This is a genomic window from Kitasatospora sp. NPDC001527 (assembly GCF_040298605.1).
Lineage (GTDB): Bacteria > Actinomycetota > Actinomycetes > Streptomycetales > Streptomycetaceae > Kitasatospora.
Genome location: NZ_JBEPAM010000043.1, coordinates 1 through 56137, shown reverse-complemented (window position 1 = coordinate 56137; position 56137 = coordinate 1). Strand labels below are relative to the sequence as shown.

Sequence of the window (56137 nt, the reverse complement as noted above, 5' to 3'; positions counted from 1 at the left end):
CGGTTGAACACCGAGCACGAGGAACTGCGGCGCACCGTGGCCGAATTCGCCCAGGACGTGGTGGCGCCGAAGATCGGCGAGTACTACGAGCAGGGCGAGTTCCCCTACGAGATCGTGCGGGAGATGGGGCGGATGGGCCTGTTCGGCCTGCCGTTCCCCGAGGAGTACGGCGGCATGGGCGGCGACTACTTCGCCCTCTGCCTGGTGCTGGAGGAGCTGGCCCGGGTCGACTCCTCGGTCGCGATCACCCTGGAGGCGGCGGTCTCGCTCGGCGCGATGCCCGTCTACCGGTTCGGCACGGAGGAGCAGAAGCGCGCGTGGCTGCCGCGGCTGACCTCGGGCGAGATGCTCGGCGCGTTCGGCCTGACCGAGCCCGAGGGCGGCTCCGACGCCGGGGCGACCCGCACCACCGCGCGGTACGACGAGGCCACCGACGAGTGGGTGATCAACGGCACCAAGTGCTTCATCACCAACTCCGGCACGGACATCACCGGTCTGGTCACCGTCACCGCGCTCACCGAACCGATCGCTCGTTCGAGTGAAGGAGGCGAATTCTCCTCGCCACGGCGGGAAATCTCCTCCATCATCGTGCCCACCGGGACCCCCGGGTTCCAGGTGTCGAAGAAGTACTCGAAGGTCGGATGGAACGCATCCGACACCCGCGAACTGTCCTTTACCGACTGCCGCGTCCCCGCGGCCAACCTGCTGGGCGAGCGAGGTCGCGGCTACGCCCAGTTCCTGCGGATCCTCGACGAGGGCCGCATCGCGATCGCCGCCCTGGCCACCGGCCTGGCCCAGGGCTGCGTCGACCAGTCCGTCTCGTACGCCGGTACGCGCCGCGCCTTCGGCCGGCCGATCGGCGCCAACCAGGCCATCCAGTTCAAGCTCGCCGACATGGAGATGCGCGCCCACACCGCCCGCCTCGCCTGGCGGGACGCCGCGTCCCGGCTGCTGCACTCGGAACCGTTCAAGAAGGAGGCCGCGATCGCCAAGCTGTACTCGTCGGAGGCCGCCGTCGACAACGCCCGCGAGGCGACCCAGATCCACGGCGGGTACGGCTTCATGAACGAATTCCCGGTCGCCCGCTTCTGGCGGGACTGCAAGATCCTGGAAATCGGCGAAGGCACCTCGGAGGTCCAGCGGATGCTCATCGCGCGAGAGCTCGGCGTCGTCTCCTGAGGCTGCCACAGGTCCCGTACCCGCGTGGTCCGTCGGCCCGCCCGGGCCGGCGGACCGCGGGCCCGGGCGATCACGAGAAGGGAGAGGAGACAGAGGGGGAGGGAGTCACCCCGGGCCGCCCCCGTCGATCTGGTCGTAGCGGGTCAGCGCGAGTTCGAAGGCCGTCGGCGCGACCCTGACGGCGCCGTCGAACGGACCGCTGAGCTGGAACACCAGGCTGACCGCGAACGCCACCGAGGCCCCCACGAACCCCATCAGCACGAGGTTGCGCGCGTTGGCGGTCAGCCCGACCACCGGCGGCGTCGCCAGCACGAACACCGACCCCACCACCAGACCTCCGAGCGCCAGCGTCGGCACCTGCGCGCGGATGTCCGCCAGCCGGGCGTTCCGCCGCGCGTAGACGTCCGTCAGGCTTCTCAACACATCGGCCTTGGCCGCGAGTTCGGCCGCGTTCTGACTCCGCACGGCGTCCACCGACGTCCGGATCCGGTCGGCCTCCGCCCAGGTCTCGGCACTGCCGTGCCCGTGGGCCATCTGCTCCCACTCGTCCTCGATCACCTGATGGGTGTAGTCGCGCACGCGCTGCTGCACCACCGGACGGTCCTGCACCGGCAGCAGCCGCGCCGACCAGTACACCTCGGTGAGCGCCCGGGACTCCTCGTAGGTGTGCTGGCGGGCGGTGTTGAGCTGCTGCCACGAACCGGCGATGGCGAAGCCGGTGAAGAGGGCGAAGAAGCCGAGCACCGCCGCGCCCGCGAAGCCGATCGCGGACGGGTTGGTCGCGCCCTCGCGGGAACCGCGGGACCGGCCGACCAGGGCACCGATGGCCAGCGCGAGTGCTGCGCCGGCCAGCGCCGCCACGATATTGACCCACATCTACCGACCACTCCCCCGACGTTCAGTCGCCACCGCCACCGCCACCGCCGCCGCCACCATCGCCATCGCCATCGCCTCCAGGGCCTTCTCTCCGACGCTGCTGCCGCACCGACAGGGCGGCCGCCAGCACGACCAGGACAGGAAGCACGATCGACATCAGCAGCATCAGCACCTCGTCGGCGCCCCAGTCGTCGTCCCAGTCGAACGGGGTGTCGTCCGGAAGCTGAGCGGCCGAGAACGCGTTCCCGTTCGAGTTCGGGTTGCCGGGCCGGCCCGGGCTCCCCGGCCCGGTGGAGCCGGCCCCCGCACCGGCACCCGCGCTGCCGGCCGCGCCACCTGCGGCGGCTCCTTCTGCTGCCGTGCCCGCTCCGGCGCCGGCGGCACCGGCTCCTCCGGCCCCTCCGGCGGCACCGGCGGCTGCCCCGGCACCGGCGGCGGCCCCCGCTGCTCCGGCGGCCCCGGCCGCAGCTCCACCGGCAGCCCCACCTGCTGCGGCAGCCCCGGCGGCAGCGGCAGCCCCGGCGGCAGCGGCAGCCCCGGCGGCTCCAGCCCCACCCGCCGCCCCGGCACCGGCGGCGGCCCCGGCAGCTCCGCCGGCTCCGGCAGCGGCAGCGGCAGCCGCCACCGCCTGGAACGGGCTCGCGGGCAGCCCGAAGATGCTGGTGCCCGGACGGAACGGCACGGCGGACCCGGCTGCTGCTGCGGCTGCCGCCGCCGCGACAGGTGGGATGGCGGCGGCCGCGGCACCAGGGGGCACGGCCGCGGCGGCGGGGGCAGCGGGGTTGGGTGGTGGCGCGTTGGCACCGGCGGCATTGGCAGCGGTGCCCGGGGGCACACCGGTGGGGTTGGCGGCCCCACCGGCCGCCGGAGCTGCGCCGGGGGCCGCCGGTGCCGGGTTGCCGCCCGGGCCGGGCGGGGCGGGGGCGGGAGCGGGAGCCTCGCCCTCGTAGTCGCCGGGGGCCTCGGCGGCGACCGGCCGGGGTGCCAGCGGGCGGCCGTCCTGGCCGACCGCGCCGTCCACCGCCAGGCCGTCGGCCCTCGCGACGGCGGTGTGCCGCCCGGGCACGGCCTCCCCGGAGGCGGTGCAGTCCAGTGGGCGGCCGATCTCCAGCAGTCCGGCGGCGGACTGTCCGGTGCAGCTGACCGGCCCCACCCCCGGGAGGTGATCCACCACGCCGACCGCGCTGATCGGCGAGTCCCCGACGGCGTCCACCCGGTACCGCAGCCGGACGTCGCCGCCGACCACCATCGGCAGCGCCCGGCGACCCGATGCCGCCCACCCGCCGACGAAAGGAGCTTCGCCCGCACGTGACCGAGTGACCATCAATTGCCGACGCGCGGAACGGTCCGCGCGGGCCAGCACGCCCGATCCGGTCGGGACGCCGACCCGGGTCAGGGTGATCCCGGCGACCAGTCCCTGATAGCCGGCCTCCGCGGTCGCGACGGCCTTCGGCATGCCCTTCGGGGCGGTGGCCTCCACCCGGACCTCGGTCCGCTGCCGCCCACCGCGGGCCGGCAGGGTGGCCGAGCACTCCGCCACGCCCAGTGGCGGGAGCGCGAAGGGCTGCCCGCTCCCGCAGACCACGGCCGCCCCGGAGACCTGGGCGTCGGTGACGGCCGAGACGGTGAGCGGATACTCGGCCTGGTTCGTCAACCGGTAGACGCGGAGCAGCTGTTCGTCGGCGCGGACCCGGACGTCGACACCGGTCGCGCCGTTGGTGCGGACCTCCAGCCGGACCGCGGCCCCGGCCTCGCCGCCCGCCGGGCGGACCGCCGACGCCCGGGGCGCTTCGGTCAGCCCGGCCGGGGCCAGGACGAGGAGGAGGGCGAGCAGCGCGACGGCACGGCGGATCGGGCGGCGCGAGGAGCGGCGCGGCATACGACGCGGGGGTAAGGCTGATCCAACGATCACCTTGTCATTCTTTGCCGCACCCGCACGGCCGAGCGGGGCGGCACCGCGCGCCGTCGGCGTGGATAACACGGACGGCCCACACCGCCCCCGCCCCGACCGCCGGACCAAACGAGCCGACCGGACCGACCGTCAGGGGATCACGATGACCGGCCGGTTGGCGCGGCGGGCGAGGCGCCCGGAGACCGAGCCGAAGATCTTGCCGAGCAGGCCGTGCGTCGTACCGACCACGATCGCGTCGGCGGCGAACTCACGGCCGACCTCCTCGATCTCGTGGCAGATGTCGCCGCCCCGCTCGACGAGGATCCAGGGCACTCCGGCGAGGAAGTCCGCGCAGGCGAGCTCCAGGCCGAGCACCTCCGTCCGGTGGTCGGGGAGGTCGACGAAGACCGGCGGCTCGCAACCCGCCCAGACGGTGGCGGGCAGGCGGTTGGCCACGTGCACGATCACCAGGCCGCACTGGGAGCGGCGGGCCATGCCCACCGCGTAGGCGAGGGCGCGCTCGCTGGAGAGCGAGCCGTCGAAGCCGACCACCACGCCGTGCTGGAAGGCCGGGTCGCAGGACTTGGCGGACCCCTTGCGGACCGCCGACTCGCCGGGCGCGCCGTCGGGCAGGCCGGAGGCGCTCGGACGCTCGGCGCCCGGTCCCGGCCGGCCCGTCACCGGGGGCTCCGGAACGTCGGACCGCCGGTCGTCCCGCCGCTGGCGGGAGCCTGCGCCGGGGCGCCCGCGGCGCGCGAGGTTGCGAAGGGGGCGGGCGAAACCACCACCCCGGGCGTCCTCGCCCGGTTCCACCGGTCGGGAGGGCTCAGAACCAGCCATGGCACAAGGCTCTTCGAAGGAGATGGGCCGACAGGAGAGGACAACGCTGCCCGGGCGGCAGGCCCGCCCACGGGAAGACGTCGGTCTGCGCCGAGCACCACCGTTTGTGACCTGTTCCTTTCAGAGTACGACGGGCCGGACACGCAGCCCAGCCGCGCGGCCTCGGGGGCGAGACTCTTCCCGCGAACGAGGGATGCGCGCGCCGACGGCGACGCGCCCCTCACCCGGGCGCGAAGGCGCCCCTCCGGCGAAGGAGGTTCCCTGGAGCTTGACTGAGCGGACCGGGCGGCGCAACAGGACTCCGGGACACCGTGACCGGACTGTCATGGATCGATGACGATCCGTTGCCGACAGTCACCGGGCAGTGAGGCGGCCCAGGAGGCGGACCACGGGCCGTCCGGCGAGCCGGGCAGTGAGCCGGGCAGTGAGCGGGTTCGCGAGCCGGTTCGCGAGCCGGTCGTGCAGCGGCTCGCGAGGCGGGCACGGAGGCGGGCGGTGCGCGGTGGTGCACCACCGTGCCCGGCACCCGTTTCGGCCAAGGGGCGCGGGTTCGGGACGGCCTCTGGCATTTGCCAAGTGCATAGCAGCGGCCGCTGGCACCATGCTCGGCATGCCCCTGCTCCTGCTCGACCTCGACAACACGCTGCTCCCCAGGGACGCCGCATTCCGGGCCTGGGCTCAGGACTTTCTGACCGAACGGTCACTGCCGCCCGGAGACGTCGACTGGCTCGTCACGATCGACGGCGGCGGCTACGTACCGCGCAGCACCGTACTGTCCGCCGCCCGGCGCCGCTACGGCCTCGACGAGTCGCTCGACCGGCTGCTCTCCCACTACCGGCACGGCATCAACTCCTACATCCACTGCCCCGCCCGCAACATCGACGCGCTGCGGGCCGCGCGGGCCGCCGGGTGGACGCTCGGCATCGTCAGCAACGGCGGCACCGGCGCCCAGCTGGAGAAGATCCGCCGGACCGGCCTCGGCCCGATGGTCGACGGCTGGGTGATCTCCGAGGAGGCCGACTGCCTCAAGCCGGACCCGCTGATCTTCGAGATCGCGGCCCAGCGGTGCGGCATCGCACCGACCGGGGACTGGGCCACGCACACCTGGATGATCGGCGACCACGCCCCCGCGGACATCGCGGGCGCCGAGCTGGCCGGGCTGCGCAGCGTCTGGCTGCACCACGGCCGCCCGTGGGCCGAGCCCGCCTACCGGCCGACGCTCAAGGCGGCCGGCCTGCCGGAGGCCGTCGGCCAGGTGCTGGCGGCCCGGGGTGCTCCGGCGTCCGGCCCGGAGCCCCTCGCGGGGGGCGTGGCTGCCGCGCACCGGACCGCCGGCGCCGGCGCCGGCGGCGGGGTCGCGGTGGCACGCCGGACGGCTCCGGCGGGTGGCACGGGCGGCACGCGTGGCAACGAGCGCGGCCTCGGCGGTACGCGGTCCGCAGCGGCCCCGGCAGCGGTCGGCGGGCCGGGCGCCCGGGGAGCGCGGGCCGCACCCGGGGTGGAGAGGACAGCGGCGGCGCGGAGCGGCGCACGCGACGGCGTGCCCCTCCGGGCATCCACCCCTGGCGGCGGGCACACACCTTCAACCGCGCACGCCACCGGCAGTGCTTCCCCGGACTCCGGAGCCGGGGAGGCTGTCCGAAACCGGTCCGACGGGTTTGCGGAGGATGCCGCCACCCGCCCGGCGCCGATGGAGCCCGTGGTCGTGCTCCCGGCGCGAACGAGTTTCGCGGTGCCGCCGCACCGCTCGGCCCGGGCCGGGTAGCGGCCTTCGGTCCGGCATCGCGCGCCGTCCTCGCGGACGCGGACGAGCCGCACGCGGTCCGCGCCCGCTCACCGGACGGCCGTGGTTGCGGCGGTGCCGGTGACGGCGACCGTGGCGGCTGTCACGGTGGCGGCGGCCACCACAGCGGATCGCGGCGGTCGGGCGGTCGCGGCGGTCCGCACCGCCTCCGCCACCGAGGCATCGCCGGCGACGCGGCCGCACCGCCGGCAGCGCCGTCCACGCCCCGCAGCTCACCTGCCGTCAGCAGCGCGCCCCCGCACGGAGCATCGGAGCGTCCCGGCCGGACGGCTCGGATCCGATCCGTCCGCCGCGCAACCCTTTCGCCGTGATCGGCGTCGTCAGTTCCAGTCCCGGCGCGGCAGGTTCGGCCCCGCGCGGGCGCCGCCGCGCCCCTCCCCTGCCCCTCCCCCGCCCCGGGTCCGCCGCCCGGCGGGCGGGCGCAGAAGCCGCCCTTGGCCTGTTCGAGCCGGCGGCGGCGCTCCGCGGGCGAACGATGGGCAGGACCCCGGAGCACCGCCCTCCGGCTCCGGCACTGGCCGGATGAAGCCTGGGAGGCGCACGGCGTGCGCCTGTGCGCCCTCCCGTGCACCGCCTATTTTCGGTCAATCTCGTACGGCTCCCCTGCCCTTGGGCAAATCCGCAGCCCAGACGCACCGGCCGGGCGCATCGGAGCCGGACGCCCCAGGACCCGTCCTGCGACAACCAGCCACCGTTGCCCCGACCCTCTTCCCAGAAGGGTCGACGGGTGCCACGCTTCGTGATCGAATGCATCACGCCAAATTGCCATGTCGACATAGCGTCGGATGGTGAACTTGTCACAACGGCAACGGTCCACCCGATAGATTCGATCTTGGCCAGCAGTGCCGCACCACCACACCACACCACCGAGGGGGCTTGAGCGCCTTGAGCAGGGTGAGCAGGAGCGACGCGGGTCCTGACAGCGGCCAGGCCGTGGCCGGCATCGCGGGTCGTTCCGCGAGAAGCGCCGCCTCCCAGGCCTCCACCGCCAACACCCGTCACTCCGGCACCGCCTCCCACCCCTCCTATTCCCCGGTGGCCCCGTCCGTCCCGGGCGCCCCGTCGGCACCGGGTGCCACCGCCGCCTCCGGCGCACCGCAGGCCACGGGATCCCCGTCCTACCCGGGCGCCCCTGAGCACGGCGGACGCCCCGTCAGCCGACCGGCCGTCAGCCACTCCGGCGGGTACGGAGCCGGCCAGGACGGCCGGAGCGGGGCGTCGGTTACCGGCCATTCCGGCGGCTACCCGGGCGGCCACGCCGGACCCGACGGCGGCTTCCCGCCCTTCGCCGCCGCCCCGTCCGCCACCGCCTTCGCCCCGGGACTTCCCGGTGCCGGGCTCGGACCGGCCCTCCCCGGCCTGTCGGGCCCCCTGGCCACCGGCGGACTCCCCGGCGGACCGCTCGGCCTCGGCACCGCCGGACACGGCCTCGGCGGACACGGCCCGGCGGGGCACGGACCCGGCGGCCACGGCGGTTCCGCCGTCGGCCCGGGCGGCGCCTCGACGCCCGCGATGGCCGCGGCGCCCCGCAAGCTCTCCGGCCGCCGCCGCCGCGAGACCGTCGCCGTCCTGATCTTCGGCGGCGCACCGATCTTCGAGAGCTCCATCCCGCTCTCCGTCTTCGGCGTCGACCGCCAGGACGCCGGGGTGCCGCGCTACCGCCTGCTGGTCTGCGCCGGCGAGGAGGGCCCGCTGGCCACCACCGGCGGCCTGACCCTCTCCGCCCCGTACGGGCTGGAGGCGCTGGCCCGGGCCGGCACGATCGTCGTCCCGGCCTGGCGCTCGATCTCGCAGCCGCCGCCGGTCGAGGCGATCACCGCACTGCGCAAGGCCCACCACGAGGGCGCCCGGATCATCGGCCTGTGCACCGGCGCGTTCGTCCTCGCCGCGGCCGGCCTGCTGGACGGCCGCCCGGCGACCACGCACTGGATGTACGCACCGACCCTGGCCAAGCGCTACCCGCGCGTGCACGTCGACCCGCGCGAGCTGTTCGTCGACGACGGCGACGTGCTCACCTCGGCCGGCACCGCCGCCGGGATCGACCTGTGCCTGCACGTGGTCCGCAGCGACCACGGCGCCGAGGCCGCCAACGCGCTCGCCCGCCGGCTGGTGGTGCCGAGCCGTCGCAGCGGCGGAGGACAGGCCCAGTACATCGATCAGTCTTTACCGGAGGAGATCGGCAACGACCCGCTCGCCGAGGTGGTCACCTGGGCGCTGGAGAACCTCAACCAGCAGTTCGACGTCGAGGTGCTGGCGGCCCGCGCCTACATGAGCCGGCGGACCTTCGACCGGCGGTTCCGCACGCTCACCGGCAGCGCCCCGCTGCAGTGGCTGATCACCCAGCGGGTGCTGCAGGCGCAGCGGCTGCTGGAGACCTCGGAGCTGTCGGTGGACGACGTCGCCCGCCGCTGCGGCTTCCGCTCGCCGGTGGCGCTGCGCGGCCACTTCCGGCGCCAGCTCGGGGTCTCGCCGGCCGCGTACCGGACCAGCTACCGGGCCCGGCGGCCCGGGGCGTCCGCTGCGGCGCCGACCGCTCCGGCGGGCGGCGACCTGCGGGCGGGCGGGGCGGTCGCGTCGTCGGCCGCCGCGGGCGGGTCGTTCCCTGGCCAGCACGGCGCTCCCGGCGGGCACGGTGTGCCGGCCGGGCACGGGTCGGCCGGTGCCCCGGGGTTCCCGGGCGGGCCGGGTGCGGCGCACCCGGGCCAGCACGGGCAGCCGTCCGGGCCGGGCGTCCACGCGCGGGCCGGGCAGCCGTACCCGCACCAGGCGGCCGGGCACCAGTCGCACCCCGGGCAGCCGGGGAGCGGCCGCGGTCCGGCGCGCCCGCCGATGGTCCCGACGCAGCCCGGTCCCGGCGCGGGGCGTCCGCCCAGGACGGCGGAGCACGCCGCCGCCGAGGACGGGGTGCCGCAGCCGGGGGCTCGCGGTCAGGGCCAGGGGCACCGGAGCGCGGCCGACCGTCCGCAGGACGTGGCGCCGGAGATCCGGGCCCGGCAGGCGAGGGCGGGCCAGCTCCGTCCGCAGGGCGGCCGGGCGGCCCCGTCGGAGGCCCGGGAGCCCCGGGAGGCGCGGTCCGCCCGGGAGGTCCGCCCGGTGCATCCAGCCGGCCACCCCGGCCGGGAAGGCCGCGAGGCCCGGGAGGCGGACGGCCACGCCCCGGACGAGCACGGTTCCGAGAGCCGCACCCCGGCGCCTCGCTCGGCTCCATCGGTGCCCGCGGCGCGTGATCGCGCCGTAGGGTGAGTGGCGTGAATGACCGTTTGGTATGGATCGACTGTGAAATGACAGGCCTCGACCTCGACCGGGACGCCCTGGTCGAGGTCGCGGCACTGGTGACGGACTCGGAGCTGAACATCCTCGGCGAGGGTGTGGACGTCATCATCCGCCCGCCCGCCGAGGCGCTGGCGAACATGCCCGGGGTGGTGCGGGAGATGCACACCTCCTCCGGGCTGCTGGACGAGCTGGAGCACGGGGTCACGCTGGCCGAGGCGGAGGCGCTGGTCCTCGCGTACGTGCGCGAGCACGCGCCGGAGGCCGGGCGCACACCACTGTGCGGGAACTCGGTGGCCACCGACCGCGGGTTCCTGAGCCGGGACATGCCGGCGCTGGAGAGCCACCTGCACTACCGGATCGTGGACGTCTCCTCGATCAAGGAGCTGGCCCGGCGCTGGTACCCGAAGGCGTACTACAACAGCCCGCAGAAGGGCGGGAACCACCGGGCGCTCGCCGACATCCGCGAGAGCATCGACGAACTGCGCTACTACCGCGAGGCGGTGTTCGTCCCGCAGCCCGGCCCGGACACCGACACCGCGCGCGCGATCGCCGAGAAGTACCAGGCGCCGGCGGGCTGAGCCCCGGGGCCGCCGGGTCGCGGGAAGGGTCCGGCGGCCCGGCGGGTCCGCGGGATGTCCGCGGACGCCAGGGGTGCCCGGGTGCGGGGAACGAAACCCTGGCGCGAGCACCCTCTCGGATCCTGTAGAGTTCTTCCTGTCGGAGCGGGAACGCCGAAGAGCGGGAACGGTCCGGACAGATGGTGGGTGTAGCTCAGTTGGTAGAGCACCTGGTTGTGGTCCAGGTGGCCGCGGGTTCGAGTCCCGTCACTCACCCCAGAGCCCGAGGGGCCGGTCTCGTCAAGAGACCGGCCCCTCGGGCTTTTTCGCGTTCCCTCACATCGGCGACGGCCGGGCGGGGGTGGTGTGGCGCACGTCGCACCGTGGTCCGCGTCTCACCGCTTTCCCCGCTCGCGGATCTGCCACCGGAAGCTACTGACTAGTAACGTGGCGGCCATGACCACTCCTTCGATCGGCCGGCTGCTCGACTCCACCGTCCCGATGGCCCGGACCCTCAAGCTCGAGTACCTGGAGACCACCCCGGAGCGCGCCGTGCTGCGGCTGCCGGACCAGCCCGAGTACCACAACCACGTGGGCGGCCCGCACGCCGGCGCGATGTTCACCCTCGCCGAGTCGGCGAGCGGCTGCATCGTGCTCGGCGCCTTCGGCGACCAGCTCTCGCGCGCGGTGCCGCTCGCGGTGAGCGCCGAGATCGCCTACAAGAAGCTCGCCATGGGCGCCGTCACGGCCACCGCCGTGCTCGGCCGGCCGGCCGCCGACATCGTCGCCGAGCTCGACAAGGGCGAGCGCCCGGAGTTCCCGGTGACCGTCGAGATCACCCGTGCCGACGGCGCGGTGACCGGCGTCATGACGGTCGTCTGGACGCTGCGCCCCAACTCCTGAGCGGAGCACGGCGGACGGTCCGCGGCGGCCGTGCCGGCACCGTCCGCCGGTCGTCCGGCGGCCGCCCGCGATGACTGTCCGTGACGGTGGCCGTGTCCTCGCGGTCCGCCCGCTCGTTCTCGATTCACGTGCGAGCCAAACACGCGACCAGGCGTCCGGAACCCGCCCGACGGACCGTCGGCGGCGGGTGGCGGGCGGCCCGGCGGTGGCTGTCCCGGCCGCGCACCGTCGCGGCGGGCGGGGCGCTGCTCGCTCAGCTCTGGGGGTTCGGCGCCCCCGTCGCCCTCGCGGCCGGGGGCGAACCCCTCCCGGAACCGGCCGGCCGGACCCTGGCCACGGGCGCGGCGGCGCCCGACGGCACGGTGCGGCAGCCCGGTCCGGGTCCGTCCGACGGACTGCTCGACGGGCTCGCCGGCGCCGTCCCGGCCGCGGCGGACGCCGTCGTTCCGGAGCTGGACGCCGCGACTGGCCCGGTGACCGGCACGGTGGCCGGTTCGATCGGCGGTGCGCTGCAGGACCGGATCAGGGCCGGCGGGCTCCCCCTGCCGGGCCAGCGGGCCGCTCTGCCGGACGCGTTCGCGCTCGCCTCCGGGCTGCTCGGCCTCGCGCCCGCCGGGACGCACCCCGCCGAGACGCGCGCGGCCCGTGACGGGACGCCCGACGGGGCGTCGGGCAAGCCCGCGCGACCCGTCGACGCCGCGCGACCGGTCCGGCCGGGCGGAGCCCCGCACGGCCCGGCGGCCCCGCCCCCGGCTCCCGCCGCACCGGAGCGCCCCTCGCCCCCCACCGCCGGGCCTCCGGCAGCCGCGGGCGGCGGAGGCGCGAGCGGACGGACCGCCTGGCGGGAACGCGGCCCCGCCTCCTCCGGCGCCCCGGCGGCCAGCACCGCGGCGCCGCCCGGCGCGGGCGCGGCCAGGACGGCCGCCGTCACCGTCGCCCACGACACCGCCGGCACCGCGACCTCCGTTCTCGCCCCGATCACGGCCGGGCTGCTGCTGACCGGCGCCGCGATGTACAAGCACCGGGGCCTGCCGAAGGGCCACTGAGCGGACGGACAGCACGGAGCAGGACGGACGGGGCAGGGCAGGCCAGGGCAGGACGGGCGGGGATCAGGAGCCGGGGGTGGCCACGTGCAGGGCGAGCAGGGGAAGTCGGCGTCCGGGGATGGAGCCGGAGGGGACCGTGCCGAGGCGCACGGCACCCATCGCCCGGTAGAAGGGCTCGGCGTTCGGGTCGGCCGCGAAGGTGATCCGCTCGAAGCCGAGGGCCCCGGCGCGCAGGTGCGCCATCAGCCGGCGGCCGACGCCGCGGCCGATCATGTCCGGTTCGACGAAGAGCAGACCCAGTTCACCCTCCGGGGGCGCCCCGGTGAGGGTGACGAAGCCCAGGACCCGGCCGTCCTCCTCGGCGACGGCCGTGCGCCCGGACGCGATCCGGTCGGGGGTGAGGGTGAGCTCGGCCCGGCAGGCCTCGATGAACTCCGCGTCGTAGCCCCAGTGCGCCTTGGAGCGCAGGGCGAGGGCGCTGAGCGCCGCCGCCTCGCTCGGCCGGGCCGGTCGGATCGGCATGGCGGGTGCTCCTCCTGGTCGGATCGTCCGGGACCCCCCGTCCCGGTGACCCTAACGGAAAACGCCCGGGGGCGGGGTGGGGGACGCGGTGGCGGTGGCATCGGTGGCCGGGGCGGCGCCGGCCGCGAAGTCGGCCAGCGCGCGGCCGTGTTCGACCCTGCCGAGGGCGGCGTCCGAGGCCACCCGGCGGGTCAGTTCGGCCAGCGGCAGCGGGGTGTGCGCGGCGGCCAGGACGAGGTTGCCGAAGCGCTTGCCGCGCAGCACCGCCGGGTCGGCGACCAGGCAGAGCTCGGGGAAGACCGTGCCGAGGGTGGCCACCTGGGAACGGGCGAACGGCAGGCCCGAGCCGTCGGCGATGTTGACGGCGTACCAGCCGCCGGGGGCGAGGGCCCGGGCGGCCAGCGCGGTGAACTCGACGGTGGTGCAGTGGGCGGGCACCCGGGCGCCGGAGAAGACGTCGGCGATCACCAGGTCGACGGTGCCCTCGGGGGTGCGCTCCAGCACGCTGCGGGCGTCCGCGCCGCGCACCTTGACCTGCCAGCCGCGCTCCAGCGGGAGTTCGGCGCGGACCAGTTCGGTGAGCGCGGTGTCGATCTCGGCGACCTGCTGGCGCGAGCGCGGCCGGGTGGCGGCGACGTAGCGGGCCAGCGTGAGGGCGCCGCCGCCGAGGTGCAGGACGGTGATCGGGCGGCCGGGCGGGGCGACGAGGTCGACGAGGTGGCCGAGCCGGCGCTGGTACTCGAAGCCCAGGTGGGCGGGGTCGGCGAGGTCGACCAGGGACTGCGGCGCGCCGTCGATCAGCAGCGACCAGGCGGCGGGGCGGTCGCGGTCGGGGCGCAGCTCGGCGAGGCCGGAGTCGACGGCGCGGGTGAGCGGGCCCTGGGCGTGGGTGCGGCCGCCGGGGCCGGTGGCGGCCGGCTCGCTCGGCGCGGCGCTGCGGTCCCGGTCCGCGGTGCGGCCGGCTCGGTTGCTTCGTCCCATACCCGCCATTATCGCCGCCGTCCGCGGGAGCCCCGCAGCTCAGCGGGGGTGGCCGGGGGCGGTCGGCGGTCAGGACGGGCCGAGGCCGCCCGCGGTGAGGGTGCAGGCGGCCTCGCAGAGCGCGGAGCGCAGGACCCAGGGGTCGGTGGGGCGGGCGGCGCAGTCGACTCCCGCCGGGGGCATCACCCAGCGCGGGTCGGTGGCGGGCAGCAGTTGCGCGCCGGCGGTACAGGAACTGCCGGGCAGGTGCCAGGTGGTGGAGGTGCCGCCCGGGACGAGGAAGGAGACGGTGGCGCCGTTGCGGCTCTGCAGCACCGCGCCGCAGGCCCGGCGCAGCCGCAGGATGTCGACCGCCTCCAGGCCGTGCCGCAGGGCGACCGTCACGGTGTCGAAGGCGGCGACGAGGACGGCGTCCGGGTCGGTGCGGGGGCGGCGGGAGGGGCCGCCGCCGGACGGGGACCGGCCGGGGCCGCGGTCGTCGGCCGACTCGGGCATCAGGGCGGGGGCCGCTCCGTCGAGCACCCCGCCGACGGCCAGGCGGCGGAACTGCGGTACTCCTGTGGCCGGCATGGGCCCTCCTGTCACCTCGTCGGGACCGGAAGCCGTGCCGCCCGGGTGGGGGTTCCGCCAGGGACGCGGCGGGGGGACGGCGGCAGGGGCTTCCGCGTACCAGGACAACGCCGGGCGGGTGTCGCAGGCCACGGGGCGTCTTACAGCAAGGCATGGCATTTCATGGCGGATCCCGGCAAGGACGCCCGGATTGCCCCCGTTTGGTGGCACTTCGGAGGTGAACTCGCCGTGTCCGACCGGTGACTCCCGGTACTGTCGTGGCGCCCGACCGTCCCCGCCCGGGCCCCATCGGACCCTCCCGCGGCCGGACGACCCCGCCGCCCGACCCTCGCACCGCCACCCGCACCACCACGGAGCGCACCATGGCAGCCACCCCACCGGCCGAGCCGAACCGCCCGTCACCCAACACCGTGATGCGTGCCCTGCGCGGCGACCGCTCGCCGGGCGAGTTCGCCACGGCCGTGCGCCGGGCGGCCCGGGAGATCGGCGAGCACGTCTCCTGCGACGCCCGGTACGTCGGGCGGGTCGAGTCCGGCGAGATCCGCTGTCCCAACTACGCGTACGAGCGGGTGTTCCGGCACATGTGGCCGGACCGCTCGCTGGTCGACCTCGGCTTCGCCCCCCGCACCGCCGTCCGCCGCCGCCCGCCCGACGGCGCCGGCCGCGGGAGCGGGAACGGCGGACCGGGCGCCGGGGCGCCACCGCCGGGCCATCCGGTGTTCCCGCCGCTGCCCGCCCCGCGCTCGCGGCTCTCCACCCAACTCCCGTACGCTGCCTCGCCGTACGCGGAACCGCCCCCACCGGTCGGGGCCCCGGTGCCGAGGTTCGCGACGGCGCCCGGGTGGCCCGACGAACCGCACCCCTGTGACGAGGAGAACGACGACGTGCGTCGCCGTACGTTCCTGGCCGGCGGCCCTGCCGCGCTGGCCGCCGTGATCGGCATCGACCTGCCCGGCCCGGCCGCCGCGGCCCCCGCCCCCCACGGCGCCCCCACCGCCGCGGCGCCCGGTGGCGCCGTCGTGCCCGGCCGCCCCGGCCCCGTCCCGCCGCCCCGCAAGGTCGGCACGGCCGAGGTGCTCGGCGTGGAGCAGGCCGTCCGGGACATCCGGCTGGCCGACGACGCGCACGGCGCCGACGCGCTGTTCGAACAGGCCGGCCGCTCCCTTCGGGAGGCCTACCTGCTGCTCGACGCCTGCGAGTACTCCACCGAGACCGAGCGCAGGCTCCAGGCCGGGGCCGGCGAACTGGCCATCTCGGTCGGCTGGTTGGCGCACGACTCGAACCGGCTCGCGGACGCCCGCTCGTACTACGCGGAGGCGCTGGCCACCGCGCGGATGGCCGGCGACTCCGCCCTGGAGGCGCACGTCTTCTCCAACAGCGCCTTCCTCGCCCGGGACGCCGGCCGCCCCCGCGAGGCGCTGCGCGCCGCCCAGGCCGGGCAGTCCGCCGCCCGGCACCTCGGCTCCCCCCGGCTGCTCGCCCTGCTGACGATGCGCGAGGCCGGCGGCTGGGCACTGCTGCAGGACCGCGGCTCCTGCGAGCGCGCGGTCACCCGGGCCCGCCGGCTGTTCGAGCAGGGCCCGGGTGAGGCCGATCCGGAGTGGATGTCGTTCTTCGGCGAGGCCGAACTCGCCGGGCTGCAGGCCCAGTGCTGGTCCGCGCTCGGGGACTGGGACCGGGCCAGCGAGCACGCCCGGCTGGCCATGGCGCTCCAGCAGCCGCACTTCGTGCGCAACCGGGTGCTCTACACCGCCGAACTCGCCCACGACCGGCTCGGCCGGGGGGACCTGGCCGGCGCGGCCGCGTACGGCTCGGCCGCCGTGGCGCTGTTCGGCGACGTCCGCTCGGCCCGGATCCGCTCGATGCTGGCGGACACCGCGCAGCGGCTGCGCGAGCACCGGCGGGTGCCGGAGGTGGGGCGGTTCCTGGCCGAGTACGGCGCGGCGACGACCGCCGCCTGAGCGGGCGGCGGCCGGCCGCGGCGGCCCCGGCTCAGTGCTTCAGGGTCTCCAGGTGGCCCTGGTCGTTCCACAGCTCGACGGCCGGTGCGCCGTACTCCCAGGACAGCACGCAGAGCGCGGCGGTGCCGAGCTTGAACCGCTGGGCGTACTCGGGCGGCAGGCCGAGCCAGCGGGCGGTCAGGATGCGCAGCAGGTGGCCGTGGGCGAAGAGCACGACGTCGCAGTCGGCGCAGTGCATGACCGTGGTGTCCGGGTCCGGCACGCCGTGCTCGGTGTTGAGGTCGGCGAGCAGCGCGTCCACCCGGGCGGCGACCTCGGAGAGCTTCTCGCCGCCGGGCACGCCGTCGCGCCAGATCAGCCAGCCGGGCTGGTCGGTGGCGCGGATGTCGGCGCCGGTGCGGCCCTCGTACTGACCGTAGTCCCACTCCAGGAGTTCGGGGCGCTCCACGGCGCGGTCGCCGAAGCCCGCCAGGGAGCAGGTCTCCTTGGCGCGGCCGAGCGGGCTGGTGTAGACGAGGGCGTCGGGCAGGCCGTTCCAGGGCGCGCCGCCGAGCCGGGCGCCGAGCGCCCGGGCCATCGCCCGGCCGTCCTCGGTCAGCGGGATGTCGGTGCGGCCGGTGTGGCGGCCGGTGGCCGACCAGTCGGTCTCACCGTGGCGGACCAGCAGGATGCGGGCGGGCATGGGCAGGCTCCTCGCGTTCGGGGGCGGTGTCAACGGTCGGCCTCGCCGGCGAGCACCGGCCTCCATGATCCCCCACGGGCGGTGCGGCCACGATCCCGGCCTCCGCCCGCGGCGAGGAGGGCGGGACGGGCCGGACCTGCGGGTTCGCCGCCAACGGCCCGTCCGGGGCGGATTGTCGGAACCGGATGCGACACTGGGCCGCACCATGAACGTCTCGACGAACGCCCCGCTCCGCGGGCCGGCGGAGCCGCTCGCCCAGCGGCTCGCCGAGCTGCGCGGACCGGCGCCGCAGCGCAGTCTGAACGCCCGTGCCCTCGCCGCCCTGGCCGCCAATCCGGGGTGCCACCGCCGCGCCGTGCTGGACGCCGCCGGGGTGGACAAGTCGGCGCTGGCCGCCCGGCTCGGCCGCCCCGCCCCCTTCGGCCGGTCGCCGTTCGCGCTGGCGCGCGGCGTCGTCTTCGAGGCCCGGCTGAAGGAGGACGGCTACGCGGCGCTGCTGGAGCCGCTGCGCCGCCGGCTCGGCATGTCCGAGGAGGGCGGGCCGCTGCTGGTGCCGGACCTGCTGCGCTCCTCCGGTCCGGCGGTCCGGGCCGACCGGACGGCGGCCGCGCTCGCCGAGGCGGCCGCCGAGGAGCACGCCTGGACGCTGCTCGACCACCCGATGCTGCGGCTGGACGTGGCGGGCTCCACCGCCTACCTGGAGCCGGACGCCGTCGTGGTGCACGGCGGCCGCTGCACCGTCGTGGAGATCAAGTCCTTCCCGGTGCTGGACGGCACCGCGGACCCGGGCAAGGTGGGCGCCGCCGCCCGGCAGGCCGCCGTCTACGTGCTGGCCCTCCAGGAGGCCGCGGCCGCGCTGGCCGGGCGCCCGGTGGACCCGGACCCGTACACCGAGCAGCGGCTGCCGGGCAGTCCGCGCACCAGCGTGCTGCTGGTCTGCCCCGAGGACTTCGGCAGCCGGCCGACCGCCGTGCCGGTGGACGTGCGCCGCGAGCTGGCCACCACCCGGCGCCAGCTCAGCCGGATGACCGGCATCGAGCGGCTGCTGGCGGTGCTGCCGCCGGGGGCGGACCTCGACCTCTCCCCCGCTGCGGACGGCACGCCCGTGCGGTCCGCCGAGGAGCTGGAGAAGACGGTCGGGACGGTGCCCGCCGCGTACAGCCCGGACTGCCTCTCCACCTGTGAACTGGGCTTCCACTGCCGGGCCCAGGCCCGCTGCGGGGACCGGGTGGAGCAGCTCGGCCGGGGTGTGCGGGGCGAGCTGGGCAGCATCCGCACGGTGACCGAGGCGCTGGCCGTGGCCCGTACCGGCCCGGGCGGCGGGGGCGGACCGGCGCGGGACGGCGCCGACGGGGACGGAAGCGACGCGGACGGCGACGGGACCGACGGCGACGGGGCCGACGAGGCCGCCGCCCGGCTGGCCTACGCCGCCGCGCTGCGCGCCGAGGCGCTCGGCCGCCCCCGGCCCGAGAGTGCGGGGGCCGAGCGGTGAGCCTGCTGTCCACCCTGGCCCGGCTGGAGGCCGTGCGCAGCGGCCGGGCCGAGCCGCTGGCCACCGTCCGCCACCGGCACCTGTCCGAGCGCCCGCTGGTGCTCGTCCCGCTGACCTCGGCCGGCGAGGACGGCGCGCCGCTGGCCGTGCTGCTGGGCACCGACCGGCGGGCGCCGGCGCTGCACATCGTGCCGCAGCCGCTCAACCGCACGCTGCGCTCGGAGTTCCTGGCCGACCTGGCCGCCGACCTGCTGCCCTACCTGGAGTCCTTCGGCGACGAGGTGGAGCTGATCGAGGGTTCCGAGAAGGATCCGGAGAGCGGCGAGAAGACGCCGGTCGTCCGCGAGCTGTGCGCGGACGCCCCGCAGCTGATCGTGCCGAACAGCGGGGGCGTGCGGTACCTGGCGCTGCTCGGGCGCTCGACCCGTTTCCGCCGCACCGCCGAGGACGAGGATCCGGGCCCGTTCCCGGCGCCGGCCCGGGTGCCGCTGCTCGGCCGCTGGCTGACCCACCTCGCCGAGCGCGCCATGGTGCCGGGCTCCAGCCTGCTGCTGCCGATGACCGGTCTGCTGGCCCGGCACTGGGCCACCGGCCAGAGCCACCTGGAGGACCAGCACCTGGCCGCCCGGCTGGCCTGGCACACGCCGCCGGAGGGGCTGACCGGCGCGGAGGCCGCGGAGCTGGCCGAGACCGGGCGCGGCGAGGGGGGCCGGCTGCTCCACCCGCCGGCCGGTCCGACCACCGACCCGGTGTTCGACGCCAAGGTGCTCGCCCCGGCGATCGCCCGCTACGACGCGGCCGCAGCGGCCCTGCGCGAGGCCGACGGCGCGGGCGGCCCCGGCGGCCCCGGCGGCCCGGGCGGCAGCGACGCCGCGGCGGCCCGGGAGGCCGTGCGGGTCGCCGTGGAGCAGTTGCGCGCCGTCCTGCGCGAGGAGCTGCTGCCGACCTGGCACGACGTCTGGCACGGCCTGGACCTGCTGCGCGCCCTGCCCCCGGCCGGCCACCTGCCCGAGCGCTGGACCGGCGACCGCTGGTCGTACACCGGCCACCGGGACCGGCTGGCGGCCGGCGAGCCGCCGCAGCCGCGGATCGACGACGCCGTGACGGCCGCCCGCAAGCTCGCCCAGCGCGAGCGCGAGCAGGCCCGGCTGGACGTCCAGGAGGCGCTGGACGACCCGCTGGCGATGGCCGAGCACCGGCTCGCCGGGGAGGCGTTCAGCGGGGTGGTGACCGAGGTGGTGCCGGACTACGACACCACCGGCCGCTCCCCCAAGCCGCGCCCGCTGGTGACGGTGCGGACCGACGACCGCCCGCACGCCGACCTGGGCCGCGAGGTGCACCGGGTCCGGGAACCGGCGGCCCCCGAGGCCGGGGCGGGCCCGGCGCAGAAGGCCGTGATCGCGGCGGCCGACCCGCAGGAGGGCACCATCACGGTGCGGGTGCTGTCCGGCATGGGGCGCAAGAAGGAGCCCGAGCCGGGGAGCCTGCCCGAGCCCGGCGAGCGGGTCACCTTCACGCTGTTCGAACTGACGGTCCGGCAGGCGGCGCCGCTGCCCGATCCGGACGACACGCCGTGGACGCACGGCGGCCCGCCCGGGGCCGTCGTCACCGTGGTGCCGCTCGTGACCGGCGCCGCCGAGGACTGGGAGTGATCCGCCCGATGAGCACCGAGCAGGGCGCCGGCCAGACCCCCGGCGCGGCCGCCGACGCGGCGGTGGCACGGATCCTGGAGGCGACCGTCCGCCCGGCCGCCGGCGCGCCGCGCGGCGTGGTGGTGGACTCCCCGCCCGGCGCCGGCAAGTCGACCCTGGTGGTGCGCGCCGCCCGGGAGCTGGTCGCGGCCGGCGAGCGGCTGATGATCGTCGCCCAGACCAATGGCCAGGTGGACGACCTGGTCGACCGACTGGCCGTGAAGGCACCGGATCTGACGATCGGCCGGCTGCACGCCGCCGACGCCCGCCCGGGACCGGAGGTGCTGCGGCACGCCAACGTCACGCCCTCGGACAAGGTCGCCGAGCTGGCCGAGCTGGACGTGGTGATCTCCACCTCGGCGAAGTGGCAGTGGGTGCGGGCCGAGCAGCCGTGGCGGCACGCGATCGTGGACGAGGCGTACCAGATGCGCTCGGACGCGCTGCTGGCGGTGGCCCGGCTGTTCGAGCGGGCCCTGTTCGTCGGCGACCCGGGCCAGCTGGACCCGTTCACCGTGGTCGGCACCGAGCAGTGGGCGGGCCTGTCGTACGACCCGTCGAGCAGCGCGGTGGTCACCCTGCTGGCGCACAACCCGCAGATCGAGCCGCACCGGCTGCCGGTGTCCTGGCGGCTGCCGGCCAGCGCGGCGCCGCTGATCTCCGGCGCGTTCTACCCGTTCACGCCGTTCCGTTCGGGCACCGGCCCCGGGGACCGCTCGCTGACCGCCTCGGTGCGCCCGGACGGCTCGGCGCTGGACGCGGCGATCGACCGGGCCGCCGAGCACGGCTGGGCGCTGCTGGAGCTGCCGGCCCGGCACACCGTGCGCACCGACCCGCAGGCGGTGGCGGCCGTCGCGGCCACCGTGCGCCGGCTGCTGGACCGCGGGCTGACGGCGCGATCCGAGCAGGGGTCCGCCCCGCTCACGGCGGACCGGGTGGCGGTCGGCACGGCGCACCGGGACCAGGCGGCGGCGGTGCGGGCCGCGCTCGTCCGGGTGGGGGTGCCGGTGGACCCGACGGCCGGTCCCGCGGTGACCGTGGACACCGCGAACCGGCTGCAGGGGCGCGAGTACGACGTCACGGTGGTGCTGCACCCGCTGTCGGGGCGGCCGGACGCCACCGCGTTCCACCTGGAGACCGGTCGGCTCTGCGTGCTGGCCTCCCGGCACCGGCACGCCTGCATCGTGGTGGCCCGGGCGGGGATCGCGGAGCTGCTGGACGAGCATCCGGCCACCGAACCGGTGCAGTTGAACGTTCCGGTGGCGTTCCCCGACGGCTGGGAGGCCAACCACCGGGTGCTGCACCATCTGTCCGAGCACCGGGTGCGGCTGGGCCGGCTCTGACGGCCCCCGTCCGGGGGCGGCGCGGACACGCGGCGGACACACGGGCCGCACGGGGCACGAGGCGCGGGGCGTGGGGCATGGGGCGCGGGGCGGACCGAACCGGCGCGTGGAAGGCCGGACCGGCGCACACACGCCCCCGGCACGCCGGGTGGGAATAGCACCCGGATGCGCACCGTTCCGTTACCGGCCGCCGCCGCGCGACAATGGACGGCGGCCACGACCGGGCGGCGCCCGACCCGAGCAGCCGCCGCCCGCCCCCATCGAGCACCCGGAGGTGTCCGTCCATGCCCGACTCCCATGCGCAGGCGTCCGACCCGAGCGGCCCCGCCGCGGCGGCCGGTCCCGGCACGGGCACCGGTGCGGCGCCCGGCCGGCGGCAGCGCCCGGCGCAGCTGCTGTTCGAGCCGCAGGCCGACGAACCGGAGCCGGAGCGCTTCTTCGACCTGGAGTCGATCGACGACCCGGCCGAGCTGCTGCGCCGCTCCACGGAGCTGGCGCTGGCCTTCCGGGCCGCCGCCGAGCGGGCCACCGACTTCCAGGCGGTCGCGGCCGCGCAGCTGGCGGATCCGCGCCGGTTCGACGCGCTGTCCGAGGCCGAGATCGCGGGCCGGGCGGACTGGACGCCGGACTACGCCGCCAAGATGATCGAGTACGGGCGCACCCTGCTGCGCCCCCGGCGGCACGAGGACTGATCCGTTCCCAGAGGCGGTCGCCGGGACCGGCCCGCCGGGAACGGCCCGCTCGCGGCCCGGCCCGGCTCCTCGCCTCTGGCATATGCCGGGGGAAGCGGAAGGGTACGCCCCCGCGCGTCCCGCTGTCCGGCGAACCGCGCTTTCCCTCCCGGACACCCTCCGGATGCCCCACCCTCCTGTGCGTGGACATCTGGACCTATCAGTCGGTGGAGTACGTGACCGTGGCCGGGGAGGCCTGGCTCGCCTCCGCCAGCGAGTACCCGCGCAGCATGCGCGCCCTGTGGGAGTCCCGCCCGTGGGCACCCTCGGTGCTGCCGTGCGGCCGGGCCTTCGACGTGATCAGCATGCCGGCGCTGTTCGGCCGCCGGGTACTGGACGAGCTGTGGGCCTCCGGGCCCGGCTGCGGGCCGGTGGCGGTCGTCCGGGGGCGGACGCTGCTGTTCGTCCAGCCGGGCGCGGCGCCCCGGCTGCGCCGGCTGCTGGCCTGGGAGGAGTGGGCCCGGGACGTGCCGCCGCTGCTCTGCCACGGCAAGGGCGACACGGTGACGGTGCCGCCGGTGCAGCGCACGGCGGGCGGCCCGGACGCGCCGGGGCACGGCCCGGGGCGGTGGATCGTCGCCCCGGAGAGCCGGGAGCCGTGGCTGCCGGGGGCCTCCGTCGTGCTGTGGGCCTGCGTCCGGGCGGCCCGTGAGCCGGTCGAGGCGCTCTGAGCGGCCCGGGCCGGCGGCGGGCCCGGGAGGTGCGGGTATTCGATTTTGGCCGGACCGCGCCCCGCTGCTAAAGTCTTCTCTGTCAGCAGGCGCCGCTAGCTCAGTTGGTTAGAGCAGCTGACTCTTAATCAGCGGGTCCGGGGTTCGAGTCCCTGGCGGCGCACAGACAGCCGGAAGGCCCCTCGTGAGAGCGAGGGGCCTTCCGGCGTTTCCGGCCACGGCCGGACCGGGAGCAGCCGGGAGCATCGGGCGGGACCCGCGGGGCCGGCGGGGCCGCCCGCCGGAGCGGACGGCCCGTGCACCGGCCCCGGCCGGGTCAGCGGCCGCGCAGCTCGCGGTAGCGGGCGACCAGCGCGGCGGTGGAGCTGTCCAGCCCCTCCGTGCCCTCACCGGTCAGCAGCACCGGCTCGATCCGCTTGGCGAGCACCTTGCCCAGCTCGACGCCCCACTGGTCGAAGGAGTCGATGTTCCAGATCGCGCCCTGGACGAACACCTTGTGCTCGTAGAGGGCGACCAGCTGGCCGAGCACCGAGGGGGTCAGCTCGGCGGCCAGCACGGTGGTGGTCGGGTGGTTGCCCCGGAAGGTCTTGTGCGGGACCAGCTCGGCCGGCACGCCCTCGGCGGCGACCTCCTCCGGCGTCTTCCCGAAGGCCAGCGCCTGGGTCTGGGCGAAGAAGTTGGCGAGCAGCAGGTCGTGCTGGGCGACCAGGCCGGGCAGCAGGTCGGCGACCGGCCGGGCGAAGCCGATGAAGTCCGCCGGGATGAGCTTGGTGCCCTGGTGCAGCAGCTGGTAGTAGGCGTGCTGGCCGTTGGTGCCGGGGGTGCCCCAGACCACCGGGCCGGTCTGCCAGCTCACCGGGCGGCCGTCGCGGTCCACCGACTTGCCGTTGGACTCCATGTCCAGCTGCTGGAGGTAGGCGGTGAACTTCGACAGGTAGTGCGAGTACGGCAGCACGGCGTGCGCCTGGGCGTCGAAGAACGCGCCGTACCAGACCCCGAGCAGGCCGAGCAGCAGCGGGACGTTCTCCTCCGGCGGGGCGGTGCGGAAGTGCTCGTCGACCAGGTGGAAGCCGTCCAGCATCTCGCGGAAGGCGTCCGGGCCGATGGCGATCATCAGCGAGAGGCCGATCGCCGAGTCGTAGGAGTAGCGGCCGCCCACCCAGTCCCAGAACTCGAACATGTTGGCGGTGTCGATGCCGAAGTCGGCGACGCCCTCGGCGTTGGTGGAGAGCGCGACGAAGTGCTTGGCGACCGCGTCGGTGTCCGCGCGCAGCTCGGTGAGCAGCCAGTTCCGGGCGGAGACCGCGTTGGTGATGGTCTCGATGGTGGTGAAGGTCTTCGAGGCGACGATGAACAGCGTCTCGGCGGCGTCCAGGTCGCGGACCGCCTCGTGCAGGTCGGCTCCGTCCACGTTGGAGACGAAGCGGACGTCGAGGCCCCGCTGGGTGTAGGAGCGCAGCACCTCGTAGGCCATCGCGGGGCCGAGGTCGGAGCCGCCGATGCCGATGTTGACGACGGTGCGGATCCGCTTGCCGGTGTGGCCGCGCCACTCGCCGCCGCGGACCTGCCCGGCGAAGGCGGCCATCTTGTCGAGCACGGCGTGCACGGCCGGGACGACGTTCTCGCCGTCGACCTCGACCACGGCGCCGCGCGGGGCGCGCAGCGCGGTGTGCAGGACGGCCCGGTTCTCGGTGGTGTTGATCCTCTCGCCGCGGAACATGGCGTCCCGCAGGGCGGCGACGCCGGTGGCCTCGGCCAGCTCGCGCAGCAGCGCCAGGGTCTCGTCGGTGACGAGCTGCTTGGCGTAGTCGACGTGCAGGTCGCCGACCTGGAGGGTGTAGCGGCGGCCGCGCTCCGGGTCGGCGGCGAACAGCTCGCGCAGGTGCGTGTCGCCGAACTCCTCCCGGTGCTTGGCGAGGGCGGCCCACTGCGGGGTGCGGTCCAGCGGGGTACGGGCGTCGGCGCGGGTCTCCGACATCGGTGGCTCCTCGTTTCATCTGGGTGCAGATACCGGCAGGGCCAGGCGGGAGGGTTTCGCGAGGTCGTGCGGGTACTGGGGGTGCGCCGACTCCGTTGACGGCCTTGCCCGGGGCCAGCCTATGCAACGCCGGGACCCCGGGCGCACATTCCGTTCGCCGACGATCCGTCGGGATTCCCGCCGTTCGGACGGGCGTCGCGGGGCGTCCGTCCGGCCGTCACGGACCGGCCGCCCGACCCGCCGCACCGCCACCCGGACGGACGCGCCGTCAGCCCCGCCCGGCCCTCAGCGCCGTTCGGAGCGCAGGTCGAGTCCGCGCAGCACCTGGTCGACGAGTTCCGGGTCGGCGCCGGGCTCGGCGCGGGCGGTCAGCATCTCGCGCCGGGAGGCCGCGATCATCTCCTGCTCGACGCTGTGCGCCGCGCGCCACTGGGCGAGCCGCTGCTTGGCCTCGGTGGCCTCCTCCTCGGCGTAGTTCTCCGGGCAGAGCCGGGCCAGCCGGTCGTGCTGACGGTCCCGCAGGCGGTCGGCGACCTCGGCGGGCAGCCGGTCGGCCTCCTCCAGCTCGCCGAGCCTGCGCAGGCCGGCCTTGGCGGCCCGCCACCAGAGCTGGCGGACCTGCTGCTCGTGCCGGTCGTGGTCGAGGTCGAGCTCGAACCGCTTGGCCAGCCAGGGCAGGGTGAGGCCCTGGACCAGCAGGGTGAAGAGCACCACGCTGAACGCGATGAAGACCAGCCGGCCGCGTTCCGGGAAGGCCTCGCCGGTGTCCAGGGTGAGCGGGATGGCCAGGGCCAGCGCGACGGTGGCCACGCCGCGCATCCCGGACCACCAGAGCAGCACGCTCTCCTGCCAGCTGATCGGGGTGTCCTCCTCGGAGCCGGAGCGCAGCTTCTGGGAGAGCCAGCCGGCCGGGAGCAGCCAGAGCAGCCGGACCACCACGACCACCGCGATCACCACGGCGGCGTCGCCGAGCATGCCGGTCCAGCCGGAGCCGGCCTCCTTGAGGACGGTCGCGAGTTCCAGGCCGATCAGGCCGAAGGCGACGCCGGTGATGAGGATCTCGACGATCTCCCAGAAGGCGTTGCCGACCAGCCGGTAGGCGACGGCGTCCGCGTCGGCGGCCCGTTCGGCGAGGTAGAGGCCGCAGACGACGACGGCCAGCACGCCGGAGCCGTGCACCTCCTCGGCCAGGCTGTAGGCGGCGAAGGGCACCAGCAGGTTGAGCGCGACCTGCTGGGTGGGGTCCTCCAGCAGCGCGGCGAGCTTGGTGTTGGCCCAGCCGAGGGCGACGCCGATGACGACCGCGAGGACCGCCGACAGGACGAAGCGCAGCACGGCCCCGCCGCCGGAGAAGTGGCCGCCGACCACCGCGTCGATGGCCAGCGAGTAGACGACGATCGCGGTGACGTCGTTGAACAGGCCCTCGCTCTCCAGGATGGAGACCAGGCGGCGGGGCAGGCCGACGCTGCCGGCCACGGCGACGGCGGCCACCGGGTCGGGCGGGGAGACCAGGGCGCCGAGCGCGATGGCGGCGGCGATCGGCAGTCCGGGCAGCAGCCAGTGCACGGTGCCGGCCACGACGGCGGTGGTGACCACGACCAGGGCGACGGCGAGCAGCAGGATGGAGCGGATGTTCGCCTTGAAGTAGCGGACCGAGGAGCGCCGGGCGACGGCGAAGATCAGCGGCGGCAGGACCAGCGGCAGGATCAGCTCGGGTTCGATGGCGATGTCGGGGATCTGCGGGATCAGTGCCATGGCGATGCCCAGCAGGGTCATCAGCACCGGTTGGGGCACGCCGGAGCGGCGGGCCAGCGGCATGGTCACCACGGAGGCGAGCAGCACCAGGAAGAGCAGGGGCAGCTGGCCCACGGGGACGTCCTCTCGGTGGCGGGCGGGGGCGGGGGTGTGCGGCTCCGGACATGGCCCGGGCCGCCGTCGAGGATAAATCCGACAATGATCTCAACTGGGGCGACACGCCGGGAAGGGGTTGACCTCAAGCGCGCTTCACCTCGCAGGATCAGGGGAACTCGCCCGACAGGACCCGACAGGAGTGCCCGCGATGAAGGCAGTGACCGTCCCCAGGTTCGGCGGCCCCGAGGCACTGCGGGTGACCGCGGTGCCCGACCCCGTCCCCGGCCCGGGACAGGTGCGGGTCCGGGTCTACGCCGCCGGGGTGCAGCCGGTGGACCTCGCGATCCGGGAGGGCCAGGCCCCGGCCGGCATCGAGCTCGTCCCCGGGCTGACCCCCGGCAACGAGTTCGCCGGGGTCGTCGACCGGCTCGGGCCCGGCGTCGACGGCTGGGCGGTCGGGGACGAGGTGCTGGGCTTCCGGCTGCTCGGCTGCGCCGCCGAGCTGGTCGCGGCCGACGCCGCCCAGCTGGTGCGCAAGCCGGCCGGGATGCCGTGGGAGCACGCGGGCGCGCTGTCCGCCTCCGGTCAGACCGCGCACCTCGCGCTGACCGAGCTGAAGGTCGGCGAGGGCGACACCGTGCTCGTGCACGGCGCCGCCGGCGGGGTCGGCACGGTCGCCGTCCAGCTGGCCCGGGCCTGGGGCGCGCGGGTGGTCGGCACCGCGGGCGAGCGCAACCACGCCTACCTGCGGGAGCTGGGCGCCGTCCCGGTCACGTACGGCGAGGGGCTGGTCGAGCGGGTCCGGGCGGCGGCCCCGCAGGGCGTGGACGCGGCCTTCGACGCGGCCGGGCGCGGGGCGCTGGAGGCCTCCGTCGAGCTGGTCGCCGACCGGGACCGGATCGGCACCGTGGTCGACTACCCGGTGGCCCGTCGCCTGGGCGTGCTCGGGATCCGGGGGCAGCGGACGGCGGCGCGGCTGGCCGAGCTGGTCGGCCTCTGGGAGGCGGGCCGGCTGCGGCTGGAGATCGCCGACACCTTCCCGCTGGAGCGGGTCGCCGACGCCCACCGGCTGGTCGGCACCGGGCACGTCCGGGGGAAGGTCGTGCTCACCCCCTGAGCGGTCCCGCCGGGGGCGGGACTCCGGGCCGATTGTGTGTTTCGGCCGCTGACCAGGTAAGGTCTTCCTCGTCAGCAGGCGCCGCTAGCTCAGTTGGTTAGAGCAGCTGACTCTTAATCAGCGGGTCCGGGGTTCGAGTCCCTGGCGGCGCACAGACAGCCGGAAGGCCCCTCGTGAGAGCGAGGGGCCTTCCGGCGTTTCCGGGGCCGGGAGCACCCGCCCCCGGCCCCGGTGCCTCAGTGCGGGATGGCGGCGATCAGCTCGGAGGCGCCCTGCCGCTTGAGGGCGAGGGCGGTCGCGGTGCCGAGGTCCTCCGGGGTCAGCGAGCCGGCCCACTCGTGGGCGTCCAGGACCTGCTTGCCGTCCGGGGTGAAGACCCGGCCGCGCAGCGAGAGGCGGCCGTCCGCCTCGGCCCGGGCGTAGCCGGCGATCGGCGAGTTGCAGTGGCCCTGGAGCACGTGCAGGAACATCCGCTCGGCGCTCGCCTCGCGCCAGGTCGGCTGGTCGCCGAGGCCGGTGACCGCGTCGATGGTGGCGGTGTCCTCGGCCCGGCACTGCAGGGCGAGGATCCCGGCGCCGATCGGCGGGCACATCACGTCCGGCGACAGCACCTCGCCGATCCGCGCGGCCTCGCCGATCCGCTCCAGCCCGGACAGCGCGAGCAGCAGCGCGTCCGCCTCCCCCGCCGCGAGCTTGGCCAGCCGGCTGTTGGCGTTGCCGCGCATCGGCACGCACTCCAGGTGCGGGTGGGAGGCGGCGAGCTGGGCCCGGCGGCGGACCGAGGAGGTGCCGATCCGGGTGCCGGGCGCCAGCTCGTCCAGGGTCAGGCCGCCGGGGTGGACGAGCGCGTCGCGGATGTCGTCGCGGCGCAGGTAGCCGGCGAACACGGTGCCGGCCGGCAGCGGGCGGTCGGCGGGCACGTCCTTGAGGCAGTGGACGGCGAGGTCCGCCTCGCCGGCCAGCAGCGCGGCGTCCACCTCCTTGGTGAACGCGCCCTTGCCGCCGAGCCGGGCGAGGTCGCCCATCCAGCGGTCGCCCGAGGTGGTCACCGGCACCACCTCGGTGCGCACCCCCGGATGCAGGGCGGCGAGCTCGGCCCTGACCCGCTCGACCTGGGCGAGCGCCATCGGCGAGGAGCGGGAGACGATGCGGATCAACTCTGCGGTGGTCATGGCCGGATGATAGGGTGTCATGACAGCGCGGACGGTCCCGGGTCACCCGGCCGGCGGCGCGGCGGCGGGGCGCGGGAAGCGGCCGATCAGGTGCTCGGCCACTACCAGGTTGATCAGCCAGCAGGTCCAGCCCACGGCCGCGTAGGCCTGGTCGAACGGGACGCCCGCGAGGTCCATCACCGGCAGCCAGATCCGCAGCGTGGCGGCGGCGAGGATCAGCGCGTACGAGCGGGTGGCCCAGGCCCGGTGGCGGACCAGGTCGCGGCGCCGGGCGGATCTCCAGGCCAGCGCCGAGGAGAGCAGCAGCAGGACGGCGAGCGCGGTGAAGCCGATCGGCGCGATGGGGCCGACCAGCCCGTGGGGTGCCAGCAGCAGGCCACCGGTGCCGGTGGCCAGTACGGCGAGCAGGTAGAGCCGGCCGGTCAGCCGGTGCAGGGCCGGGCGGCGGGCGCGCAGCCGGGGCAGGAACTGCCAGGTGCCCAGCAGGATCGCCAGCACCCCGCCGCCGACGTGCAGGGCGAGCGGCACGCGGTGGGCCAGGTAGACGGCGCGCTGCCGGTCGAGGAAGACCTCCGGGTCGAGGGTCAGGTAGCGGGCGGTGAGCAGGGCGGTGGCGAGGGCGAGGACGGTGACCGTCCACCAGCCCGCCCGGCGGGCCCGGCCGGGGCGCGGTGCGGTGCGGGGATCGGGAGCGTTCATGGCCCGGACGCTACGGACCGCGGTGGCCCGCCCGCGTCCGCCCGGCGGGGTCCCGCGGCCTGCCCCCGCAGGGGGTCCGGAATACCCCACCAGGGCGATGCGCGGGCCGAGGGGCCGCCGCTACCGTACGGCCCGTGCGCCCGCACCACCGCGTGGCGGCCACCGCCCCCGACCCCGGAGCCGCCATGACTCCTCCGCCGCCCGCCCGGGCGACCGCGCTCGCCGGTCCGTCGCTGCCCGCGCTCCGGACGGTCCCGGCCGAGCGCTGGGACGTCGCGCTGGCCGGTGCCTTCCTGCTGGTCATGGCCGTCGAGCGGATCGGCTCGGCCGGCCGGCTGCACGGCGGCCTGCCGCTCGCCCTCGCGCTGAGCGCGGCGGTGGCCGGACCGCTGGCGGTGCGCCGGACCAGGCCGCTGGCCGGGTACCTGGTCGGGGCGGCCGCGCTCTCGGCGGAGGCGCTGTTCGTGCTGCCGAGCCCGGTCTCCCCGTACGCCGACCTCGTCGGCCTCTACTCGCTCGGCCTGTACGCGCCCCGGCGCCGCGCCTGGTTCGGCCCGTTCGCCGCGCTGCTCGGGATGGCCGCGTACTTCGCCGACCTCGGCCGGGCCTACCCCGTCATCCCGGCCGGGGTGCTGTTCCTCTGGCTGCTCGGCTGGGCGGTCGGCTACGGGTCGGCCCGGCGGGCCGAGCAGCGCGAGGCCGCCCGGCTGCTGCTGCGCCGGGAGGTGGTCGCCGAGGAGCGGGCCCGGCTCGCCCGGGAGCTGCACGACTCCGTGGGCCACACCCTGAACGTGGTGCTGGTCCAGGCCGGGGCCGCGCGCCGGCTGCTCGACCGCGAACCGGAGCGCACCCGGGAGCTGCTGCACGGGATGGAGCACACCGGGCGGGAGGCGCTCGACGACCTGGACCGGGTGCTCGGCCTGCTGCGGCGCGGCGCGGGCGACGGGGACGCCGAGGGCGCGGCGCCGCAGCCCGGGATCGCCGACCTGGAGCGGCTGGCCGAGCGGCTGGGCCGGACCGGGCTGCGGGTGCGGATGCGGATCGACCCCGCCGCCCGCCGGGTGCCGCGCAGCCTGGACGTGTCGGCGTACCGGATCGTCCAGGAGGCGCTCACCAACACCGTCAAGCACGCGGGCGCCGGGACCGTCGCGGTCACCGTCCGGTGCTCCGCCGGCCGGCTGGCCGTCGAGGTCTGCGACGACGGGCGGGGGGTGCCGGCCGGGTACGCGGCCGGGCGCGGGCTGCTGGGCGTGGCCGAGCGGGTCTCGGTCCTCGGCGGCCGGGTGGAGCACGGGCCGGGCGAGCCGGGCGGGTTCCGGCTGCGCGCCGAGCTGCCGGTCCCGTGACGGCCGGGCAGGGGCCGGCGGCAGGGGGGCCGGCCGGGCGGGAACAACCGGGGCAGGGGCCGGCGGGCGGACGGGTGCGCGTCGTGGTGGCCGACGACGACGCGCTGCTGCGCGCCGGGGTCCGCCTGGTGCTGGAGACCGACGACCGGATCGAGGTGGTCGGCGAGGCGGCGGACGGGCCGGCGGCGGTCGCCCGCTGCCGGGAGCTGCTGCCGGACGTGGTGCTGATGGACGTCCGGATGCCCGGCGTCGACGGGGTGGAGGCGACCCGGCGGATCACCGCCGCCGGGCTGCCCACCCGGGTGCTGGTGCTGACCACCTTCCACCACGACGACTACGTCTGGGGGGCGCTGCGGGCCGGGGCGGCCGGCTTCCTGCTGAAGCGGGCCTCGGCCGAGCGGCTCATCGACGCGGTGCTCACCCTGGCCGCGGGCGAGTCCGTGCTGGACCCCGCGGTCACCCGGGACCTGGTCGCCCAGGTGGTCGGCCGGGGCGGCGGGCGACCGCCGCCGGAGCCGCAGGACATCCGGCTCGCCCAGCTGACGGCGCGGGAGCGGGAGGTGCTGCGGCTGGCGGCCGAGGGGCGTTCGAACCGGGAGATCGCCGCGCTGCTGGTGCTCGCCGAGTCGACCGTGAAGACCCACATGAAGCGGGTGCTGGCGAAGATCGGCGCCCGGGACCGGGCGCAGGCGGTGGCCATCTCCTACCGCGGCGGGCTGATGCCGCCCCGGGACCCGCTCGGCGGGTACGGGGGCGGCGGGTACTGAGCGCCCGGGGCGCCGGCCCGTGGTCAGGAAGCCGCGCCCGGACGGCGGGCCGGGAAGCCGTGGACGCGGGCGGCCAGGACGAGGGCGAGCACGGGCAGCAGCAGGAGCAGGACGGTCCACGGGAAGGAGCCGGTGCCGAGCCGGTCCAGCAGCAGGCCGCCGGCCACCCCGCCGCCGGCCATCGCCGCGTTCCACAGGGTGACCAGCATCGCCTGCGCCGCGTCCGCCTGCTCGCCGCCCGCGTCCCCGGCGGCGGTCTGCAGCAGGGTCGGGACGCCGCCCCAGCCGAGCCCCCAGAGCACGGCGGCGGCGTAGACGGCGGCGGCGCTGCCGGCCGCCAGGCCGAGCACGGCCGCGGCGGCCGCGACCAGGAGGGTCGAGACGACGGTGAGCGCGCGCAGCCGGCGGTGGATGTGCGCGCCGGTGAACCAGATGCCCGCGAGCGAGGCCACGCCGAAGGCGAGCAGCACGGCGTCGGTGGCGCCGCCCATGCCGCGCCGGTCGAGGAAGGGCGCGATGTAGGTGTAGAGGACGGTGTGGGCGAGGACGAAGACGAAGGTGACGGCGAGCACGGGGGTGACGCCGGGGACGGCCAGGGCGCGCAGCACCGGGGTCCGCTCGCCGCGGGCCTGGCCGGGCACCTCGGGGACGGCCGCGGCGATCCAGCCGGTCACGCCGAGGGCGATCACGGTCATCAGCAGGAAGGCCACCCACCAGCCGAGCACCTCGCCGAGGAAGGCCCCGGCGGGCACGCCCAGCGACAGGGCGAGCGGCGCGCCGGCCATCGCCACGGCGATGGCCCGGCCCTGGAGCTCCGGCGGCGCGAGCCGGCGGGCGTATCCGGCGAGCAGGGCCCAGGCGAGGCCGGCGGCGACCCCGGCGACGAACCGGGCGGCCATGGTGAGCGGGTAGTCGGTGGACAGCGCGGTGACGGTGTTGGCGGCGGCGAAGCCGAGCATCGCGGTGAGCAGCAGGCGCCGCCGGCCCCAGCCGGCGGTGGCCGCGGTGAGCGGCACGGCGGTGAGGGCGGTGCCGAGGGCGTAGACGGTGACGGACTGGCCCATCGCGGACTCGCCGACGCCGAGGTCGGCGCTCATGGCGGGCAGCACGCCGGCGGGCAGGGTCTCGGTGAGGGCGGTGACGAAGACGGCGGTGGCGAGGGCGAGGAGGGCGGGCAGGGGCAGGGCAGGGCGCCGGCCGCGGGCGGCCGCGGCGGGTCGGTCGATGGTCCGGGAAGTGGTCCGCATGGCCGTTATGCTCGAACCCTCACACTGATGTGAGGGTCAACGCGACCGGCTGTGAGGTGGGGCACATGCGGATCGGCGAGCTGTCCGAGCGGACCGGGGCGTCCCGGCGGCTGCTGCGCTACTACGAGGAGCAGGGGCTGATCGCGGCCGGGCGCTGCGCGAACGGCTACCGCGCGTACGACGGGACGACGGTGGACCGGGTGCTGCAGATCCGGGGGCTGCTCGACGCGGGGCTGCCGACCCGGATCATCAAACAGATCCTGCCCTGCCTCAGCAAGCCCCGGACGATCCACTTCGAGGACGCCACACCGGAGATGATCGCCACCCTGGAGCAGGAGCTGGCCGGGATGAGCGCGCGGATCGCCTGTCTGACCCGCAACCGGGACGCGATCGCCGAGTACCTGGCGGCGGTACGGGTGGACCGCTGAGCGACGGGTTCGGGTCCCGTCGCTCAGCGGTCCTTCGGTTCAGCGGCTCGTCAGTCCGTCGGTCCGTCGGTCCGCCGGTCCGCCGGTCCGTCGGCCTGCCGGTCCGTCGGTCCGTCGGCCTGCCGGTCCGTCAGCGGCGGAAGTAGGAGTCGAAGTTCTTCGAGAACTCCCGGCCGCCGAACTGGTCCCAGTTGATCGACCAGGTCATCAGACCGCGCAGGCCGGGCTGGGCGCCGGACTTGGGCACGTAGCTGCCGCAGTTGGCCAGCTTGGTGAGGCAGTCCAGCGCCTTGTTGACCTCGGCCGGGGCGACGTAGCCGTTGCCCGCGTTGGTGGTGGCCGGCATGCCGATGGCGACCTTGGAGGCGGGCAGCGCCGGGAACACGTTGTTGGTGTTGCCCGCCACCGGGAAGCCCTTGAGCAGCATGTCGGTCATCGCGACGTGGAAGTCGGCGCCGCCCATCGAGTGGTACTGGTTGTCCAGGCCCATGATGGAGCCGGAGTTGTAGTCCTGGACGTGCAGCAGCGTCAGGTCGTCGCGCAGGGCGTGGATGACCGGCAGGTAGGCGCCGGCCCGCGGGTCCTGGCCGCCCCAGGGGCCGGAACCGTAGTACTGGTAGCCGAGTTGGACGAAGAACGTCTCCGGGGCCATGGTCAGCACGAAGTTCGGGCCGTACTTGGCCTTGAGCGTCTTGATCGCGGAGATCAGGTTGACGATGACCGGGCTGGTCGGGTTCTTGAAGTCGGTGTCGCCGGTCTGGAGCGACAGCGAGTGACCCTCGAAGTCGATGTCCAGGCCGTCCAGGCCCCACTTGTCGATGATCGCCGAGACGGAGCTGACGAAGGCGTCCCGGGCGGCGGTGGTGGTGAGCTGGACCTGGCCGTTCTGGCCGCCGATCGAGATCAGCACCTTCTTGCCCTTGGCGCGCTTGGCGGCGATGGCGGCCTTGAAGTCGGCGTCGGACTCGACGCTCGGGCACTCGGTGACCGGGCAGCGGTTGAACCGGATGTCGCCGGAGGTGACCGAGGTCGGCTCGCCGAAGGAGAGGTTGATGATGTCCCAGGAGTCGGGGACGTCGGCCATCTTCGTGTAGCCGGCGCCGTTGGCGAAGCTGGCGTGCAGGTAGCCGACCAGGGACTTGGAGCCGGGCGGCGGCGTGGTGGGCGTGCCGGTGGGCGTGACGGTCGGGGTCACGGTGGGCGTGACGGTCGGGGTGACCGTGGGCGTCACGGTGGGGGTCACCGTGGGCGTGACCGTGGGGGTGGGCGTGATGGTCGGGCTGGGCGCGCCGGGGCCGTCCAGCGAGACGTCGTCCGCGTAGTAGGTGCCCTGGCCGTACCAGCCGTGGGTGTAGACGGTGGCGCTGGTCTGGGTGGCGCCGGTGGTGAAGGTGGTGCTCAGCTTCTGGTAGGCGCCGCCGGTGCCGGGCGTCCAGGTCGCGGTGCCGCCGTCCACGCCGAGGTAGACGTAGGAGCCCTTGAGGTGGGCGCTGAGCGTGTAGGTGGTGTTGGGCGCGACCGTGACGGTCTGCGCGCAGCGGGCGGTGTCGCCGGCCGAGGCGGCCGCCGCCAGGGCGTAGCTGCCGCCGTGGGCCTGGCCGGTGACGACGCTGCCGGAGCCGGCCGAGCAGCTCCACGGGCCGAGGGCGCCGCTCTCGAAGCCGCCGTTGACCAGGAACTCGCCGGCCGAGGCGCTGGGCGCCAGGCCCAGGGTGAGGCCGACCATGGTGGCCGCGGCGACGGCCGAGGCGGTGCCGGCGGCCAGCAGGGTGCGCGAGCGGCGGGGGGTGGCGGGGGACGCGGGGGTCACAGGGGTCACAGGGGTTCTGCGCATGTGGGGGACTCCTTGCGGAGGGCGCGGTCGTGGGGGCGTCCGGACATGCCTGGGCGCGCACCGGTGGTGGGGGAACGGCGCGGCCGGGCAGATGAGTTGGACTAGACCACTGAAGTGGATCCGGCCGTACGGTGTCAATGGTCCAGACCGGTTCCGGCGCCCGGGGCAGCGGCTCGGCGGCCCTTCCGGTTGCCGCGCGTGACGCCCCGTCGAAGCATGGAGGGGTGACGTCGCCCGGTTACCTCCGCTACCCCCACCTGCGCGGGGGCCTGCTGGCGTTCACCGCCGAGGACGACGTCTGGGTCGCCCCGCTGGACCCCGGTGCCACCGCGACCGGCCGGGCCTGGCGGGTCAGCTGCGACCGCACCCGGGTCAGCCACCCCCGGCTCTCCCCCGACGGCGCCACCCTCGCCTGGACCGCCTGGCAGAGCCTCGCCCCCGAGATCTGGACCGCCCCCGTCGACGGCGGCGAGGCCGTCCGGCTCAGCCACTGGGGCAGCCAGGACACCCGCCTGCGCGGCTGGCTGCCGGACGGCGAACTGCTCGCCGTCACCTCCTACCACGAGCCCTTCGGCCACTACACCTGGGCGCACGCCCTGCCCGCCGACGGCCGCCCCGCCCGCCGGATGCCCTGGGGCCCGGTCGGCGACGCCCAGGTCGGCCCGGCCCACACCGTGCTGCTCACCGGCGCCGCCCCGCACGAGCCCGCCGCCTGGAAGCGCTACCGGGGCGGTGCCACCGGCCGGCTCTGGGTGGACGGCACACAGATCCTCGCCGACCTGCCCGGGCACCTCGCCTCCCCGATGCCGGTCACCGCCGCCGACGGCGGGCGGATCGCCTTCCTCTGCGACCACGAGGGCGTCGGCAACCTCTACTCCTGCCGCCCCGACGGCACCGACCTGCGCCGGCACACCGACCACGCCTCCTACTACGCCCGCGAGGCCGCCACCGACGGCGTGCGGATCGTCTACCAGCACGCCGGGGACCTCTGGCTGCTCGACGGCCTGGACGCGCCCGCCCCGCGCCGGCTGCGGGTGCCGCTCGGCGGCGCCCGGGCCGGCCGGCGCCCGTACCAGGTCAGCGCCGCCTCGCACGTCAAGGACCTCGCCTGCGACGCCACCGGGCGGGCCGGGGTGATCACCGTCCGCGGCAGCCAGTACTGGCTCACCCACCGCGACGGCCCGGCCCGGGCGCTCGCCGACACCCCCGGCGTGCGCACCCGGCTGCCCGTCGTGCTCGGCCGCACCGGCGAGGCCGCCTGGATCACCGACGCCGAGGGCGAGGACGCGGTCGAGGTCGTGCCGCTGCCCGGCCACGAGCACGCCCCCTCCCAGCACGGCCACCGGGTGCTCGCCGCCGGCCGGATCGGCCGCGTCCTGGAACTCACCGCCGCCCCCGACGGCGCCCGCCTCGCGGCCACCACCTCCGACGGCCGGCTGCTGCTGGTCACCGCCGCCGACGGCGGCGTGCGCGAACTCGCCTCCTCCGGCCACGGACCGGTCACCAGCGCCCGCTTCTCCCCCGACGCGCACTGGATCGCCTGGTCCCAGCCCGCCGCTGGCCGCTCGCTGCGCCGCATCCGGCTCACCCGCGCCGACGTCCCCGGGCCGGTGGTCGACGTCACCGACGGCCGGTTCGAGGACGAGCAGCCGGTCTTCACCCGGGACGGCCGCTACCTGGCCTTCCTGTCCTGGCGCGGCTTCGACCCCGTGCACGACGTGCACACCGGTGACCTCTCCTTCCCGCTCGGCTGCCGCCCCTACGTCGTCCCGCTCACCGCCGGCACCCCGTCGCCGTTCGCCGCCCCCGCCGAGGACGGCGCCCCGCACGGCGACGGCGGCGGCGACGGCACCGTCGAGGTGGACGCCGAGGGCATCGGCGAGCGGCTGATCCCGTTCCCGGTGCTGGCCGGCAAGTACTCGGCCACCGACGCGGTGCGCGGCGGGCTGGTCTGGCTGCGCTGGCCGATCTCCGGCGTCCTCGGGCAGACCTTCACCAACCCCGACGACACCTCCGGCCGCCCCTCCCTGGAGTACTTCGACCTGGCCCGCGGCTCCCGCTCCACGCTCGCCGACCGGCTCGACGGCTACGCGGTCTCCGGCGACGGCGGCTCGGTGGCCGTCTACTCGGCCGGCACCCTGCGGATCGTCCCGGTCGCCGCCCCCTCCGCCGGCACCAGCGTCGACCTGCGGCGGATCACCCACACCGTGCACCCGGCCGCCGAGTGGCGCCAGGCCTACGCGGAGGCCGCCCGGATCGTGCGCGACCAGTTCTGGGACGCGGGCATGTGCGGGCTGGACTGGCCCGCCCTGGTCGCCCAGTACGAGCCGCTGCTGGAGCGGATCGCCGGTCCCGACGACTTCGCCGACCTGCTGCGCGAGCTGCTCGGCGAACTCGGCACCTCGCACGCCTACGTCACCCCGTCCCGGCGCGGCGAGGGGCCCGCGCTCGCCCAGCAGCCGCTCGGCCTGCTCGGCGCCAACGCCCACCGCTCCTCCGACGGACGCTGGCTGGTCGACCGGGTGCTGGCCGGCGAGTCCTCCGACCCGCGCGCCCGCGCCCCGCTCGCCACCCACGGCGTGCGCGACGGCGACGAGCTGCTCGCCGTCGCCGGGCGGCCCGTCGACCCGGTGCGCGGACCCGTGCCGCTGCTCGCCGGCACCGGCGGGACGAGCGTCGAACTCACCCTGCGCCGGGGCGGCCCGGACGGCGCCGTGCGCCGGATCACCGTCACCCCGCTCACCGACGAGCGGGCCATCCGCTACCAGGACTGGGTGGCCAAACGGCGCGCCCTGGTCCGGGAGTTCAGCGACGGCCGGTGCGGCTACCTGCACATCCCGGACCTCGGCGGATCCGGCTGGGCGCAGTTCAACCGCGACGTGCGGCGGGAGATGGACAAGCCCGCGCTGGTCCTGGACGTGCGCGGCAACGCCGGCGGCAACGTCTCCGAACTGGTCCTGGAGAAGCTCACCCGCCGCGTCCTGGCCTGGGACTTCAGCCGCGGCCGGGAACCCGTGCGGTGGCCGCGCGACGCGCCGCGCGGGCCGGTGGTGGCGCTCGCCGACGAGGCCACCAGCTCGGACGGCGACGTCATCATCGCCGCCATCCGGCTGCTCGGGCTCGGCCCGGTGGTCGGCAACCGGACCTGGGGCGGGGTGGTCGGCATGACCGGGCGCCACCAGCTCGGCGACGGGACGCAGATCTCGGTGCCGAAGAACGCCTCCTGGTTCACCGGCGGGCTCGGCTTCTCGGTGGAGAACCGGGGCGTCGAGCCGGACGTGCACGTGCTCCGCACCCCCCGGGACTGGGCCACGGGGCGGCACCCGGAGCTGGTGACGGCGGTGCGCCTGGCGCTGGAGCTGCTGGACGACGTGCCGGCCGCCGTCCCGCCGCCGGCGGACACGCCGCGGCCCGACCTGCGGCGCCCGCCGCTGCCGCCCCGGGAACGGTGAGCACGGCCGCGGGGCGGTCCGGCGTCGGCACGGCCGCGGGGCGGTCCGGCGTCAGCGGGCGGCAGCCGGCGGGGCGGTTCAGCGGGCGGCGGGACGGTTCAGCGGGCGGTCAGCCCCAGGGGTCGCCCTCGGACGTCATGTCCTGGCGGGCGCGCTCCTCGGCCTCCCGCTCGCTGACCGCCGAGGTCTCCTGGGCCTCCCGGGCCTTCTCCGTCTCGGCGCTGAAGGCGTCCGCGGCCTCGTCGTGGGCCAGGGCGGCGCGCTGTGCGGCGTCGGTCATCGCGGTGGTGTCCCGCTCGGCGCCCTCGCCGAGCGAGGACCGGCTCTCCTCGGCGGCGTGCTGCGTCCTGTGGCGGAACCTGTCGAAGATGCCCATGACTCCTCCTCCGGGCGAATTCCGGACTGCCCCCACTCTCACACCGCCGCGCCCGGCCCGCACCCCGCGGCCGGCGCCGGGCGCCCGGGGCACCGTTGAGCCGTTGGTCCCGGGTCGCGGGCGCCGAAAGGCCGTAGCCGTCCGGGCGGGGCGGGAGGAGGGTGGAGGGCGTCAGCCGGTCCCGATCCCACCCCTGGAGCCCGCCGTGACCGTCGCCGCCCACCCCCGCGTCCCCCGTCCGAGTGAGGAACTGCACGGCGGACCGCGCCGGCTGGTCGGCTCGCTGGCCGCGCTCGACGGGCGACAGCCCGGCGTCCACGACCTCCTGCTGATGCAGTGCCCCAGCTCGCTGCGCCCGCTGGGCGGCGGCGCGCTGCCGGACTGGGCGCGGCAGGTGCTGCGCGCGCACCCCTGGGTCACGGTCGGGCGGGCGCCGGCCGTGGCGGGCGCCCCCGCGGACACCCCGCACCCCGTGCGCTGCACCCGGGACGTGTCGGCCGCGCCGGAGACCTGGCTGCCGGTGACGGTGCGCGGTCCCCGGCGCGGGCAGCGGCTGGACGCGCTGGCACCCCGATCGGCGGTGGCCCGCACACTGCGCCCCGAACAGCTGCCGGGACGCATCTCCCTGCTGTCGCCCGAGCGGGTGGCGGCGATCCCCGCGCTGGCGGTGCTGCCGCTCGCCGGGCAGCTGATCGCCGACCACCGGCTGGCCTGGGGGCCGATCGGCGCGATCGGCTACGAGCTGGCCACCGGCGAACCGGTGGCCGGCCCGCTGAGCCCGCTGCGGCTGGTGCTGCGCGCGCCGCAGCCGGTGAGCCGGCGCGACGCGCTGCACCTGCGCCGGGCGCTCAGCCGGCTGCGGGTCCCGGTCCAGGCCGAACTGGAGACCCGGCACGGCGCGGTGCTGCTGGCCGAGTACGCGGCCTCGCCGCTGTCGCTGACCCTGCTCACGCCGTACGGGCCCCGGGAGGTCCACGACCCGTGGTTCCCCCGGGGCCGGTGAGCGCGCGCCGGGCTCAGCCGCTGACGCTGGCCGCGCCGGTCTCCAAGTGGCCGGTGAACCGCTGCGACCAGGCGCTGTCGGCGTTCACCGTGATGGTGAAGTCGTACCAGCCGTTGGTGTAGGCGACGGCGTTGAAGAAGTCGCTGACGCTGCCGCCGGCCGGCACCTGGTACGTCCAGGGGCCGTCGGCGCGGTAGTTGGTGGAGGTGATGGTGAAGGTCAGCGCGGTGCTGCCGGTGTTGGCGAGCCTGAACCAGACGGCCGGCTTGCCGCTGCCCGGCTCGACGGCGTAGGAGCAGGTGACGGCCGCGTTCCTGCCGGCCTTGGTGGCGTCGCCCTTGAAGCGGCGCAGGAAGCGGTTGGGGCCGACCACGCTCAGGTCGTACTGGCCGCTCCCGTAGCCGGTGCCGCAGTTGAAGAAGTCGCTCTGGCTGCCGCCCGGGTCCACCGTGTACTGCCAGGGGCCGCCGCCGCGGTGGGCGTTGGCGTAGGCGGCGAAGTGCGCGGACCTGGTCGCCTCGGCGCCCGCGTTGGTCATCGCCAGCCAGACCTTGATCGTGCCGGCCGAGCCGAACTCCAGGCGGTCCAGGTTGGCGTTGGGCTGGTACGGCAGGGCGCGGGCCGGGCGGGTGCCGATCTCCTGGGCGGGCAGCTTGTTGTCGACCGGGGCCGGGTTGGGCAGCGGGCCGCAGGTGGACATGCCGACCACCGCGCCGGCCGTGGCGGGCAGCGCGGGCAGGCCGTACACCGGGTTGGCGAAGTCGAACAGGCCGGTGAGGTCGCCGCAGACCCGCCGGCGCCAGTCGCTGATGCCGACGCAGTTCGCCGGCCGGCCGATGGCGGCGGTCCACTTCTCCAGGAAGCGCAGCACCGAGGTGTGGTCGAAGACCTCGGAGGAGACCCAGCCGCCGCGGGTCCACGGGGAGACCGCGATCAGCGGCACGCGGAAGCCGAGGCCGATGTTGGTGCCGTTGTGGAACTCCCCCGGGGTGCCCGCCGGGGCGGCGGGCGGCGGGACGTGGTCGAAGAAGCCGTCGTTCTCGTCGTAGTTGAGGAACAGGACGGTCGAGTCGAAGACGTCCGGGTCCGCGTTGAGCGCGTCGATCACGTTGTGGACGAAGTGCGCGCCGTCGGCCGGGGTGGCGTACGGGTGCTCGGAGACCTCCTGGTTGGGGACGATCCAGGAGACCTGCGGCAGGGTGCCGGCCAGCACGTCGGCCTTGATCGCGGCGACGATGTCGTCCGGGGTCCGGCCGGTGACCTTGGGGACGGAGCCCATGCCCTTGACCGCGAGCGGGCTGCCGGCCGGCGCGTTGGCGAACTGGGTGAAGTAGGCCAAGGCGTTGTCGCCGTAGTTGTCGGCGGCGTTCTGGTAGACCTTCCAGCTGACGCCGGCGTTCTCCAGCGCCTCGGCGTAGGTCTGCCAGCGCAGGCCCTTCTCGTCGCCGCCGTCGTAGGCCGGGCCGCCCGCCGTGCCGGAGGGGTCGATCTGGCCGGACCAGTGGTAGGTGCGGTTGGGGCCGGTGGCGCTCAGCACCGAGCAGAAGTAGGCGTCGCAGATGGTCCAGTTCTCCGCGAGCGCGTAGTGGAACGGGATGTCCTGGCGGGCCAGGAAGCCCAGGGTGCGGACGTTGCCCTTGGCCGCCACCCAGGAGTCCAGCTTCCCGCCGTTCCAGGCCCGGTGCTGGTCCGACCAGCCGTGCGGCTACTCCCCTTCGACGTAGCATACGGGACTGGCGTCGTGAGTGGCCGGGGACAGCAAAGGGCCCCGCCCGGCGTGGTGCCGGACGGGGCCCGAGGGGGTGCTACTTCGGGCAGGTCAGCGAGCACGCCCACAGGGTGTGCCCGGGGCCGCTAGCGGCTTCCTGGTGGCCGATCGGGACCGGGGTGGTAGCCGGACGCTTGCAGCGCGCGCAACGCACCGGAGCGAGGCAGGGCCACGTTTCCCCGAGCCGGTTCGCGTGGTCGTCCCGGTGGAACGGGTCACGGACACACGGGGCCCCGTTGTGCTGCCCGGGGCGAGGGGCGCCGCACGTGGGCGTCTTGGTGGTTGCGGGGGCCATCACGCCACCGCCCCGGTGACGGCGTGCGCACCCGGGTAGGTGTACCCCGGGTCCGGCTGCCCCTCGGCGGCTGCGCGCAAGGCTTCGCGACGCTGGTACTGGCGCTGCATTTCGTCCAGCTCGGCGAGCCATGCTGTGCGATCGATGTGCGCGCGGAGCAGCGGCCCCACGTAAAGGTCGTCGGGCTCGGTCGGTGTCTCCGGGTGCTGCTCGGGCTGACGGGGGACGGCTGTCGGGGGGACGGCCGGGTCGCTGGCTGCTCGACGCGGAGTGGCTCGGTGTCGGCCCGCGGGGGTCGGCTCGGTGGTCAGCCAGTACGCCAGTGCCGTAGCGGCGACCAGGCAGCAGGCGGCGCCGATGTACCACGCCAGGAAGGTAAGGTCAGACATTGTCGAGTGCTCCCTATAAGCCTCGGCGGTTGACCCCCGACAGCCCGGCCAGGCTGTTGGGGGTTCTTTCATGTTGGTGGTGAGTTCTCGACGCTAGCCGCACTTGTCTAACCTTGTCTAGATCAGTACAAGCCTGTCTAAGTAGATGGGTATCGGGAGGTCCGTTTACGCTTTCGCGCATGGCAGAGACCCCGATTGATCCGCGTGGACGGCGCGCGCCGTACCAGCAGGTTGCGGACGTGATCATTCGAGAGATCGACGCCGGGAAGTACGGCCCCGACGGGCCAATCCCGTCCGAGCCTGCGTTGTGTGAGCGGTTCGGCGTGGCACGCGAGACCGTGCGGCGGGCGCTTGGAGTCCTGCGCGACGCGGGCCGAATCGAGACCCTGAGAGGGCGGGGCTCATTCGTGATCCCCCGCAGCGACGGGCAGCCCGAGCCCGGGAACGAGTAGGCCCCGTCCTGCCAGAGTTCACCAGCGGGACGGGGCCGAATGGGCGCGGAGTAGGCGGGGGGTCGAAGTCCCAGGACCCGCGCCCTGGTCTCACTCTATCGGCGCTCTTCCGGGTTCCTGCGCCCGGAGTTTGTCCAGCTTGCCGCGGAACAGAACCTTTGCCGCCCACATGCCGTAGTCCTGTGTAGGTGCGGCCGTCTCAATGACGTGATGCGCCCGCGCCTTGAGTTCAGCACCCCACAACACCGCGTGCTGCTGAGCGCTGCGCCCGCACTCGTGCGACTCGCCCGGAAGGCAGAGCGGGAGATCCGGGCCGACCTTGTTCGCAGCGTGGCGAACGTACCGGGCAACGTCCAGCCATTCGTCCGCAGTCCGAGCCGGCCACCCGTTGGTCATGTCGCCGGGCCACGGTGCCCGGTTGTCGCCGTGATCTTCCAAGTCCGCTCCCTGTTCTGCCGGATGGGGATCCGAGCCTAGGCGATCGACGCTCCGGGCGGGTCGCAGTGCCCGATGGTGGGGACGCAGGGCTGGCACGGCCCGCAAGTGGGCAAAAACTGCGGCGGGGTGCAGCTCTGCGCGGTGTCGCACTCGCGCTCAATCTCGGCGAGGGCGGCGGCGAGCCGGGGGCCCGACCAGATCTCGGCGAGCGGCTGTTCGAGCACGTTGCCGACCGGCATGAACCGGCCGAGCACGCACGGCACGACGCTGCCGTCCGGCAGGATGGCGCACTTCTCGTGCGCACAGTGGCCGCACAGATCCTTGACCTTCGGCGCCGCGCCTTGGCTCGCACGCCCGAACGCGCGCATCCGGTCGCCGCCCACTTCCGGGACCCCGAGGCTCACGAGATCGGCCATTGCCTCGTGTGCGCGCTGCCCCGGCAGGGCGTTCACGACTCCCCCGCGGATCGGAATGCCGAGTTCGACCGCCCTCGCCACGTTCGCCCGGGTCTTCCGGTGCGATCCCTGATGCCGGGTGATGGTGTCGTGCTCGTCGGCCTGGTCGCTGTAGTAGGACGTCGCCAGGCTGGCACCAGTCGCCTTCAGCACGTCCCACAGGGAATCCGTGATGCGGGTCATGTTCGAGAAGACCTCAACCCCGAGGCCCCGGCCGTGGGCGTGCGTGATCAGCTCGCCGATGTTCGGGTGCAGGGTCGGTTCCCCGCCGATGATGCTTACGCTCTCGGTGCCCATGGCGGCAAGCTGGTCGATCACGGACCGCCAGTTGTCCAGGGTCATGGTGCCGTGCGTGCCCTGCGGCGAGCTGTCCGCGTAGCAGTGGTCGCAGGTCAGATTGCAGAACCCTGTCAGCTCCAGCCACACGAACGTGAGTGGGGCCGGGGGGCGGGGCGTGACGTCGGTCTCGATGGTGGCGATGGTCACTGGTGCTCCCTCCGTAGAGTCGGCCGCCGGCTCGGACGGGTCGGCGGTGTCTCGCTGGTGGTGCTGGCCCGTCCCGGCAGTGTTTCCGACGGAGATCGACAGCCGGGACGGGGGTCTGTGGGGCCCGCTCACTGGGGCAGTAGTTCCTTGGGCTTCGGCGGGGGCTCACCGATCGGGTGGTAAGTCACGGTCACGTCCGCCCAGTCCTGCTGTCCGGACGGCGCGTAGTACCACTGGCCGTCCCGCTCGGCCGCCTGCTGCGCGTTCCGCAGCAGGGCCTCCCCGAACTCGGTCATGTCCGGCGTGACGTCGGGCGACCACCAGCGGCGCGCGGCGACCGTCAGCAGTTGCACGGCGAGCCGGTAGAACGTGGCGGCGGCCGTCCACCCCTGCACATCGTTCATGCCGGCGATGCCGGGGAGGCCAGCCTGCCCCCGGAAGTGGTACTCAGCGACCCACGGCTCACTGTCGGGGGCGAAACTGCCGGGGCCGGAACTGAGACTCATGAGGGTCCAATCGGGTCTTTGGGGTAGGCGGCAGGGCCCAGCAACGCGCACTTCAACGCCCACTTGGATACCGAGTTGTCGGCGTTGACGTGCTCGAACACCACGGCCGTCTGAATGACCACCAGCGTGGTCGGGTCGTGTCGCCGCCAGCGACCGACGAAGCTGCCACGGCGTCCATCACGGTGGACGTACAGGCCTAAGCGGGGCGGGAGGGGTAGGTCGTCGACGCATCCGAGGTACTTCCGCCAAGGGCACTGGCACCGGCTGGTGTAATCCTCGAACTCCACCGTCCAGACGCCGCTTTCGACCTCGGCGAGTAGGTCCGGTGCTGTCGGTTCGGCGTACCGCGCCTGCGGGGTGAGCAACGTCATCTCCTAAACGGCGGGCTCGCCCCAGTACAGGAGCGGGACGCGCGTGCCGTACAGGACAGCGGACAGAGCGGCCCGGATGCGACGCACCATGAACGGCTCGCAGCGCTCTCCCAGCTTGTCGAGCGGCACCCACTCCACCGCGAGGATTTCCCCCGCGGCCTCGATCGGCGGCGCCAGCGCTGCCCCAGCGCGCATGGACCCGCCGTCGCACACGACGTTGACCCCTTCGGAGGCTCCCGTGTCGGGGTTGGCCGGAGTCTGGTCGACGACCAGGCCGTGAGTGATCAGCCTGTCCAGACCCAACTCCTCCCGCAGCTCGCGGCGCGCGGCGGCGGCCACGGACTCTCCGGGCTCAACTCCGCCGCCGGGCAGGATCCAGTCCGTTCGGTAGGCCGTACGGACCAGCGCCGCAGCGGTCGCGGTGGAGTTGAGGAGGAGAACCTGCGCGCCGAGCCGGCGGGGGTCCTTCGAGGGCGTTTGCGGCATGTCCGTCGCCCCTACTTCTTCTCGTCGTCGTTGTTGTCCTTGGTCTTGTCCCAGAACTTGTCCAGCAGGTTCGCCTTGTCCTCGCCCTGTTTCCGGCGGTTGTCCGTCGCCGCTTTGTCGGTCTTGCGGGTGGTGGTCTGCTTGGTCTTTCCGAGCCCCACGGCTGGAGTCCCTTCTGGTGGTGAGGAGGCCCGTCCTCGGCTTAGGACGGGCGAGGGGCGCTCGCAGGGACAGAGAGAAGCCCCGGAGCGTCCGCCCGGTGAGCGCAGTCGCTCGATCTGGGAGCTGGTTCTCGTCCGTCCCGGACACACCATTCGTGCCGGGACGGACGACCGCGCGCACTCGGGGTGAGCGCGGGCCCGGAGACTCGCCCAAGTTCCAGATCTCCGGGGGTCTGTGGTGCCCGCTCGAACCCGGAGAGTCGTCCGCAGAACCCCTCCGGGGGCAGGGGCCCGTCCCGACGGCCTTGTTTCGTCGGGACGGGCGATGGGGAGCGCACGGAGCACAGAAATCCGCACGTCCTCCCGGCCCGGAGAGCGGATAGCCGATAAACGCTCTCCGGGTGCTGGTGGCTCCGCCCAGTCCTAGGTAACGGCCCGGACCGGACGACGGTCCCGGCCGCTGGTTCACCCATCAGCCGGCCGGGGGTTGGTGCCCGCCCTCGCACCGGGTGTCGGGGCGGTACGGGGTGGGAGTCAAGGGGTCTAGCTGCTGTGGAAGCCGCCGGTCGGCCGGTCGGACTCGGCCTGGTCGGCCTGGTCGGCCTGGTTGTCGCTGTTGGACTCGCGGGTGCCGTCGGACTCGGGCATCGTGGCTCCGTTGCTCGGTAGGTGGCGCGGGGCGGTTACGCCGCGTTCGTGGTCGGCGGGGTGGCCGGCTCGATCCGGCGGGGCTTGACCGTCCACTCGATCCCGCCCTCGGGCGGACGGAGGTAGCGAAGCCCCTTCTCCGTGCCCATGTAGACGCCGGTCTTGCCGGTGTCCAGGTCCCGCACCAACTCGTGCAAGCGGGGGTCGTAGGCCTTGCTTCGTCTGGCCGGCCCCTTCGGCTGTGCAGCCATGGCTGCTCCCTTCCGTAGTCGATCCGCTACCGGGGGGCACCACTGTGGCGTAGAGTCCGAGGCCTCTTCAACCCGTTCAAGCGCGAAGGAAGAGGCAGTACCGATCATGAACCGCAAGGATCTTGACCCTTCGAAATCCCCGGCGGCAGCCTTCGGCGCGGAACTGCGCAGGCTACGGGAGGAGAGAGGGTGGACTCAGCAGCATGTAGCACGGCTCACCCAGTACTCGTCTGTGCATGTCTCCGCAGTGGAGACCGGGCGAAAGTCTCCAACTGAAAAATTTGCAAGAAGACTTGATCATGCGTTCGACATCCCCGGCCACTTTGAGCGGGAGTGGCGCAAGGGGCGGGGGTCCGTACTTCTCGATGGGTTACGCGAGTACCTGCGGAACGAGGAGACCGCCGACAAAATCGACCTGTTCGAGATCAACATCATCCCGGGTCTTCTTCAGACCCGCCCCTACGCACAGGCCTACCAGAACGCTCGCGTCCGCAGAGGGCGCGCAACTCAGGAGCAGGCCGACGCTCGAACGACTCTGCTCATGAAGCGACAGGCACGCCTGACCGAGGCAGGGCCGCGCATCCATGCCGTGATAGATGAGGGGTGCTTGCGCCGCACCATCGGAGGTCCGGCGGTCATGCGGGAGCAACTGCTACACCTAGAGTCGCTGGCGACACACCCGCAGGTCATCATTCAGGTCTCACCGTTCGCACTTGGCGAAGACCGACCGTTCGGGCATCCCGTCACGCTGTTGACCATGCCTACCGGCACGCTGCTCGGGTACGGCGAGACACAGCGCAGAGGGTTCCTTGAACGCGACTCGGCCACCCTGACGGTTTGGGCCGGTGAGTACGATGAACTACAGGTTGAGGCACTGTCGAAGGCCAGTTCGCTTGAGTTCATCCGGCACGTTCGAAGAGGGATTGAGAATGGTTGACCTACTGACAACCGCCGTTTGGCGCAAGTCCAGCCACAGCGTCCAAGAGGGGCAGTGCATCGAGGTGTCGGACAGCCTTCCCGGCGCCGTCCCGGTCCGCGACAGCAAGGACCCTGACGGCCCCGCGCTGATCTTCCCGGCCGACGCGTGGCGCGCGTTTGTCGCCGGAGTGCAGGCGGGCGAGTTCGGCACCGCCTGATGCGGTGCGCTCAGCGCACCCGCCACCGAGGCCCCGCTACCCACGAACCGGGCGGCGGGGCCTCGCCACGTTATGCGGCTGCCGCCGCGAGGGCCGCAGCCAGGGTGCGAGCGGGTTGCGCCGTGACAGTCGGTGCAGCCTGGTCCGCCTTGCGGTCGACCAGGTAGACACCCCATGCCGGCTCGGCTCGCCGACCGCCCGGGATTCGCCGAACCTGCATGCCGTACCGCTCGGCAGCTCCGGCGCGCACCAGGATGCGGGCGAGCCGCCACATGAGCTCGTACGCGTCGGCCTGGCCGTCACAGCTCACGACGAATGTGCTGCTGCGCGCGCTCATGCCGCCACCCCCAGGGCGGGACCGCCGGGCCGGTGCTGGCCGGCGTCGCACACCGTCCACGGTGGACAGTGCATCCGCCAGAGTCCGGATTCGGGGTCGTGCTGCCACTCGGCCAGGCCGACGAGTCCGCGGCTGGTCGTCTCCCTCGCGACCAGGCGCAGCGCGACATGCCGCACCACTCCGGCAAGCGCCTGAACCACGATTCCCCCTTGCGTCTCCAGGATGGGCGACAGGTCGCCGCACTCCCTGACTCGTGCGTCCGCGAGCAGTCCCGCTGCGCCCGCGCACACTTCCCATGCCGCCCCATGCTGCTTACAGGGCGTGACGTAGATCGACGTGCGTACCCGCCATTCCTCACGGTGCGTCACCATTTGCTTACCTTAGAACATCCGTTCGAGATACGGAAGAGGTTCATCCGGTTGTGTAGATGTCGCGAGCCGCCGAGCAAGCCCCCCTTGCTAGGATCGCTGACCAGCGGTCTAGGTTGCGCTGTGTGCAGAACATCCCGCCACTGAATTTCTCAGTCCATTGCCCGAGGGCATGTCAACCCCGCCTATCAGCGGGGGTCGACTGGGCGGTCCGTGGCCTTGATCACATGACGCAGAGTCAGTTAAATGTCAAACATTTCCGCGGCGTGTCGCGGATCAGGCCGTTGCCGGCGGCGGAGTTGGTTACCACTGGTGCGCCCCCGCGAGGTAGAGGGAGGAAAAGCGATTCTGCCCGCAGTAACGCGCCCGCTGAATCTGCGCCGGGGTGAGCCCCATGTCCGTAGCCAGAACGTCGTCCGGGACATCGGCGCCGTACTGCGGCACCGGTGCAATGCCGTGGTCAGCTTTGAGTACGTGCCGCATCCGGTCGGACAGCAGGCCGAGTGCGCGGTGTACCTGTCCGCGGATGACCTCCTGCCGATGCGCTGCCCGATCTGAGGGCGTCACCAGATCGGAGGACATGCCCAGTTCCTCCGCGAGCACCATCCCGAGCGTGACAGGGCCGCCCTCGCCGTCCGTCGCCACCGGGGCGTCAAGGTATTCGAGCCCCTGCCATGCGAGCCGGCAGGCTCGGGCCTGGTCTGGACTCATCTTCCGATCCCCCATCGGGTCGACCAGCACGGCAAGCCGCTCCGCGGCGTAGGGATCGCCGCCAGCATGACGCAGGGCAAGCTCAAAGTCCTTTGCCGCGCGAGAAGTTACTCCGCACCACGTTTCGGCCCTTCGGGCCTGAGTGACGGCGCCCTCGACTGTCTGGCGGATATAGGCAGCGAACTGATCCGCAGTGCTTCCTTCGAACCGACTGACCGCACGCCACACGGCAACCCGTCCCTCCTGCGCCAGATCCTCGGCGCGGGTCCGGTCTTCGCTGCCAGCAAACTTTGAGTGCCGGCTAGCAGCCTCGGCAACAATTCCTTCGGTCGCTCGGACTATCGCCGCAATGGCGTCAAGGTCGTTTTCCTTGGCGGCAGAGATCTGGATTTCGGTGACGTTGAGCATGTTCGGCCACTCCACGTGTCGGGTCCTTTGGCCTCTTGGGGAGGCCAGAGATGACCCGGAACGGGGCCGAAAAAGGGCAGACTTCTCCCCTGGTCGCCTTTCGCTCGAATTGAAAAGGGCATAGAAAAGCCCCGTCCCGGATTAGCAGGACGGGGCTTTGCGCATTCGCTCGGTCGCTGCGGTGCGAACGAATTTAGATTTCGAACCGCAGCCAGCCAATGCGCATAAAGTGGGGCAGACTACTCACATAGTGGGGCATACTTCTCGGATTGAGCCCACAGGTGTGACCTTTCGTAACTGTGGGCCAACTCGTTATCTTTGGTATCACTGAGCGTGTGATTTCAGGTGCCTTTAGCAACCGATTGACCCGGAAAGTAAGGCATCTGTGATCGGGGGGTGCACAACCATCACGCCAGTTTGAGCGTCTCGTACCCGTTCCGGGTCAGTACTCCGAGCCGTACAGGCTTCCCCAGGACCGGCGTCCAATCTCTGCCTCACCCTCGATCGGTACGCCGTACAGGGGCCAGGTCATGCACCGCTCGATCTCTCGGGCGACGTCCTCGGCCTCGCCGACTGGAGCCGAAACGAGAACTTCGTCATGGATCGGAAGGCGCAGCATGTCGAGCAATCCGGCGTCCTCGATATTGATGAGGCTCTGCCCGAGAACATCACGTGCTGCGCTCTGGCACATATAATTAGTGACCGCGTATGTGCGGTCACGGTCCAGAGGGAGTCGCCGACCGGTAACGGAAATCGAGACCATCCCGGTTTCGAAAGCCTCTCGCTGCCAGCGCCGAGCAGCCCGCTTGATCTCGGGATACAGCCGGTCATAGGCCCGGATGGCGCGCTGTACGTCCTCGACCGGCACGCCCGATTGCCGGCTGATCGTGGCAGCCCCGCCCCCATAAACCTTTCCTAGGCCGGTCGACTTGCTCAACTTCCTTTGCCTCGGGGTGAATTGGTCGCCGAAAAGGATGCTGGCGGTGAAGTCGTGCAGGTCCCGGCCCTCGGAGATGGCTCGCTTCATGGCCTTGACCTCGGCCAGCGCGGCGAGCACGCGGAGTTCAACTGCCGTGAAATCGCAGGAGATTACGACGTGCCCCGGGTCCGCGAGCAGACAGCGCCGGATCATCTGGTCTGTGCTCGGGAGCGTCTGGAGAGCGGGCCGCGTGATCGACATACGGCCGGTCCGGGCCTGTAGCGAGTTGATGAACGGATGGACCCGGCCCGCCTGGTCGACGGTCTCAAGGAACGTCGACGTGTACGCGCTCCGCCACTTGCCCGCCCTCTTGCTCCGGATCACCGCGAGGGCGAGCGGGTTCGGGGTACGGGAGTGCAGTGGCTCGCCCTGCAACGACAGGTCCGCGAGGGCGTGCAACACGCTCTTGTCGACCCGCAGGGCGCCGGAGTCGGTCCGCTCGGTGAGCACTTCGCCCATCCCCAACAGAGCCTCGACCAGTTGGGCGGTCGAGTTGACGTTAGTCACCCCGTACCGGACGGCCGCCGCGGCGAACTGCGCGGCGTCGGCGCCGAGCTGGTCGTCAAGCTCCCGGGTGTACTCAGTGTCCAGCACCAGGCCCGTACGCTGCATGTGCGCGCAGAGCCGGGCTATCTCATGCTCGTACGGGATCAGAGCCGGCCGAACCTCCAGCCGGGCAAGCTCCCGCCGTAGGACCGTCTCCAGCCGGGCCGTGAAAATCACGTCCAGCCCGGCGTAAAGGAGGTAAGTCGGGTCGTCCAGCGGAATGCCGGCCCACCCGGTCTCTTTGGTCAGCCCGTGGCTTCGGAATACCGCGTTGAGACCGGACTGAGTATCCGGCGCCGCGGGGTCGATCCAGTACGCGCTAAGGGGCTTGAGACCAACCCCAATTCCACCCTCTTGGGGCTGCCTCGGGTCAATGAGCGCGGCAAGTAGCCGGGTGTCCGTCGTGTGCGGCGCGAGGTCTTCGAGCGGGATTCCCGCATGCCTGTCCAAGACCAACCAGTCAAAGGCGGCATTATGGATCAGCAGGCTAGGGATTCGCCGGATCGCATCCCGGGTGTAGCTCTCGAAGTACCCGCCTCGCTCATAGGGAATAACCCATGCTTCGCGGGCGTTTCCGAATTGCACGGTCCGGAGCCGGTACCCGGCGGAGAAAATGTTGAGCCCGGTCGTCTCCGTGTCCAGTGCGATCGGTCCGCGGTGGCGTTCCGCGATGACCCATTCCCAGAAGTCGCGTAGATCGTCTGTGTCCTCGGGTACTCGAATGGTGACCGTCTCGCCGGCCACCTCATGCCGAAAGGTCTTCATAACCTCCGAAAGAGGGCCGCCCGCGCAAAGGCGGACGACCCAGTCTCGGGGTTAGTCGGCGAAGATTCCCGGCCCCTTTGCGTCGGGGCTTGCACTGGCGAGCCGGAGCCCGACCAGGGCAATTCCGCGCTTGGTCTTCTTACGGCTTACTCCGCGTTCCTCCAGCGCGTCATAAAAGGTCTTCCGGGTCCACCGCTCCTTAGCGGGAAGGTTCTCCGCCTCACACCAGGTGAGATATTCGTTGAACGCCTCACTCCCGTTGAGCTGGTGGGAGTCGTCGGCGCGCTCAAGGATGCCCGGAAGGAAGCCGGCGAGGCTGTCGGACGTCTCCCGATACTCCCGCGATGCACCCGTGATGACCTGTGGATCTCGCAGGCCCTCGGCGTACCACTCGCGGGCTCCGCGGACCGCCCACGCTGCGATTCCCTGGCGCTCGGCGGCGAGCTTGCGGGGCAGGTCGTAATCCCGCTCGCTCGGGGCGAAGTAGCGCAAGAAAGGGATCATACGAACGCGCCGCCAAAGGCCCTCATCCTGTGACCGGAATTTGGGCCGGTGGTTGGTCGCCAACAGCAGCAGGAAAGACGGGCGGAACTCGAAGAACTCCCGGTGCAGAAAACGGGCCTGCATCAGATCGCCACCAGTCGAGCGCTTGATAATCGCCTCGGACATTGGACGCCCGGCCTCGCCCTCGGACGCCATGACCAACCGAGCGGCGCGAAGGGCGGCGAGATCGTTCGGGATACCGCCCCCCTTTCGTTCCTCGAAAGTGCTAAAGGATGTGGTCTTCGTGATGGCTCGGAACACGTCGGTAAGCGCGTCGAGAAACACGCTCTTGCCATTCGCTCCCTTGCCCCACAGGACCATGAAGATCTGTTCCCGGGTGTGCCCCGTGATGCCGTAGCCGATCACGCGCCGAATGTAGTCGGGCATGTCCGGGGAGTCCGGGAACACCTCGGCGAGGAATCGGAGCCAGCGATGACACTCGGCCTCGGGGTCGTAGTCGATATCCAGACAGTAGGTCAGTAGGTCTGCCTGATCATGTTGCCGGAGTTTGCCAGTCCGCAGCTCGACTACGCCGTTACGGAACGCCAATAGGTCAGGATACGAATCGAAATCTTCGGCGGCCACATGCACGCCCGGTATCGACTTGAGTTCCGTCATCAAGTTGTCAATTCGGGAAGTCATCGTGAAACCTTTTGCGGACTTCTCGTCCCCTGCGATCACCAGAGCAGCACCCATGTTGTGGATTTCCTGGCGGACTCGCACGTCGGAGCGCACCCACACCCGTCCGTCCCAGAAGTGAAACCCGAGCCCTGGCGCGTACCGGATCCGGCCGCCAGACCATGCAGCAAGGGCTGCCGCATTCAGCGCGTCACTCTCGCCGTAGCGGTCGACCAGGTCGGCAAGGATGCCCGCGGCGTCGGCGGCGCCGTCCTGGTCGCCGGTGGCAGCCGGAACCAACTCCCGCGAGGGGTAAGGGGCTTCGGCAGGCGCAACCGCCGCGAGCGGACGGGCAACAGCGACCGCGCGGTGAAGCTCCGCAGCGAACCCGGCCGGATCGGACTCGCGCCACTCGGTCAAGTCGCCGACGCCCGAGGGAATTTCGAGCACCAGGACCGTGACCCCGTGCTCGGCGAGGCCATCGGCGAGACGGCGGGTGAAGCCTGCCCCGGCTTCGTCCCGGTCGCCGGCGAGGATCACCAGCGAGCCCCGCAGGCCCTCGGCAAGCTCGGCGACCAGCTCGGGGCTGTGCGACAGGCTCGCGCCCCGGATCGCCACGGAGTCGTACCCGACGGCGCACGCGGTGAGTGCGTCGGACGGGCCCTCGCACACCAGCCACGTGCCGTACCCGCCCTGTCCGCGGAACACCCCGTACGGGCTCCACCGGAAGCCCTTCGGGTTGGCCAAGGACACCCATCGGGCGGGGTCGTCGCCGGACAGGTCCCGCCCCTGTAGTCCGCGGGCGACCCCGTCGAAGCCCACCAGGGGGACGACCAGCCGCGGAAACGCCCGGTACCCGCGGGAGAGATAGGCGAAGCCCTCGCCCTGGTGGCCGTCGTCGGCGCCGAGCTGTAGATCCGCGGCCGTCTCAAGGTCGACACCGAAGCGGGCGGAGAGGTACCCGCGGGCGATCCGACCGACGCGGTTGTCTTCGGCCTGGTCGACCAGGGCGGCCGAGGCTCGATCGACGTACGCGGCGAGTCCGGCGACGTGCCGCACCTCGACCAGCTCGGGGCGGGCGCTGGTGACGGTCGAGCCGGGACCGGTCACGTCGAACAGGTCGGACCAGGCGAGCCGCGTCGCCGTGATCACGTCGTCCGTACGGCAGCCGGCTCGGCAGGTCAGGCGTACCGTGCCGTTGTCCCCGCGCCAGATCCGCAGGGACGGACGGCTGTCCCGGTGCGCGGGGCACGCGGCGATGTACCCGCCGTCCTGGTGCTCGCTCACCTCGGCGAACCGGGCGAGCACGTCAGCGAACAGCATGCGCCCCCCTTACGTCGGCGAGTAGATCGGCGAAGTCGGCGAGCGACACCGTGACGTACCACCGGGCGGTGTCGAGCCCGCGGGCCGAGTAGATAGCGCCATAGAGCGCGGCGGCGTCGTCCACCGGCGTTCCGAGCAGATCCCGGATTGCGCGCCACGTCGACACCGTGAAGTGAACGCGGGCAACTCCGGGGCTGAAGCCCCGACGCTTGGCCACCACGGCGGCGAGCGGGAATCCGGCGTGCTCGGCCTCGGCGACTGCCTGCCGGAGCCACGTCGGTACGGCCGGGTTCTTCACATCCTTGCACTCGATCACGAAGGGATAGGCGTGGATATCGCCTACGTCCTTCGCGCCTTCCTGCGCTGCCCGGCGGATATTGTCGCCGCTCCCCGGGTGCAGGAACTTCCCCGCGGCGTCGACCAGGCCGAGGCTCCGGTTAAGGAAGTCCCGCACCGAGGATTCCCAAGCCGTGCCCTTAGCCTTGTTCGGATTACTCATCGTCGGCGCCCCGCCCCCAGATGATCGCCACCACGCCGAGGAAGACGGCACAGAAAACGACGCCTGCCATAGCAGCGATCATGAAATAGGCGAAAGGCGCGTCCGTGATCACGATCATGATTCCCCCCAATGATTCTGTTCTTAGTCGCAGTCAAGGGCGGCCGGGGCTTCCTCGTCGTCGCCGTAGAGGTCCGCCACGTCTGGCAGAACCAGCCGCACGTGTTCGCTGGAGATCCACTCACGGCGCAGGCTCCGGCGGCGCGTAAATCCCGACTCCGTACCAGTCGGCTTGACCAGCAGCATGGGGCGCAGCCGGCCGTCAACCAGCCTTGTGGTGACTCGTTCCACAATCGCGTCAGCGAGCCGGACGCGGTTTCCCTGGCGGGCTCCGTACACCACCAGGTCGCCCCGGTGCAGTTCCTCGCCGGCGTAGTCGACAATAATTCCGCGCTTACCCATCGTGGTCGTCCCCCTGGTAATCAAGTAGATACGTGAATGCCTCGTACGCCTGTTGCGGCTGCACCGCATTGCCCACGGCCTTGAGTTGCTGTCCACGGGTGAGCCCGGGAACTCCGGTGACCCAGCCCGGCACAAATCCCATGAGCCATTCGGCGAAAGCGGCCGTTACCCGGATGCCGCCTCGCGGGCCCTTTTCGGTGGGCGCGGGGGCAGGGTGGCCGAACAGGTTTTCCCATCGCCGGATCACGGGGTGGTATGGCCCCCACCATGCGGCAGGTGAATTACGAGAGTCCGAAGGTTCATCCCGCCGGTTCTCTTCGGGGAGTTCCCCGGTCCGCCCGTCCCGTCTGAGGCGGTCGGAGTAGGGCAGTAGAAAGCAAACTTCGTCAGCCAGCGTGGCTCCGTGGGGTTGAGTACGAGAAGCGGCAGACAGGGGGGCCGGGCCGCCCCCCCCCGCCC

Annotated in this window: 50 protein-coding genes, 3 tRNA genes and 2 pseudogenes (1 of these 55 cut by a window edge); 24 read left to right on the top strand and 31 right to left on the bottom strand. The window is 73.7% G+C overall.

Annotated elements, in window-relative coordinates:
- Positions 1-1179 carry the 3' portion of an acyl-CoA dehydrogenase family protein gene (locus tag ABT238_RS29980; RefSeq protein WP_350570228.1) on the top strand. 12 nt of this gene lie to the left of the window's left edge, so the window shows 1179 of its 1191 coding nt (coding positions 13-1191); its start codon lies off the left edge, out of view; the stop codon is at positions 1177-1179.
- Positions 1180-1284: 105 nt separating this feature from the next.
- Here the strand turns inward: ABT238_RS29980 and ABT238_RS29975 are convergent, their stop codons facing one another.
- The 3 genes from ABT238_RS29975 to ABT238_RS29965 form a co-directional block, all read right to left on the bottom strand.
- Positions 1285-2055 carry a bestrophin-like domain gene (locus tag ABT238_RS29975; protein ID WP_350801014.1) on the bottom strand — a complete coding sequence of 257 codons (771 nt, stop codon included), beginning with the start codon at positions 2053-2055 and terminating at the stop codon, positions 1285-1287.
- Between the two features lie 22 nt (positions 2056-2077).
- A complete protein-coding gene (locus ABT238_RS29970) occupies positions 2078-3934 on the bottom strand; it encodes a hypothetical protein (RefSeq protein WP_350801009.1) in 1857 nt (618 codons plus the stop codon).
- A gap of 162 nt (positions 3935-4096) precedes the next feature.
- Positions 4097-4579: a universal stress protein gene (locus tag ABT238_RS29965; RefSeq protein WP_502884360.1), complete on the bottom strand. Its 483-nt coding sequence runs from the start codon at positions 4577-4579 to the stop codon at positions 4097-4099.
- A gap of 817 nt (positions 4580-5396) precedes the next feature.
- On the opposite strand from ABT238_RS29965, the gene ABT238_RS29960 reads away from it, so the two are divergent.
- The 6 genes and pseudogenes from ABT238_RS29960 to ABT238_RS29935 all read left to right on the top strand — a co-directional run bounded on the left by ABT238_RS29960 (position 5397) and on the right by ABT238_RS29935 (position 12369).
- Positions 5397-6551, top strand: coding sequence for an HAD family hydrolase (locus ABT238_RS29960; RefSeq protein WP_350801004.1), 1155 nt, complete (start codon positions 5397-5399; stop codon positions 6549-6551).
- Positions 6552-8102: 1551 nt separating this feature from the next.
- Positions 8103-9105, top strand: a pseudogene (locus tag ABT238_RS29955) (helix-turn-helix domain-containing protein); the annotation flags it as partial.
- A gap of 733 nt (positions 9106-9838) precedes the next feature.
- Positions 9839-10441 carry an oligoribonuclease gene (gene orn / locus ABT238_RS29950; protein ID WP_350570234.1) on the top strand — a complete coding sequence of 201 codons (603 nt, stop codon included), beginning with the start codon at positions 9839-9841 and terminating at the stop codon, positions 10439-10441.
- A 182-nt stretch (positions 10442-10623) separates the two neighbouring features.
- Positions 10624-10699 (top strand) — tRNA-His (locus tag ABT238_RS29945).
- A 177-nt stretch (positions 10700-10876) separates the two neighbouring features.
- Entirely contained in the window at positions 10877-11323 is a 447-nt protein-coding gene (locus tag ABT238_RS29940; protein WP_350570235.1) for a DUF4442 domain-containing protein, read from the top strand.
- 128 nt (positions 11324-11451) lie between these two features.
- Positions 11452-12369 (top strand): hypothetical protein, encoded by a 918-nt coding sequence (locus ABT238_RS29935; protein ID WP_350800987.1) that lies wholly within the window; start codon positions 11452-11454, stop codon positions 12367-12369.
- A 63-nt stretch (positions 12370-12432) separates the two neighbouring features.
- On the opposite strand, the gene ABT238_RS29930 is transcribed toward ABT238_RS29935, so the two are convergent.
- From ABT238_RS29930 to ABT238_RS29920, 3 genes are read right to left on the bottom strand one after another with little or no spacing between them, the layout of a single operon-like run.
- Positions 12433-12891, bottom strand: a complete 459-nt coding sequence (locus ABT238_RS29930; protein WP_350800978.1) for a GNAT family N-acetyltransferase — start codon at positions 12889-12891, stop codon at positions 12433-12435.
- A 51-nt stretch (positions 12892-12942) separates the two neighbouring features.
- Positions 12943-13881: a spermidine synthase gene (locus ABT238_RS29925; RefSeq protein WP_350570238.1), complete on the bottom strand. Its 939-nt coding sequence runs from the start codon at positions 13879-13881 to the stop codon at positions 12943-12945.
- Positions 13882-13941: 60 nt separating this feature from the next.
- A complete protein-coding gene (locus ABT238_RS29920; RefSeq protein ID WP_350570240.1) occupies positions 13942-14442 on the bottom strand; it encodes a hypothetical protein in 501 nt (166 codons plus the stop codon).
- 362 nt (positions 14443-14804) lie between these two features.
- On the opposite strand from ABT238_RS29920, the gene ABT238_RS29915 reads away from it, so the two are divergent.
- A complete protein-coding gene (locus tag ABT238_RS29915; protein WP_350800959.1) occupies positions 14805-16403 on the top strand; it encodes an NsdA family TPR-like regulatory protein in 1599 nt (532 codons plus the stop codon).
- Between the two features lie 31 nt (positions 16404-16434).
- On the opposite strand, the gene ABT238_RS29910 is transcribed toward ABT238_RS29915, so the two are convergent.
- Positions 16435-17085 (bottom strand): histidine phosphatase family protein, encoded by a 651-nt coding sequence (locus ABT238_RS29910; RefSeq protein WP_350570242.1) that lies wholly within the window; start codon positions 17083-17085, stop codon positions 16435-16437.
- A 205-nt stretch (positions 17086-17290) separates the two neighbouring features.
- On the opposite strand from ABT238_RS29910, the gene ABT238_RS29905 reads away from it, so the two are divergent.
- The 6 genes from ABT238_RS29905 to ABT238_RS29880 all read left to right on the top strand — a co-directional run bounded on the left by ABT238_RS29905 (position 17291) and on the right by ABT238_RS29880 (position 23173).
- A complete protein-coding gene (locus tag ABT238_RS29905; protein WP_350570243.1) occupies positions 17291-18577 on the top strand; it encodes a hypothetical protein in 1287 nt (428 codons plus the stop codon).
- Positions 18574-20229, top strand: a complete 1656-nt coding sequence (locus tag ABT238_RS29900) for a hypothetical protein (protein ID WP_350800942.1) — start codon at positions 18574-18576, stop codon at positions 20227-20229. The genes ABT238_RS29905 and ABT238_RS29900 overlap by 4 nt, the downstream gene beginning before the upstream one ends.
- Before the next feature lie 8 nt (positions 20230-20237).
- Entirely contained in the window at positions 20238-21608 is a 1371-nt protein-coding gene (locus ABT238_RS29895) for an AAA family ATPase (RefSeq protein ID WP_350570246.1), read from the top strand.
- Between the two features lie 284 nt (positions 21609-21892).
- A complete protein-coding gene (locus tag ABT238_RS29890) occupies positions 21893-22300 on the top strand; it encodes a DUF8844 domain-containing protein (protein ID WP_350570247.1) in 408 nt (135 codons plus the stop codon).
- Between the two features lie 182 nt (positions 22301-22482).
- A complete protein-coding gene (locus tag ABT238_RS29885) occupies positions 22483-23010 on the top strand; it encodes a bifunctional DNA primase/polymerase (protein WP_350570249.1) in 528 nt (175 codons plus the stop codon).
- Between the two features lie 89 nt (positions 23011-23099).
- Positions 23100-23173: transfer RNA gene (locus tag ABT238_RS29880), tRNA-Lys, on the top strand.
- 153 nt (positions 23174-23326) lie between these two features.
- Here the strand turns inward: ABT238_RS29880 and pgi are convergent.
- On the bottom strand, positions 23327-24988 hold the full coding sequence (pgi, locus tag ABT238_RS29875) for a glucose-6-phosphate isomerase (protein WP_350800922.1): 1662 nt from the start codon (positions 24986-24988) through the stop codon (positions 23327-23329).
- 285 nt (positions 24989-25273) lie between these two features.
- Positions 25274-26857, bottom strand: coding sequence for a Na+/H+ antiporter (locus tag ABT238_RS29870; RefSeq protein ID WP_350570253.1), 1584 nt, complete (start codon positions 26855-26857; stop codon positions 25274-25276).
- Between the two features lie 190 nt (positions 26858-27047).
- On the opposite strand from ABT238_RS29870, the gene ABT238_RS29865 reads away from it, so the two are divergent.
- Positions 27048-27956 carry an NADP-dependent oxidoreductase gene (locus ABT238_RS29865; protein WP_350570255.1) on the top strand — a complete coding sequence of 303 codons (909 nt, stop codon included), beginning with the start codon at positions 27048-27050 and terminating at the stop codon, positions 27954-27956.
- A gap of 78 nt (positions 27957-28034) precedes the next feature.
- A tRNA-Lys gene (locus tag ABT238_RS29860) sits at positions 28035-28108 on the top strand.
- A gap of 84 nt (positions 28109-28192) precedes the next feature.
- Here ABT238_RS29860 and hemC read toward each other — a convergent pair.
- Complete coding sequence (gene hemC / locus ABT238_RS29855) at positions 28193-29128, bottom strand: hydroxymethylbilane synthase (RefSeq protein ID WP_350570257.1); 936 nt, start codon at positions 29126-29128, stop codon at positions 28193-28195.
- Between the two features lie 42 nt (positions 29129-29170).
- Positions 29171-29827 carry a DUF2306 domain-containing protein gene (locus ABT238_RS29850; protein ID WP_350800895.1) on the bottom strand — a complete coding sequence of 219 codons (657 nt, stop codon included), beginning with the start codon at positions 29825-29827 and terminating at the stop codon, positions 29171-29173.
- A gap of 134 nt (positions 29828-29961) precedes the next feature.
- Here ABT238_RS29850 and ABT238_RS29845 point away from each other — a divergent pair, with 134 nt between their 5' ends.
- Together ABT238_RS29845 and ABT238_RS29840 are read left to right on the top strand one after the other, a co-directional pair.
- The gene (locus ABT238_RS29845; protein ID WP_350800886.1) at positions 29962-31173 is read left to right on the top strand and encodes a sensor histidine kinase; all 1212 of its coding nucleotides are present in this window, start codon (positions 29962-29964) and stop codon (positions 31171-31173) included.
- 83 nt (positions 31174-31256) lie between these two features.
- Entirely contained in the window at positions 31257-31940 is a 684-nt protein-coding gene (locus ABT238_RS29840) for a response regulator (protein WP_502884358.1), read from the top strand.
- 23 nt (positions 31941-31963) lie between these two features.
- On the opposite strand, the gene ABT238_RS29835 is transcribed toward ABT238_RS29840, so the two are convergent.
- A complete protein-coding gene (locus ABT238_RS29835; RefSeq protein ID WP_350570263.1) occupies positions 31964-33187 on the bottom strand; it encodes an MFS transporter in 1224 nt (407 codons plus the stop codon).
- Positions 33188-33252: 65 nt separating this feature from the next.
- Here ABT238_RS29835 and ABT238_RS29830 point away from each other — a divergent pair, with 65 nt between their 5' ends.
- Positions 33253-33615 (top strand): MerR family transcriptional regulator, encoded by a 363-nt coding sequence (locus ABT238_RS29830; RefSeq protein ID WP_350570265.1) that lies wholly within the window; start codon positions 33253-33255, stop codon positions 33613-33615.
- Positions 33616-33745: 130 nt separating this feature from the next.
- Here ABT238_RS29830 and ABT238_RS29825 read toward each other — a convergent pair whose 3' ends face one another.
- Positions 33746-35449 (bottom strand): chitinase, encoded by a 1704-nt coding sequence (locus tag ABT238_RS29825; RefSeq protein ID WP_502891476.1) that lies wholly within the window; start codon positions 35447-35449, stop codon positions 33746-33748.
- A 224-nt stretch (positions 35450-35673) separates the two neighbouring features.
- Here ABT238_RS29825 and ABT238_RS29820 point away from each other — a divergent pair, with 224 nt between their 5' ends.
- On the top strand, positions 35674-38901 hold the full coding sequence (locus tag ABT238_RS29820; protein WP_350570267.1) for a S41 family peptidase: 3228 nt from the start codon (positions 35674-35676) through the stop codon (positions 38899-38901).
- Positions 38902-39010: 109 nt separating this feature from the next.
- Here the strand turns inward: ABT238_RS29820 and ABT238_RS29815 are convergent, their stop codons facing one another.
- Complete coding sequence (locus ABT238_RS29815; RefSeq protein WP_350570268.1) at positions 39011-39277, bottom strand: hypothetical protein; 267 nt, start codon at positions 39275-39277, stop codon at positions 39011-39013.
- A 205-nt stretch (positions 39278-39482) separates the two neighbouring features.
- Here ABT238_RS29815 and ABT238_RS29810 point away from each other — a divergent pair, with 205 nt between their 5' ends.
- Positions 39483-40280: a phosphoribosyl-dephospho-CoA transferase MdcG domain-containing protein gene (locus ABT238_RS29810; RefSeq protein ID WP_350570270.1), complete on the top strand. Its 798-nt coding sequence runs from the start codon at positions 39483-39485 to the stop codon at positions 40278-40280.
- 13 nt (positions 40281-40293) lie between these two features.
- On the opposite strand, the pseudogene ABT238_RS29805 reads toward ABT238_RS29810, so the two are convergent.
- Positions 40294-41982: pseudogene (locus tag ABT238_RS29805) on the bottom strand (phosphocholine-specific phospholipase C); the annotation flags it as partial.
- A gap of 360 nt (positions 41983-42342) precedes the next feature.
- Entirely contained in the window at positions 42343-42732 is a 390-nt protein-coding gene (locus ABT238_RS29800) for a hypothetical protein (protein WP_350800836.1), read from the bottom strand.
- A 179-nt stretch (positions 42733-42911) separates the two neighbouring features.
- Here ABT238_RS29800 and ABT238_RS29795 point away from each other — a divergent pair, with 179 nt between their 5' ends.
- A complete protein-coding gene (locus ABT238_RS29795) occupies positions 42912-43184 on the top strand; it encodes a GntR family transcriptional regulator (protein ID WP_350800828.1) in 273 nt (90 codons plus the stop codon).
- A 90-nt stretch (positions 43185-43274) separates the two neighbouring features.
- On the opposite strand, the gene ABT238_RS29790 is transcribed toward ABT238_RS29795, so the two are convergent.
- The 7 genes from ABT238_RS29790 to ABT238_RS29760 form a co-directional block, all read right to left on the bottom strand.
- The gene (locus ABT238_RS29790; RefSeq protein ID WP_350800815.1) at positions 43275-43622 is read right to left on the bottom strand and encodes a hypothetical protein; all 348 of its coding nucleotides are present in this window, start codon (positions 43620-43622) and stop codon (positions 43275-43277) included.
- Positions 43623-43657: 35 nt separating this feature from the next.
- The gene (locus ABT238_RS29785) at positions 43658-44563 is read right to left on the bottom strand and encodes a radical SAM/SPASM domain-containing protein (protein ID WP_350800805.1); all 906 of its coding nucleotides are present in this window, start codon (positions 44561-44563) and stop codon (positions 43658-43660) included.
- A gap of 128 nt (positions 44564-44691) precedes the next feature.
- Entirely contained in the window at positions 44692-44967 is a 276-nt protein-coding gene (locus tag ABT238_RS29780; RefSeq protein WP_350800789.1) for a hypothetical protein, read from the bottom strand.
- Positions 44968-45065: 98 nt separating this feature from the next.
- Positions 45066-45440 carry a hypothetical protein gene (locus tag ABT238_RS29775; protein WP_350800781.1) on the bottom strand — a complete coding sequence of 125 codons (375 nt, stop codon included), beginning with the start codon at positions 45438-45440 and terminating at the stop codon, positions 45066-45068.
- A gap of 3 nt (positions 45441-45443) precedes the next feature.
- Positions 45444-45926 (bottom strand): NUDIX domain-containing protein, encoded by a 483-nt coding sequence (locus ABT238_RS29770; protein WP_350800771.1) that lies wholly within the window; start codon positions 45924-45926, stop codon positions 45444-45446.
- A gap of 11 nt (positions 45927-45937) precedes the next feature.
- Entirely contained in the window at positions 45938-46087 is a 150-nt protein-coding gene (locus ABT238_RS29765; protein ID WP_350800761.1) for a hypothetical protein, read from the bottom strand.
- Positions 46088-46770: 683 nt separating this feature from the next.
- Positions 46771-46986: a hypothetical protein gene (locus ABT238_RS29760; RefSeq protein ID WP_350800752.1), complete on the bottom strand. Its 216-nt coding sequence runs from the start codon at positions 46984-46986 to the stop codon at positions 46771-46773.
- Between the two features lie 106 nt (positions 46987-47092).
- Here ABT238_RS29760 and ABT238_RS29755 point away from each other — a divergent pair, with 106 nt between their 5' ends.
- Both ABT238_RS29755 and ABT238_RS29750 read left to right on the top strand, forming a co-directional pair.
- Positions 47093-47923, top strand: coding sequence for a helix-turn-helix domain-containing protein (locus ABT238_RS29755; protein WP_350800743.1), 831 nt, complete (start codon positions 47093-47095; stop codon positions 47921-47923).
- Complete coding sequence (locus ABT238_RS29750; RefSeq protein ID WP_350800735.1) at positions 47916-48122, top strand: DUF397 domain-containing protein; 207 nt, start codon at positions 47916-47918, stop codon at positions 48120-48122. Before ABT238_RS29755 ends, ABT238_RS29750 begins: the two co-directional genes overlap by 8 nt.
- Before the next feature lie 70 nt (positions 48123-48192).
- Here the strand turns inward: ABT238_RS29750 and ABT238_RS29745 are convergent, their stop codons facing one another.
- The 8 genes from ABT238_RS29745 to ABT238_RS29710 form a co-directional block, all read right to left on the bottom strand.
- Complete coding sequence (locus tag ABT238_RS29745; RefSeq protein ID WP_350800726.1) at positions 48193-48459, bottom strand: hypothetical protein; 267 nt, start codon at positions 48457-48459, stop codon at positions 48193-48195.
- On the bottom strand, positions 48456-48830 hold the full coding sequence (locus ABT238_RS29740; protein ID WP_350800719.1) for a hypothetical protein: 375 nt from the start codon (positions 48828-48830) through the stop codon (positions 48456-48458). The genes ABT238_RS29745 and ABT238_RS29740 overlap by 4 nt, the downstream gene beginning before the upstream one ends.
- A 300-nt stretch (positions 48831-49130) precedes the next feature.
- Positions 49131-49946, bottom strand: a complete 816-nt coding sequence (locus tag ABT238_RS29735; RefSeq protein WP_350800714.1) for a sigma factor — start codon at positions 49944-49946, stop codon at positions 49131-49133.
- Positions 49947-50388: 442 nt separating this feature from the next.
- Positions 50389-52236, bottom strand: a complete 1848-nt coding sequence (locus tag ABT238_RS29730; RefSeq protein WP_350800701.1) for a DNA polymerase — start codon at positions 52234-52236, stop codon at positions 50389-50391.
- A 51-nt stretch (positions 52237-52287) separates the two neighbouring features.
- Positions 52288-54720 (bottom strand): phage/plasmid primase, P4 family, encoded by a 2433-nt coding sequence (locus tag ABT238_RS29725; protein WP_350800682.1) that lies wholly within the window; start codon positions 54718-54720, stop codon positions 52288-52290.
- A complete protein-coding gene (locus ABT238_RS29720) occupies positions 54707-55219 on the bottom strand; it encodes a putative PDDEXK endonuclease (protein ID WP_350800673.1) in 513 nt (170 codons plus the stop codon). Before ABT238_RS29720 ends, ABT238_RS29725 begins: the two co-directional genes overlap by 14 nt.
- Positions 55212-55337 carry a hypothetical protein gene (locus ABT238_RS29715; protein ID WP_350800667.1) on the bottom strand — a complete coding sequence of 42 codons (126 nt, stop codon included), beginning with the start codon at positions 55335-55337 and terminating at the stop codon, positions 55212-55214. The genes ABT238_RS29720 and ABT238_RS29715 overlap by 8 nt, the downstream gene beginning before the upstream one ends.
- 23 nt (positions 55338-55360) lie before the next feature.
- The gene (locus tag ABT238_RS29710; protein WP_350800661.1) at positions 55361-55678 is read right to left on the bottom strand and encodes a hypothetical protein; all 318 of its coding nucleotides are present in this window, start codon (positions 55676-55678) and stop codon (positions 55361-55363) included.
- Positions 55679-56137 lie beyond the last annotated feature (459 nt).

Bases quoted from the DNA above. Each gene is read 5' to 3' on its own strand.
- ABT238_RS29775 (WP_350800781.1), bottom strand. From the start codon at position 45,440: ATGACGTTGCTCACCCCGCAGGCGCGGTACGCCGAACCGACAGCACCG.
- ABT238_RS29895 (WP_350570246.1), top strand. From the start codon at position 20,238: ATGAGCACCGAGCAGGGCGCCGGCCAGACCCCCGGCGCGGCCGCCGAC.
- ABT238_RS29940 (WP_350570235.1), top strand. From the start codon at position 10,877: ATGACCACTCCTTCGATCGGCCGGCTGCTCGACTCCACCGTCCCGATG.
- ABT238_RS29760 (WP_350800752.1), bottom strand. From the start codon at position 46,986: ATGGCTGCACAGCCGAAGGGGCCGGCCAGACGAAGCAAGGCCTACGAC.
- ABT238_RS29960 (WP_350801004.1), top strand. From the start codon at position 5,397: ATGCCCCTGCTCCTGCTCGACCTCGACAACACGCTGCTCCCCAGGGAC.
- ABT238_RS29745 (WP_350800726.1), bottom strand. From the start codon at position 48,459: ATGAGCGCGCGCAGCAGCACATTCGTCGTGAGCTGTGACGGCCAGGCC.
- ABT238_RS29925 (WP_350570238.1), bottom strand. From the start codon at position 13,881: ATGGCGGGTATGGGACGAAGCAACCGAGCCGGCCGCACCGCGGACCGG.
- ABT238_RS29850 (WP_350800895.1), bottom strand. From the start codon at position 29,827: ATGAACGCTCCCGATCCCCGCACCGCACCGCGCCCCGGCCGGGCCCGC.
- ABT238_RS29730 (WP_350800701.1), bottom strand. From the start codon at position 52,236: ATGAAGACCTTTCGGCATGAGGTGGCCGGCGAGACGGTCACCATTCGA.
- pgi (WP_350800922.1), bottom strand. From the start codon at position 24,988: ATGTCGGAGACCCGCGCCGACGCCCGTACCCCGCTGGACCGCACCCCG.
- ABT238_RS29715 (WP_350800667.1), bottom strand. From the start codon at position 55,337: ATGATCGTGATCACGGACGCGCCTTTCGCCTATTTCATGATCGCTGCT.
- ABT238_RS29720 (WP_350800673.1), bottom strand. From the start codon at position 55,219: ATGAGTAATCCGAACAAGGCTAAGGGCACGGCTTGGGAATCCTCGGTG.
- ABT238_RS29910 (WP_350570242.1), bottom strand. From the start codon at position 17,085: ATGCCCGCCCGCATCCTGCTGGTCCGCCACGGTGAGACCGACTGGTCG.
- ABT238_RS29930 (WP_350800978.1), bottom strand. From the start codon at position 12,891: ATGCCGATCCGACCGGCCCGGCCGAGCGAGGCGGCGGCGCTCAGCGCC.
- ABT238_RS29975 (WP_350801014.1), bottom strand. From the start codon at position 2,055: ATGTGGGTCAATATCGTGGCGGCGCTGGCCGGCGCAGCACTCGCGCTG.
- ABT238_RS29800 (WP_350800836.1), bottom strand. From the start codon at position 42,732: ATGTCTGACCTTACCTTCCTGGCGTGGTACATCGGCGCCGCCTGCTGC.
- ABT238_RS29725 (WP_350800682.1), bottom strand. From the start codon at position 54,720: ATGCTGTTCGCTGACGTGCTCGCCCGGTTCGCCGAGGTGAGCGAGCAC.
- ABT238_RS29970 (WP_350801009.1), bottom strand. From the start codon at position 3,934: ATGCCGCGCCGCTCCTCGCGCCGCCCGATCCGCCGTGCCGTCGCGCTG.
- ABT238_RS29905 (WP_350570243.1), top strand. From the start codon at position 17,291: ATGAACGTCTCGACGAACGCCCCGCTCCGCGGGCCGGCGGAGCCGCTC.
- ABT238_RS29815 (WP_350570268.1), bottom strand. From the start codon at position 39,277: ATGGGCATCTTCGACAGGTTCCGCCACAGGACGCAGCACGCCGCCGAG.
- ABT238_RS29920 (WP_350570240.1), bottom strand. From the start codon at position 14,442: ATGCCGGCCACAGGAGTACCGCAGTTCCGCCGCCTGGCCGTCGGCGGG.
- ABT238_RS29755 (WP_350800743.1), top strand. From the start codon at position 47,093: ATGAACCGCAAGGATCTTGACCCTTCGAAATCCCCGGCGGCAGCCTTC.
- ABT238_RS29795 (WP_350800828.1), top strand. From the start codon at position 42,912: ATGGCAGAGACCCCGATTGATCCGCGTGGACGGCGCGCGCCGTACCAG.
- ABT238_RS29890 (WP_350570247.1), top strand. From the start codon at position 21,893: ATGCCCGACTCCCATGCGCAGGCGTCCGACCCGAGCGGCCCCGCCGCG.
- ABT238_RS29830 (WP_350570265.1), top strand. From the start codon at position 33,253: ATGCGGATCGGCGAGCTGTCCGAGCGGACCGGGGCGTCCCGGCGGCTG.
- ABT238_RS29710 (WP_350800661.1), bottom strand. From the start codon at position 55,678: ATGGGTAAGCGCGGAATTATTGTCGACTACGCCGGCGAGGAACTGCAC.
- ABT238_RS29835 (WP_350570263.1), bottom strand. From the start codon at position 33,187: ATGCGGACCACTTCCCGGACCATCGACCGACCCGCCGCGGCCGCCCGC.
- ABT238_RS29780 (WP_350800789.1), bottom strand. From the start codon at position 44,967: ATGAACGATGTGCAGGGGTGGACGGCCGCCGCCACGTTCTACCGGCTC.
- ABT238_RS29865 (WP_350570255.1), top strand. From the start codon at position 27,048: ATGAAGGCAGTGACCGTCCCCAGGTTCGGCGGCCCCGAGGCACTGCGG.
- ABT238_RS29915 (WP_350800959.1), top strand. From the start codon at position 14,805: ATGGCAGCCACCCCACCGGCCGAGCCGAACCGCCCGTCACCCAACACC.
- ABT238_RS29740 (WP_350800719.1), bottom strand. From the start codon at position 48,830: ATGGTGACGCACCGTGAGGAATGGCGGGTACGCACGTCGATCTACGTC.
- ABT238_RS29750 (WP_350800735.1), top strand. From the start codon at position 47,916: ATGGTTGACCTACTGACAACCGCCGTTTGGCGCAAGTCCAGCCACAGC.
- ABT238_RS29735 (WP_350800714.1), bottom strand. From the start codon at position 49,946: ATGCTCAACGTCACCGAAATCCAGATCTCTGCCGCCAAGGAAAACGAC.
- ABT238_RS29825 (WP_502891476.1), bottom strand. From the start codon at position 35,449: ATGCGCAGAACCCCTGTGACCCCTGTGACCCCCGCGTCCCCCGCCACC.
- ABT238_RS29770 (WP_350800771.1), bottom strand. From the start codon at position 45,926: ATGCCGCAAACGCCCTCGAAGGACCCCCGCCGGCTCGGCGCGCAGGTT.
- hemC (WP_350570257.1), bottom strand. From the start codon at position 29,128: ATGACCACCGCAGAGTTGATCCGCATCGTCTCCCGCTCCTCGCCGATG.